This is a genomic window from Pseudomonas sp. GW821-FHT09A09 (genome assembly GCF_059418405.1).
The window spans coordinates 118,590-176,260 of sequence record NZ_JBWKPU010000014.1; the positions used below are offsets into that span (position 1 = coordinate 118,590).

48 protein-coding genes and 3 pseudogenes (2 of these 51 cut by a window edge) are annotated in these 57,671 nt (G+C 62.4%); 31 read left to right on the top strand and 20 right to left on the bottom strand.

The window, feature by feature from the left end; genetic code table 11:
- From dut to argB, 3 genes and pseudogenes are all read left to right on the top strand, one after another.
- Positions 1-45, top strand: partial view of a dUTP diphosphatase gene (gene dut / locus AC07OV_RS14855; protein WP_176994454.1) — the 3' end only. 411 nt of this gene lie to the left of the window's left edge; only the last 45 of its 456 coding nucleotides appear in the window; its start codon lies beyond the left edge, outside the window; it ends in the stop codon at positions 43-45.
- 240 nt (positions 46-285) lie between these two features.
- A pseudogene (locus tag AC07OV_RS14860) lies at positions 286-1,707 on the top strand (phosphomannomutase/phosphoglucomutase); the annotation flags it as partial.
- A 19-nt stretch (positions 1,708-1,726) separates the two neighbouring features.
- On the top strand, positions 1,727-2,632 hold the full coding sequence (argB, locus tag AC07OV_RS14865) for an acetylglutamate kinase (protein ID WP_065902486.1): 906 nt from the start codon (positions 1,727-1,729) through the stop codon (positions 2,630-2,632).
- A gap of 167 nt (positions 2,633-2,799) precedes the next feature.
- On the opposite strand, the gene pyrE is transcribed toward argB, so the two are convergent.
- Positions 2,800-3,444 (bottom strand): orotate phosphoribosyltransferase, encoded by a 645-nt coding sequence (gene pyrE, locus AC07OV_RS14870; protein WP_494997533.1) that lies wholly within the window; start codon positions 3,442-3,444, stop codon positions 2,800-2,802.
- An 82-nt stretch (positions 3,445-3,526) separates the two neighbouring features.
- On the opposite strand from pyrE, the gene crc reads away from it, so the two are divergent.
- Positions 3,527-4,306: a catabolite repression control protein Crc gene (gene crc, locus AC07OV_RS14875; protein ID WP_003195493.1), complete on the top strand. Its 780-nt coding sequence runs from the start codon at positions 3,527-3,529 to the stop codon at positions 4,304-4,306.
- Positions 4,307-4,365: 59 nt separating this feature from the next.
- Here crc and AC07OV_RS14880 read toward each other — a convergent pair whose 3' ends face one another.
- Positions 4,366-4,734, bottom strand: coding sequence for a DUF4870 domain-containing protein (locus AC07OV_RS14880; protein WP_176994457.1), 369 nt, complete (start codon positions 4,732-4,734; stop codon positions 4,366-4,368).
- A 22-nt stretch (positions 4,735-4,756) separates the two neighbouring features.
- Entirely contained in the window at positions 4,757-5,479 is a 723-nt protein-coding gene (gene rph / locus AC07OV_RS14885) for a ribonuclease PH (protein WP_016975928.1), read from the bottom strand.
- Positions 5,480-5,664: 185 nt separating this feature from the next.
- Between rph and AC07OV_RS14890 the strand changes: the two genes are divergently transcribed.
- From AC07OV_RS14890 to AC07OV_RS14915, 6 genes are all read left to right on the top strand, one after another.
- Positions 5,665-6,528: a YicC/YloC family endoribonuclease gene (locus tag AC07OV_RS14890; RefSeq protein ID WP_176994458.1), complete on the top strand. Its 864-nt coding sequence runs from the start codon at positions 5,665-5,667 to the stop codon at positions 6,526-6,528.
- A gap of 10 nt (positions 6,529-6,538) precedes the next feature.
- Positions 6,539-7,159, top strand: coding sequence for a guanylate kinase (gmk, locus tag AC07OV_RS14895; protein ID WP_176994459.1), 621 nt, complete (start codon positions 6,539-6,541; stop codon positions 7,157-7,159).
- Between the two features lie 167 nt (positions 7,160-7,326).
- Positions 7,327-7,590: a DNA-directed RNA polymerase subunit omega gene (gene rpoZ / locus AC07OV_RS14900; protein ID WP_003176920.1), complete on the top strand. Its 264-nt coding sequence runs from the start codon at positions 7,327-7,329 to the stop codon at positions 7,588-7,590.
- Between the two features lie 60 nt (positions 7,591-7,650).
- Positions 7,651-9,756, top strand: a complete 2,106-nt coding sequence (gene spoT / locus AC07OV_RS14905; RefSeq protein ID WP_017735756.1) for a bifunctional GTP diphosphokinase/guanosine-3',5'-bis pyrophosphate 3'-pyrophosphohydrolase — start codon at positions 7,651-7,653, stop codon at positions 9,754-9,756.
- A gap of 24 nt (positions 9,757-9,780) precedes the next feature.
- Positions 9,781-10,161, top strand: coding sequence for a RidA family protein (locus AC07OV_RS14910; RefSeq protein ID WP_003176922.1), 381 nt, complete (start codon positions 9,781-9,783; stop codon positions 10,159-10,161).
- 57 nt (positions 10,162-10,218) lie between these two features.
- On the top strand, positions 10,219-10,962 hold the full coding sequence (locus AC07OV_RS14915; RefSeq protein ID WP_495092471.1) for a hypothetical protein: 744 nt from the start codon (positions 10,219-10,221) through the stop codon (positions 10,960-10,962).
- Positions 10,963-11,086: 124 nt separating this feature from the next.
- On the opposite strand, the gene AC07OV_RS14920 is transcribed toward AC07OV_RS14915, so the two are convergent.
- A complete protein-coding gene (locus AC07OV_RS14920; protein ID WP_494997532.1) occupies positions 11,087-11,938 on the bottom strand; it encodes an SDR family oxidoreductase in 852 nt (283 codons plus the stop codon).
- A 188-nt stretch (positions 11,939-12,126) separates the two neighbouring features.
- Here AC07OV_RS14920 and exbB point away from each other — a divergent pair, with 188 nt between their 5' ends.
- The 6 genes from exbB (at position 12,127) to AC07OV_RS14950 (ending at position 19,098) form a co-directional block, all read left to right on the top strand.
- The gene (gene exbB / locus AC07OV_RS14925) at positions 12,127-13,143 is read left to right on the top strand and encodes a tonB-system energizer ExbB (protein ID WP_176994462.1); all 1,017 of its coding nucleotides are present in this window, start codon (positions 12,127-12,129) and stop codon (positions 13,141-13,143) included.
- Between the two features lie 6 nt (positions 13,144-13,149).
- On the top strand, positions 13,150-13,575 hold the full coding sequence (exbD, locus tag AC07OV_RS14930) for a TonB system transport protein ExbD (protein ID WP_003195519.1): 426 nt from the start codon (positions 13,150-13,152) through the stop codon (positions 13,573-13,575).
- Complete coding sequence (locus tag AC07OV_RS14935; RefSeq protein WP_494997531.1) at positions 13,572-14,321, top strand: TonB family protein; 750 nt, start codon at positions 13,572-13,574, stop codon at positions 14,319-14,321. The genes exbD and AC07OV_RS14935 overlap by 4 nt, the downstream gene beginning before the upstream one ends.
- A gap of 223 nt (positions 14,322-14,544) precedes the next feature.
- Positions 14,545-15,465, top strand: coding sequence for a hydrogen peroxide-inducible genes activator (locus tag AC07OV_RS14940; RefSeq protein WP_495092472.1), 921 nt, complete (start codon positions 14,545-14,547; stop codon positions 15,463-15,465).
- Positions 15,466-15,473: 8 nt separating this feature from the next.
- Positions 15,474-17,549: an ATP-dependent DNA helicase RecG gene (recG, locus tag AC07OV_RS14945; RefSeq protein ID WP_495092473.1), complete on the top strand. Its 2,076-nt coding sequence runs from the start codon at positions 15,474-15,476 to the stop codon at positions 17,547-17,549.
- A gap of 148 nt (positions 17,550-17,697) precedes the next feature.
- Complete coding sequence (locus tag AC07OV_RS14950; RefSeq protein WP_495092474.1) at positions 17,698-19,098, top strand: HDOD domain-containing protein; 1,401 nt, start codon at positions 17,698-17,700, stop codon at positions 19,096-19,098.
- Between the two features lie 132 nt (positions 19,099-19,230).
- Here AC07OV_RS14950 and AC07OV_RS14955 read toward each other — a convergent pair whose 3' ends face one another.
- The 13 genes from AC07OV_RS14955 to tagH all read right to left on the bottom strand — a co-directional run bounded on the left by AC07OV_RS14955 (position 19,231) and on the right by tagH (position 36,720).
- Positions 19,231-19,605, bottom strand: a complete 375-nt coding sequence (locus AC07OV_RS14955; protein WP_495092475.1) for a helicase — start codon at positions 19,603-19,605, stop codon at positions 19,231-19,233.
- Between the two features lie 124 nt (positions 19,606-19,729).
- Entirely contained in the window at positions 19,730-20,653 is a 924-nt protein-coding gene (tagQ, locus tag AC07OV_RS14960; protein WP_176994468.1) for a type VI secretion system-associated lipoprotein TagQ, read from the bottom strand.
- Between the two features lie 84 nt (positions 20,654-20,737).
- Positions 20,738-22,447, bottom strand: coding sequence for a formylglycine-generating enzyme family protein (locus AC07OV_RS14965; protein ID WP_495092476.1), 1,710 nt, complete (start codon positions 22,445-22,447; stop codon positions 20,738-20,740).
- Positions 22,440-23,624, bottom strand: a complete 1,185-nt coding sequence (locus tag AC07OV_RS14970; protein ID WP_495092477.1) for an ABC transporter permease family protein — start codon at positions 23,622-23,624, stop codon at positions 22,440-22,442. The genes AC07OV_RS14965 and AC07OV_RS14970 overlap by 8 nt, the downstream gene beginning before the upstream one ends.
- On the bottom strand, positions 23,624-24,328 hold the full coding sequence (locus AC07OV_RS14975; protein WP_176994471.1) for an ABC transporter ATP-binding protein: 705 nt from the start codon (positions 24,326-24,328) through the stop codon (positions 23,624-23,626). The genes AC07OV_RS14970 and AC07OV_RS14975 overlap by 1 nt, the downstream gene beginning before the upstream one ends.
- Complete coding sequence (locus AC07OV_RS14980) at positions 24,328-27,312, bottom strand: serine/threonine-protein kinase (RefSeq protein ID WP_495092478.1); 2,985 nt, start codon at positions 27,310-27,312, stop codon at positions 24,328-24,330. The genes AC07OV_RS14975 and AC07OV_RS14980 overlap by 1 nt, the downstream gene beginning before the upstream one ends.
- On the bottom strand, positions 27,309-28,028 hold the full coding sequence (locus tag AC07OV_RS14985) for a PP2C family protein-serine/threonine phosphatase (protein ID WP_495092479.1): 720 nt from the start codon (positions 28,026-28,028) through the stop codon (positions 27,309-27,311). The genes AC07OV_RS14980 and AC07OV_RS14985 overlap by 4 nt, the downstream gene beginning before the upstream one ends.
- Positions 28,029-28,682, bottom strand: a complete 654-nt coding sequence (gene tagF, locus AC07OV_RS14990) for a type VI secretion system-associated protein TagF (RefSeq protein ID WP_176994474.1) — start codon at positions 28,680-28,682, stop codon at positions 28,029-28,031. It abuts the gene before it with no gap.
- Positions 28,679-32,179 carry a type VI secretion system membrane subunit TssM gene (gene tssM / locus AC07OV_RS14995; RefSeq protein WP_495092480.1) on the bottom strand — a complete coding sequence of 1,167 codons (3,501 nt, stop codon included), beginning with the start codon at positions 32,177-32,179 and terminating at the stop codon, positions 28,679-28,681. Before tssM ends, tagF begins: the two co-directional genes overlap by 4 nt.
- Positions 32,176-33,465, bottom strand: a complete 1,290-nt coding sequence (locus AC07OV_RS15000; protein ID WP_495092481.1) for a DotU family type VI secretion system protein — start codon at positions 33,463-33,465, stop codon at positions 32,176-32,178. The genes tssM and AC07OV_RS15000 overlap by 4 nt, the downstream gene beginning before the upstream one ends.
- 6 nt (positions 33,466-33,471) lie before the next feature.
- Entirely contained in the window at positions 33,472-34,806 is a 1,335-nt protein-coding gene (gene tssK, locus AC07OV_RS15005) for a type VI secretion system baseplate subunit TssK (RefSeq protein ID WP_176994477.1), read from the bottom strand.
- A gap of 18 nt (positions 34,807-34,824) precedes the next feature.
- Positions 34,825-35,334, bottom strand: a complete 510-nt coding sequence (gene tssJ, locus AC07OV_RS15010; RefSeq protein WP_494997523.1) for a type VI secretion system lipoprotein TssJ — start codon at positions 35,332-35,334, stop codon at positions 34,825-34,827.
- A 51-nt stretch (positions 35,335-35,385) separates the two neighbouring features.
- Complete coding sequence (gene tagH, locus AC07OV_RS15015; protein WP_495092482.1) at positions 35,386-36,720, bottom strand: type VI secretion system-associated FHA domain protein TagH; 1,335 nt, start codon at positions 36,718-36,720, stop codon at positions 35,386-35,388.
- A 404-nt stretch (positions 36,721-37,124) separates the two neighbouring features.
- Here tagH and tssA point away from each other — a divergent pair, with 404 nt between their 5' ends.
- The 15 genes and pseudogenes from tssA (at position 37,125) to AC07OV_RS15090 (ending at position 55,751) form a co-directional block, all read left to right on the top strand.
- The gene (gene tssA, locus AC07OV_RS15020; RefSeq protein ID WP_176994480.1) at positions 37,125-38,144 is read left to right on the top strand and encodes a type VI secretion system protein TssA; all 1,020 of its coding nucleotides are present in this window, start codon (positions 37,125-37,127) and stop codon (positions 38,142-38,144) included.
- Between the two features lie 54 nt (positions 38,145-38,198).
- Positions 38,199-38,705 (top strand): type VI secretion system contractile sheath small subunit, encoded by a 507-nt coding sequence (gene tssB, locus AC07OV_RS15025; protein WP_010207547.1) that lies wholly within the window; start codon positions 38,199-38,201, stop codon positions 38,703-38,705.
- A gap of 2 nt (positions 38,706-38,707) precedes the next feature.
- Entirely contained in the window at positions 38,708-40,204 is a 1,497-nt protein-coding gene (gene tssC / locus AC07OV_RS15030; protein WP_176994481.1) for a type VI secretion system contractile sheath large subunit, read from the top strand.
- Between the two features lie 172 nt (positions 40,205-40,376).
- Positions 40,377-40,865 carry an Hcp family type VI secretion system effector gene (locus AC07OV_RS15035; RefSeq protein WP_005792512.1) on the top strand — a complete coding sequence of 163 codons (489 nt, stop codon included), beginning with the start codon at positions 40,377-40,379 and terminating at the stop codon, positions 40,863-40,865.
- A 78-nt stretch (positions 40,866-40,943) separates the two neighbouring features.
- Entirely contained in the window at positions 40,944-41,459 is a 516-nt protein-coding gene (tssE, locus tag AC07OV_RS15040; RefSeq protein WP_005792513.1) for a type VI secretion system baseplate subunit TssE, read from the top strand.
- Positions 41,456-43,315 carry a type VI secretion system baseplate subunit TssF gene (gene tssF, locus AC07OV_RS15045; RefSeq protein ID WP_494997521.1) on the top strand — a complete coding sequence of 620 codons (1,860 nt, stop codon included), beginning with the start codon at positions 41,456-41,458 and terminating at the stop codon, positions 43,313-43,315. Before tssE ends, tssF begins: the two co-directional genes overlap by 4 nt.
- Positions 43,279-44,322 (top strand): type VI secretion system baseplate subunit TssG, encoded by a 1,044-nt coding sequence (tssG, locus tag AC07OV_RS15050; RefSeq protein ID WP_495092483.1) that lies wholly within the window; start codon positions 43,279-43,281, stop codon positions 44,320-44,322. Before tssF ends, tssG begins: the two co-directional genes overlap by 37 nt.
- Positions 44,315-46,978 (top strand): type VI secretion system ATPase TssH, encoded by a 2,664-nt coding sequence (tssH, locus tag AC07OV_RS15055; RefSeq protein ID WP_495092484.1) that lies wholly within the window; start codon positions 44,315-44,317, stop codon positions 46,976-46,978. The genes tssG and tssH overlap by 8 nt, the downstream gene beginning before the upstream one ends.
- A gap of 181 nt (positions 46,979-47,159) precedes the next feature.
- Positions 47,160-49,100, top strand: coding sequence for a type VI secretion system Vgr family protein (locus AC07OV_RS15060; protein ID WP_495092485.1), 1,941 nt, complete (start codon positions 47,160-47,162; stop codon positions 49,098-49,100).
- A gap of 15 nt (positions 49,101-49,115) precedes the next feature.
- Entirely contained in the window at positions 49,116-49,550 is a 435-nt protein-coding gene (locus AC07OV_RS15065; RefSeq protein WP_176994486.1) for a DcrB-related protein, read from the top strand.
- Positions 49,551-49,562: 12 nt separating this feature from the next.
- A complete protein-coding gene (locus AC07OV_RS15070) occupies positions 49,563-53,942 on the top strand; it encodes an RHS repeat-associated core domain-containing protein (RefSeq protein WP_495092486.1) in 4,380 nt (1,459 codons plus the stop codon).
- Positions 53,943-53,955: 13 nt separating this feature from the next.
- Positions 53,956-54,525, top strand: coding sequence for a hypothetical protein (locus AC07OV_RS15075; protein ID WP_495092487.1), 570 nt, complete (start codon positions 53,956-53,958; stop codon positions 54,523-54,525).
- A gap of 99 nt (positions 54,526-54,624) precedes the next feature.
- Positions 54,625-54,759: pseudogene (locus AC07OV_RS15080) on the top strand (RHS repeat-associated core domain-containing protein); the annotation flags it as partial.
- Positions 54,760-54,780: 21 nt separating this feature from the next.
- Positions 54,781-55,128 (top strand): annotated as a pseudogene (locus AC07OV_RS15085) (AHH domain-containing protein); the annotation flags it as partial.
- On the top strand, positions 55,125-55,751 hold the full coding sequence (locus AC07OV_RS15090; protein ID WP_495092488.1) for a hypothetical protein: 627 nt from the start codon (positions 55,125-55,127) through the stop codon (positions 55,749-55,751). The pseudogene AC07OV_RS15085 and the gene AC07OV_RS15090, both read left to right, overlap by 4 nt.
- Before the next feature lie 113 nt (positions 55,752-55,864).
- Here AC07OV_RS15090 and AC07OV_RS15095 read toward each other — a convergent pair whose 3' ends face one another.
- The 3 genes from AC07OV_RS15095 to AC07OV_RS15105 all read right to left on the bottom strand — a co-directional run.
- A complete protein-coding gene (locus tag AC07OV_RS15095) occupies positions 55,865-56,140 on the bottom strand; it encodes an HU family DNA-binding protein (RefSeq protein ID WP_003213368.1) in 276 nt (91 codons plus the stop codon).
- A 191-nt stretch (positions 56,141-56,331) separates the two neighbouring features.
- Entirely contained in the window at positions 56,332-57,480 is a 1,149-nt protein-coding gene (locus tag AC07OV_RS15100; RefSeq protein ID WP_494997514.1) for an NAD(P)/FAD-dependent oxidoreductase, read from the bottom strand.
- Between the two features lie 37 nt (positions 57,481-57,517).
- On the bottom strand, positions 57,518-57,671 hold the 3' portion of the coding sequence (locus AC07OV_RS15105) for a rubredoxin (RefSeq protein WP_494997513.1). 14 nt of this gene lie beyond the right edge of the window; the window shows 154 of its 168 coding nt (coding positions 15-168); its start codon lies off the right edge, out of view; it ends in the stop codon at positions 57,518-57,520.

Sequence of the window (57,671 nt, forward strand, 5' to 3'; positions counted from 1 at the left end):
ACACAACGCGGCGCAGGTGGTTTTGGGCATTCCGGCAGCCACTGACTAAGCTGAATCAGGCCGGGCGCCCTTGCCCGGCCCGATGCCACCGCATGGCTTTCCAGGATGAAGAATGCGCGCACCTTCTCAGCGAGATTTCGTCATTGAAATCAATGTATTACGCATCAAAAAGCACGGAGTGCCAGCGCCGATGGCATTTTTGCACCACGAACTCTCTGCCGAAAACGCCGTCATACCCTTCAGTTTGAGCCCGCCGGTCAGCCACATTCAGGCCAGCTTTGCCCCCTTCAGATGGAGTTTCCCCCCGCGATGAGTACCGCAGCCCGAGTAGCCCCGACTTTTCCCGACAGCATCTTTCGCGCCTATGACATTCGTGGCGTAGTGCCCAAGACCCTGACCGCCGAAACCGCCTACTGGATTGGCCGCGCCATCGGCGCCCAGAGCCTGGCTCAGGATGAGCCCAACGTTTCGGTAGGCCGTGACGGCCGCCTGTCCGGCCCGGAACTGGTCGAGCAACTGATCCAGGGCCTCGCCGACAGCGGCTGCCATGTCAGCGACGTCGGCCTGGTGCCAACACCTGCGCTGTACTACGCCGCCAACGTACTGGCCGGCAAATCCGGGGTCATGCTCACCGGCAGCCATAACCCGTCGGACTACAACGGCTTCAAGATCGTCATTGCCGGCGACACCCTCGCCAACGAGCAGATCCAGGCCCTGCACGACCGCTTGAAAAACAACGATCTGACCAGCGGCAAGGGCAGCATCACCAAAGTCGACATCCTGCAACGCTACTCTGACGAAATCACTGGCGACGTCAAACTCGCGCGCCGCCTGAAAGTGGTGGTGGACTGCGGCAACGGCGCCGCCGGCGTGATCGCCCCGCAACTGCTCGAAGCCCTGAATTGCGAGGTGACCCCGCTGTTCTGCGACGTCGACGGCAACTTCCCCAACCACCACCCGGACCCAGGCAAGCCCGAGAATCTGGTGGACCTGATCGCCAAGGTCAAGGAAACCGGGGCCGATGTCGGCCTGGCTTTCGACGGTGACGGTGACCGTGTGGGTGTAGTGACAAACACCGGCGAGAACGTCTTCGCCGACCGCCTGCTGATGCTGTTTGCCCGCGATGTGGTGGCGCGCAACGCCAACGCCGAGATCATCTTCGACGTGAAGTGCACCCGCCGCCTGACGCCGCTGATCAAGGAATACGGCGGTCGGCCACTAATGTGGAAGACCGGCCACTCGTTGATCAAAAAGAAAATGAAGGAAACCGGTGCCCTGCTGGCCGGCGAAATGAGCGGCCACGTGTTCTTCAAGGAGCGCTGGTTCGGGTTCGACGACGGTATTTACAGTGCCGCCCGTCTGCTGGAGATCCTCAGCAAGGAAAAATCCACGGCGCAGGAGCTGTTTCAGACCTTCCCGAATGATATTTCTACGCCAGAGATCAATATCCATGTGACCGAGGAGAGCAAATTCAGCATCATTGACGCACTGCACGATGCGCAATGGGGCGAAGGCGCCAACCTGACCACCATTGATGGTGTGCGAGTCGATTACGCCAAAGGCTGGGGCCTGGTTCGCGCGTCCAACACCACACCGGTGCTGGTCCTGCGTTTCGAGGCGGATACCGAGGCTGAGTTGCAGCGCATCAAGGACGTGTTCCACGCCCAGTTGAAACGTGTTGCCCCTGATCTCCAATTACCGTTCTGATTTTTTACCGGAGCCCTGAATGACCCTCGAACGCGAAGCCGCTGCCAATACCGCCAAAGTTCTTTCCGAAGCGTTGCCTTACATTCGACGCTATGTCGGCAAGACGCTGGTGATCAAGTACGGCGGCAATGCCATGGAAAGCGACGAGCTGAAAACCGGCTTTGCCCGCGACATCGTGTTGATGAAAGCCGTGGGGATCAACCCGGTGGTGGTCCACGGCGGCGGCCCGCAAATCGGCGACCTGCTCAAGCGCTTGTCGATCGAGAGCCACTTCATCGATGGCATGCGCGTCACAGATGCGCAGACCATGGACGTGGTGGAGATGGTCCTCGGCGGCCAGGTCAACAAGGACATCGTCAACCTGATCAACCGCCATGGCGGCAGCGCTATCGGCTTGACCGGCAAGGATGCGGAGCTGATCCGTGCGAAAAAACTGACGGTAACCCGTCAGACGCCGGAAATGACCCAGCCGGAAATCATCGACATCGGCCAAGTGGGCGAAGTGATCGGCATCAACACCGACCTGCTGAACCTGCTGGTCAAAGGTGATTTCATCCCGGTAATTGCGCCAATCGGCGTGGGCGCCAACGGCGAGTCCTACAACATCAACGCCGACCTCGTGGCCGGCAAGGTGGCCGAAGCACTGAAGGCTGAAAAGCTGATGCTGCTGACCAACATCGCTGGCCTGCTGGACAAGGAAGGCAAGGTACTGACCGGCCTGACCACCCAGCAAGTCGACGACTTGATCGCCGACGGCACTATCTACGGCGGCATGCTGCCGAAGATCCGTTGCGCGCTGGAAGCCGTGCAAGGCGGCGTCGGCAGCTCGCTGATCATCGATGGCCGCGTGCCGAATGCGGTACTGCTGGAGATCTTCACGGATACCGGCATGGGTACGCTGATCAGTAACCGCAAGCGTCCTTAAACGCTGAAAACAAAAGGCCCCGCTCAATTTGATTGAGCGGGGCCTTTTGTTTGTGCACGGTCCAAATGTGGGAGCTGGCTTGCCTGCGATGACGGCGGCGCATTCAACAATTTCATCGCCTGATACGCCGCTATCGCGGGCAAGCCCGCTCCCACAGGGGATTTGTGTCAGACGCCGAACTGCTCGCGGTAGGCGCGAACAGCAGGCAGATGCTGCTTGAGCTGCGGATCATCTTCCAGGAACTGCAGTACCTGATTCAACGACACGATGCTCACCACCGGAATGCCGAAGTCGCGCTCCACTTCCTGGATCGCCGACAATTCGCCATTGCCACGCTCCTGGCGGTTCAGCGCGATCAGCACGCCAGCGGCCTTGGCGCCTTCCTGGGAAGCAATGATCTGCATCACTTCACGGATAGCGGTGCCAGCGGTGATCACGTCGTCGATGATAAGTACTTCGCCCTTGAGCGGAGCCCCGACCAGGCTACCGCCTTCGCCGTGGGCCTTGGCTTCTTTGCGGTTGAAGCACCAAGGCAGGTCCTTGCCATGATGCTCGGCCAACGCCACGGCAGTTGCCGCTGCCAGGGGGATTCCCTTGTAGGCCGGGCCGAACAGCACGTCGAAGGGAATACCGCTTTCAACGATGGCGGCCGCATAGAAACGACCCAGCTGGGCCAGGGCCGAACCCGAGTTGAACAAGCCTGCATTGAAGAAGTACGGGCTGGTGCGCCCGGACTTGAGGGTGAACTCGCCGAAGCGTAAAACGCCGCGATCGATGGCAAAACGAATGAAATCGCGTTGATACGCCTGCATGAAAAAAGCCTCAGATACCACGGATTTAGCTAATTAGGTAGACGGCGTGTATCATACACGCACGCGATTTTTGGGGCCATTTATGCGGATCATCAGTGTGAACGTCAATGGTATTCAGGCTGCAGTCGAGCGTGGTTTGCTCAGTTGGCTGCAAGCACAGAATGCCGACGTCATCTGCCTGCAGGACACCCGCGCCTCCGCCTTTGAACTGGACGACCCAGCCTTCCAACTGGATGGCTACTTCCTTTATGCCTGCGATGCCGAAGTGCCCACCCAAGGTGGCGTGGCTTTGTACTCGCGGTTGCAACCCAAGGCGGTCATCAGCGGCCTCGGCTTCGAGACAGCCGACCGCTACGGGCGCTACCTGCAAGCCGATTTCGACAAGGTCAGCATCGCGACCTTGCTGCTCCCTTCGGGGCAGAACGGCGATGAAGACTTGAACCAGAAGTTCAAGCTAATGGACGACTTCGCCCGTTATCTGGATAAACAGCGGCGCAAACGTCGCGAGTACATTTACTGTGGCTCGCTGTACGTGGCGCAACAAAAGCTGGATATCAAGAACTGGCGCGACAGCCAGCAATCCCCGGGCTTCCTGGCGCCGGAACGTGCCTGGATGGACGAGATTGTCGGCAACATGGGCTACGTGGATGCCCTGCGTGAAGTCAGCCGTGAGGGCGACCAGTACAGCTGGTGGCCGGATAACGAACAGGCCGAGATGCTCAACCTGGGTTGGCGTTTCGACTACCAGTTGCTGACCCCAGGTCTGCGCCGGTTCGTTCGCAGCGCACGCCTGCCGCGCCAGCCGCGCTTCTCGCAGCACGCACCGCTGATCGTGGACTACGACTGGACTCTGACCATCTGAGGTCTTTTTCCAGGTACAAAAAAACCGACATCGCTGTCGGTTTTTTTGTGGGCGCTCGGTTATTCAACCGGGCGCCAGGTGAGGGGATAACGGTAGGCAATGCCTTTATTGGCCTTGATACCGGCAATGATCGTCAGCACCAACGCTCCGATCACCAGCACACCCATCAGCAGGAAGCCGATCACCACGAACCCGAGCACCATGCAGACCATCCAGGCGATTGCCACGGTGATCTGGAAGTTGAGGGCTTCCTTGCCCTGATCGTTGATGAACGGGTGCATATCTTTCTTGATCTGCCACAAAATCAGCGGCCCAATCAGGCTACCGAAGGGGAAGACCAACCCCAGAAACGCCGCGAAATGACACAACATCGCCCACTGGCGAACTTCCTTGGAAGGTTCCGGCACGGCCACCTGGCTGTCATTCATGGCGCTTCTCCTTGAAGCCTGTTCAGTCGGCCAATGCGGCGTTCTGCAGTTCGAAAATTTCAGTCATGCCCTTCTGGGCCAAGGCCAACATAGCGTTCAGCTCGGCCGGCTGGAATGGCGCGCCTTCGGCAGTGCCCTGCACTTCGATGAAACCACCGGTGCTGGTCATGACCACGTTCAGGTCGGTCTCGGCAGCCGAGTCTTCCAGGTAATCCAGGTCCAGCACAGGCTCGCCCTGGTACATGCCCACCGAAACGGCAGCGATCATTTGTTTGAGCGGGTCGCCGCCCTTCAGGCCGCCGCGCTTCTTGATCACTTTCAACGCGTCGACCAAAGCCACCATGGCGCCAGTAATGGACGCAGTACGGGTGCCGCCGTCGGCCTGGATCACGTCACAGTCGACGTACAGGGTCACGTCGCCCAGCTTGGACATGTCCAGGGCTGCGCGCAGGGAACGGCCGATCAGGCGCTGGATCTCCAGGGTACGACCGCCTTGCTTGCCACGGCTGGCTTCACGCTGGTTACGCTCGCCGGTGGCGCGCGGCAGCATGCCGTATTCGGCGGTCAACCAGCCCTGGCCCTGACCCTTGAGGAAACGCGGCACGCCATTTTCGACGCTGACGGTGCAGATAACCTTGGTATCGCCAAACTCGACCAGTACAGAACCCTCGGCGTGTTTGGTGTAGTTGCGGGTGATGCGGATCGAGCGGAGCTGATCGGCAGCGCGACCACTTGGACGTTTCATAGGGGATACCTGTACTGAGGACGAAAAACTGCCGAGCATTATAGAGCCGTGAACCGCTTCGGGGCACTGCTAAAAAATTCGGTTACCAATGGTCGAGTTTGGGCGCGTCCGCCCCACTGCGCTACAATCCTGCGCCTTCTTAACCATTCAGCCCGTGTTTGCGGGCTGCAACGCGAGGTACCTCCATGGTGCACAGCATGACCGCCTTCGCCCGCGTCGAAAAAGCCGGCGCCCAAGGCACCCTGAGCTGGGAACTGCGCTCGGTCAACAGTCGCTACCTGGAGCCGCACCTGCGCCTGCCGGAATCGTTCCGCGACCTCGAAGGCGCCGTGCGCGAAGCACTGCGCCAGGGCATTTCCCGTGGCAAGCTGGAATGCACCCTGCGCTTTACCGAGGAAACCACCGGCAAACCGCTGCAGGTCGACCGCGACCGCGCCGCGCAACTGGTCGCCGCGGCTGAAACCATCGCCGGCCTGATCAAGCAACCCGCCGCGCTGAACCCTTTGGAAGTGCTGGCCTGGCCCGGCGTGCTGGTGGCCGACGCCACCGACCCACAGGCCCTTAACGCCGAAGCCCTCGCCCTGTTCACTCAAGGTTTGAAGGAGCTGAAAGCCGGTCGCGAGCGCGAAGGCGCCGAACTGGCCCGCCTGATCAGCGATCGCCTGACCGCCATCGAGGAAGACGTGGTCACCCTGCGCGAGTTGGTGCCACAGATGCTCGCCACCCAGCGCCAGAAGGTCCTCGACCGCTTCACCGACATGAAGGCCGACCTCGACCCGACGCGTCTGGAGCAAGAGATGGTGCTGCTCGCACAAAAAAGCGACGTGGCCGAAGAGCTCGACCGCCTGAGCACCCACATCCTCGAAGTACGCCGCGTGCTCAAGTCGGCGGGTGCCGCCGGTCGGCGCCTGGACTTCCTGATGCAGGAACTCAACCGCGAAGCCAATACACTGGGCTCCAAGGCTTTCGATCCGCGCAGCACCACCGCTGCGGTCAACCTCAAGGTGTTGATCGAGCAGATGCGCGAACAAGTACAGAATATTGAGTAAGGCAACTTCCATGACCCACAGCACCGGCACCCTTTACATCATTTCCGCCCCCTCTGGCGCGGGCAAGAGCAGCCTGGTCAAGGCCCTGACCGACGCCGACGAGCAGATCCGCATCTCGGTCTCCCACACTACCCGCGCCATGCGCCCGGGTGAGGTGAACGGCGTGCACTACCACTTCGTCGAGCGCACCGAGTTCGTGAAGATGATCGAGCACGGCGACTTCCTGGAGCGCGCCGAAGTGTTCGGCAACCTCTACGGCACCTCGCAAAGCCACCTGCAGCAGACCCTGGACGAAGGCCACGACCTGATCCTGGAAATCGACTGGCAAGGTGCCGAGCAGGTACGCCAGCTGATGCCCAAGGCGCGTTCGATCTTCATCCTGCCGCCGTCCCTGGAAGCCTTGCACCAGCGCCTGACCAACCGTGGCCAGGACAGCGACGAGATCATCGAAGGCCGCATGCGTGAGGCCGTCAGCGAAATGAGCCACTACGTCGACTACGACTACCTGATCATTAACGACGACTTTTCCCACGCGCTGGAGGATTTGAAGGCGATTTTCCGCACCAATCAGCTCCAGCAAAAGCGCCAACAGCAGCGTTTCGGCAAATTGCTGGCCGAACTGCTCGGTTGATTGGCTCTTCCCAAAATGGCTGCAAGGGCTTTACATTGGTGCTTGCAGCGGTTTTACGAAGGCTCGCGAAAAATCAGCGCTTCCCTAAACGCTGGTGATTTTTTAAACTGCTCAGTCCGCTCGCCCAACCGGGCAGCGCGCATCTTGCATTCGCTCCGAGGAATACCATGGCCCGCGTAACCGTTGAAGACTGCCTAGAACACGTGGATAACCGCTTTGAGCTGGTCATGCTCTCTACCAAGCGTGCCCGTCAACTGGCCACTGGCGGCAAAGAGCCCCTGGTCCAGTGGGAAAACGACAAGCCTACCGTTGTCGCCCTGCGTGAAATCGCTGAAGGCCTGATGAGCTACGAGTTCATCGCCAACGCTGAAATCGTTGAAGACGAACCGCTGTTTGCAGCGTTCGAGGACGAGTCCAACGAGGCCGTCTAAGCCTATGCCTGGTCGACGTAGCACGGCGCGGGGTCACAGCCAACGGCAGGAGTTAACACTTTGCCGAGCATAGACGCCCTCGCCGATCGCTTATCGACCTACCTCGGCCCAGACCAGGTCAACCTGGTCCGCCGAGCGTATTTCTACGCCGAACAAGCCCACGACGGCCAGCGCCGCCGCAGCGGTGAGGCGTACGTCACCCATCCTCTTGCGGTGGCAAACATTCTTGCCGACATGCACATGGACCATCAGAGCCTGATGGCCGCGATGCTGCATGACGTGATCGAAGACACCGGCATCGCCAAGGAAGCGCTCAGCGCACAATTTGGCGAAACCGTGGCCGAACTGGTCGACGGGGTCAGCAAACTGACCCAGATGAACTTCGAGACCAAGGCCGAAGCCCAGGCGGAAAACTTCCAGAAGATGGCCATGGCCATGGCACGCGACATCCGCGTGATCCTGGTCAAGCTGGCCGACCGGCTGCACAACATGCGCACGCTGGAAGTGCTGTCCGGCGAAAAGCGCCGGCGCATCGCCAAGGAAACCCTGGAAATCTACGCGCCCATCGCCAACCGGCTGGGCATGCACGCCATTCGTATCGAATTCGAAGACCTCGGCTTCAAGGCCATGCACCCGATGCGCTCAGCGCGCATTTACCAGGCGGTCAAGCGCGCCCGGGGCAACCGCAAGGAAATCGTCAACAAGATCGAAGAGTCCCTGAGCCATTGCCTGGCGATCGACGAGATCGAGGGCGAAGTCAGCGGCCGGCAGAAACACATCTACGGCATCTATAAAAAGATGCGCGGCAAGCGCCGGGCCTTCAATGAGATCATGGACGTGTACGCGTTCCGGATCATCGTCGACAAGGTCGACACCTGCTACCGCGTGCTGGGTGCTGTACATAATTTGTACAAACCCCTGCCGGGCCGCTTCAAGGACTACATCGCGATTCCCAAGGCCAACGGCTACCAGTCGCTGCATACCACGCTGTTCGGTATGCACGGCGTGCCGATCGAGATCCAGATCCGCACCCGCGAAATGGAAGAGATGGCCAACAACGGCATCGCCGCCCATTGGCTGTACAAATCCAGCGGCGACGAGCAGCCAAAAGGCACCCATGCCCGCGCCCGCCAGTGGGTCAAGGGCGTGCTGGAAATGCAGCAACGTGCCGGCAACTCCCTCGAATTTATCGAAAGCGTGAAGATCGACCTGTTCCCGGACGAGGTCTACGTGTTCACGCCCAAAGGCCGGATCATGGAGCTGCCAAAAGGCTCCACGGCGGTCGACTTTGCTTACGCCGTGCACACCGACGTAGGCAACAGCTGTATTGCGTGTCGGATCAATCGTCGTCTCGCGCCGCTGTCTGAACCGCTGCAAAGCGGCTCCACAGTCGAGATCGTCAGCGCACCGGGCGCACGCCCGAACCCGGCGTGGCTCAACTTCGTGGTCACCGGCAAGGCGCGCACCCACATCCGTCACGCCCTGAAGCTGCAGCGCCGCTCCGAGTCCATCAGCCTCGGCGAACGCCTGCTGAACAAGGTGCTCAACGGCTTCGATAGCGCCCTCGACAAGATCCCGGCCGAGCGCGTGCAAGCGATGCTCCACGAATATCGTCAGGAAACCATCGAGGACCTGCTGGAAGATATCGGCCTGGGCAACCGCATGGCCTACGTGGTCGCCCGTCGCCTGCTCGGCGAAGGCGAACAGTTGCCAAGCCCGGAAGGCCCGCTGGCAATTCGCGGCACCGAGGGCCTGGTGCTCAGCTACGCCAAGTGCTGCACGCCGATCCCGGGCGACCCGATTGTTGGCCACCTGTCGGCGGGCAAAGGCATGGTGGTGCACCTGGACAACTGCCGCAACATCACCGAAATCCGCCACAACCCGGAAAAATGCATCCAGCTCTCGTGGGCCAAGGATGTCACCGGCGAATTCAACGTCGAGCTGCGGGTGGAGCTGGAACACCAGCGCGGCCTGATCGCACTGCTGGCCAGCAGCGTCAACGCGGCCGACGGCAATATCGAGAAAATCAGCATGGACGAGCGCGATGGTCGCATCAGCGTGGTCCAGTTGGTGGTCAGCGTCCACGACCGCGTGCACCTGGCCCGCGTGATCAAGAAACTGCGCGCCTTGACTGGTGTGATTCGTATCACCCGCATGCGTGCATAACCTGCCTCTTACAAGGAGTCACTCATGACCAAGACTGTTATCACCAGCGACAAGGCCCCGGCGGCCATCGGCACCTACTCCCAGGCCATCAAGGCGGGCAACACCGTCTACATGTCCGGCCAGATCCCGCTGGACCCAAAGACCATGGAGCTGGTTGAAGGCTTCGAAGCCCAGACCGTACAAGTCTTCGAGAACCTCAAGTCTGTTGCCGAAGCCGCTGGCGGTTCGTTCAAGGACATCGTCAAGTTGAACATCTTCCTCACCGACCTGAGCCACTTCGCCAAGGTCAACGAGATCATGGGCAAATACTTCGAACAACCCTACCCAGCCCGCGCCGCCATCGGCGTTGCTGCCCTGCCAAAGGGCGCACAGGTTGAGATGGACGCGATTCTGGTCATCGAGTAAAACACCCGGCGCAGCCCTCAAAGGGCTGCGCCGACTTTGTTTCAGAAGGATTTCGTAATGCGCAAAGCGCTTGTAGCCTCATCGTTGCTCGCCCTGTTGCTCGGCGGCTGCGCCAGCAACCCCGCCGACCTGGATGTGAGCGGCACCTGGATCAACCAGGTCGCCATCGATGCGGCAGCCAAGGGCGGCCCTTTGCGTGAAGCCCTGCAAACCTATGGCCCTAACCTTGAATGGGAAGTGAACACCAAGGCTTCGCAGGCACGCTACTACAACGGTTTTGAAGTAGCCGAAGGCAAGTTGCTCGGTGAGAAATCCGGCGCCTGGAGCGTGGATTTCTACGGCAGCACGGCCACCGAACTCAAGCGCAAAGGCAAACAACTGCTGCAAGTGGCCAATGACAACGAGCCTGAGCAGCTGTTCTCCCGCGCCAAAGACCCTGCCCCGGAAGGCGCGCCACTGGGCGCCAACTTTGAACGGGCGCTGTATGCGGCCTACATGGGCGGCGACTGGAAGATCAAAGACGGCAACGGTGACGGCGCCACGGTCCAGTTCCAGGCCAATGGCCAGGTGGCTGGCCTGCCGGGTGTCGACCAGTATTCGCTGTGCCTGGCGGGCGACTGCGCCTCCATGAGCGGCGGTTACGACAGCATCTGGCTGCAACTGAACGGCAAGGGCAACCCGTGGATCTTTGCGCGCAAGGGCAAACAGCTGGAAATCTTCCAGGCGGTGAACACTGCGCAGGCGGATGAAGTGCCCTCGTTCACCCCAGGCCCTCGCCAGTGGCTGCTTGAAAAGCAGTAATCCGCCTCACGAGAATCCAAATGTAGGAGCTGGCTTGCCAGCGATGGCGGTGCCACATCCAATGCAGATGTGACTGACACACCGCTATCGCAGGCAAGCCAGCTCCCACATTTTCAACCGTGTTTCAGCCTTTGAGAATCGCGGCATAGCCTTCGCGATACGTTGGATACGTCGGCTTCCAGCCCAACGCCTTGACCCGTGCATTGCTGCACTGCTTGCTCCCCGCCCGGCGCACACTGGCGTCATCCGCCCACTCCGTCACACCCAGATACTCACGCAACCACCCCACCACCTCAGCCAACGGTGCCGGCGCATCGTCGACGCCAATGTAGACCTTATCCAACGCGCCGCCCTGCTCCACATGCCGCAACAAAAACGCCAGCAAGCCCGCCGCGTCATCCGCATGAATGCGGTTGCCATATAAAGGTGGATCGATTGCCACGCGATAGCCCTGGCGTACCTGGGTCAGCAGCCACTCTCGGCCCGGGCCGTAAATGCCCGTCAGGCGCACGATGCTCGCCGGTATGCCACTGTTGAGCGCCACTTGCTCGGCTTCGAGCATGATCTTGCCGGAATACCCCTGCGCCTGGGTGTCGGACGTTTCATCAACCCACTCACCGTTCTGCTGCCCATACACACTGCTGCTGGACACAAACAGCAAGTGTTTCGGCGCCTGGCCATAGTCCTGCAGCCACTCCAACACATGCTGCAACCCTTGCACATAAGCGGCGCGATAGCCGGCTTCGTCGTGGTCGGTGGCCGCTGCGCAATACACCAGGTAATCCACCCCGCCGATCGGCCAGGTGTCGGGGCAGTCCTTATTGAACAGGTCGCCGGCAATGCCAATCACCCCCTGCGGAAGCCGCGAAATATCGCGCCGCAGGCCGTGGACCTCCCATTTTGAGTCCAGCAATTGGCTGGCCAGACGACTACCCACATCACCGCAGCCGGCAATCACAACAGAGGGCGCAGACATTACAAAACTCCATGACTAAAGGCGCAGATTAGCCGCCGAAGATGACCAGCGGCCAGCAAAAGGACAAATTAAGTAACTGTATTACTTTTGTTAACAAGAATTACTTGCAATAATAACCGCCCATTTGTCCTCGACCCCCACGGGTCTGGCAGGACGATCACTCATTTTTTCTCTCAGGTCCGGCCAGCATGACACGTAATACAAACCCCGCTTCGCCAACCAAGCCTCACAGCCCATCCCGCGCCTGGCGTGCGATTGCTGCGTTGCTGTTCAGCGTAATGCTGGCACCGACCGCCGCATTCGCCGATGCCACTGCACCGTCTGCTGCTCCAGCTGCCGCAGCACAAACACCCGCAGCGCACGTCGAACAAATAGCTGTGCCAAAAAACGCCGACGGCACCGTCGACGTTTCCAAGCTGCCGCCGGAACTCAAAAACGCGATCGACGGCATCAATGCCCTGGGTGAAGAAGCTCAAGCCGAACAGGACAACTCCCTGGGCATGGCCCACGACCTGTCCCCATGGGGCATGTACCAGAACGCAGACGTCGTGGTGAAAGCCGTGATGATCGGCCTGGCCATTGCCTCGATCATCACCTGGACCATCTGGATCGCCAAGGGCTTCGAGCTGCTGGGCGCCAAACGCCGCCTGCGCACTGAAATCGTCCACCTGAAAAAAGCCACCACCCTCAAGGAAGCGAGTGAAACCGCGACCAAGAAGGGCACCCTGGCCAACCTGCTGGTCCACGACGCTCTGGAAGAAATGCGCCTGTCGGCCAACACCCGCGAAAAAGAAGGCATCAAGGAACGCGTCAGCTTCCGCCTGGAGCGCCTGGTGGCTGCCTGCGGTCGCAACATGAGCAGCGGCACCGGCGTGCTGGCAACCATCGGTTCTACCGCGCCGTTCGTCGGCCTGTTCGGTACCGTGTGGGGCATCATGAACAGCTTCATCGGCATCGCCAAAACCCAGACCACCAACCTCGCAGTCGTTGCCCCAGGCATCGCTGAAGCCCTGCTGGCCACGGCCCTGGGCCTGGTTGCCGCGATTCCTGCGGTGGTGATCTACAACGTCTTCGCCCGTTCCATCGCCGGCTACAAGGCCCAGGTATCGGACGCGTCGGCAGAAGTCCTGCTGCTGGTCAGCCGTGACCTCGATCACCTGCCTACCGAGCGCAGCTCGCAACCGCACATGGTGAAAGTGGGGTAATCGGCCATGGGCCTGCATTTGAATCAAGGCGACGACGAACTCGTCGAGAACCACGAAATCAACGTCACACCGTTTATCGACGTGATGCTGGTGCTGCTGATCATCTTCATGGTGGCAGCCCCCCTGGCGACCGTGGACATCAAGGTCGACCTGCCCGCGTCCAGCGCCAAGCCTGCGCCGCGGCCGGAAAAACCGATATTCCTCAGCGTGAAGGCGGACCAGCGCCTGTTCCTGGGCGAAGAAGAAGTCAAAGCTGAAACCTTGGGCCCGGTGCTCGACGCCAAGACCCAAGGCAAGAAAGACACGACCATCTTCTTCCAGGCCGACAAAGGCGTGGACTACGGCGACCTGATGAGCGTGATGGATGCCCTGCGGGCAGCCGGCTACCTCAAGGTAGGCCTGGTCGGACTTGAGACGGCAGCCAAGAAATGATCACGACGCGCCACAAACTGACGCGATATGGCACCAGCCTCGCCGTCGTACTGGGCGTGCATGCCGTCGCGATCGCTATCGCGCTTCATTGGTCAGCACCGCGTACGGTGCAGTTGCCACCGGCAGCCATGGTCATCGACCTGGCACCGATGCCAGCCCCGCCGCCGCCGGCACCGCCCAAGGTGATCACGCCGCCGCAACCGCCTGCACCGGTGGAAGAGCTGCCCCTGCCGAAGCTGGCCGAGGCACCCAAGCCAACGATCCAGGTGCCCAAGCCGGTCAAGCCAAAGCCTAAACCTCAGCCGCCCAAGCCCGTGGAAAAAAAGCCCGAGCCGCCCAAGGAGAAACCTTCCGAGGAGCCGCCGAGCGAAACCCCACCGACCAACGCACCCGCTGAGAAGTCGGCCCAGCCCGTTCCTGGCCCGTCGCCTCAACAGATTGCGGCCAAAGCGTCTTGGGAAGGCACCCTGCTGGCCCACTTGCAGAAGTACAAAAAGTACCCGCAAAGTGCCCAACAGCGTGGCAAGGAAGGCATGAACCGCCTGCGCTTTGTGGTCGATGCCGAAGGCAATGTATTGTCCTACGAACTGGTGGGCCGCTCCGGCAACGCCGATCTGGACCGTGCGACCCTGGAGATGATCCGTCGTGCCCAGCCACTGCCCAAGCCACCGGCCGATATGTTGAAGGGCGGCAGCGTCGAGATCGTCGCGCCGTTCGTTTACAACATCGAGAAGCGTCGCCGCTAACAACTGAAGCTGGTTTGTCGGATCGCCGCACCGCTGCGATAGCATCACCTCGGTGCAACTTAAGACCGAGGTGCCTGCATCGCCGGCAAGCCAGCTCCTACATTGATTTACTGCATCAGCAAAATCCTCCCTATTCCCCGCTCAATCCCCACCAAAGTTCTGATAACGTGCGTCTATCGATTGCAGCCGGTATGCTTGGCCCGCAACCTCATGGACGCTCGCTATGACTCTTACAGAATTACGCTACATCGTGACCCTCGCCCAAGAGCAGCACTTCGGCCACGCGGCCGAGCGTTGCCATGTCAGCCAGCCGACGCTGTCGGTGGGTGTGAAAAAGCTTGAAGACGAACTCGGTGTGCTGATTTTCGAGCGCAGCAAGAGCGCCGTGCGCCTGACTCCGGTGGGCGAAGGCATCGTTGCCCAGGCCCAGAAGGTCCTCGAGCAAGCCCAAAGCATTCGCGAACTGGCCCAGGCCGGCAAAAACCAGCTGACGGCACCGCTCAAAGTCGGCGCCATCTACACCGTCGGCCCGTACCTGTTCCCGCACCTGATCCCGCAACTGCACCGCGTTGCGCCGCAGATGCCGCTGTATATCGAAGAAAACTTCACCCACGTGCTACGCGACAAACTGCGCAACGGCGAGCTGGACGCGATCATCATCGCCCTGCCGTTCAACGAGGCGGACGTGCTCACCCTGCCGCTCTACGATGAGCCGTTCTACGTGCTGATGCCGGCCAGCCACCCGTGGACGCAAAAAGAAACCATCGACGCCGGCCTGCTCAACGACAAGAGCCTGCTACTGCTGGGCGAAGGTCACTGTTTCCGCGACCAAGTGCTGGAAGCCTGCCCGACCCTGACCAAAGGCAACGACGGCGCCAAGCACACCACCGTGGAATCCAGCTCCCTGGAAACCATCCGCCACATGGTCGCCTCCGGCCTGGGCATTTCGATCCTGCCGCTCTCGGCAGTCGACAGCCATCACTACGCCCCCGGCGTAATCGAAGTGCGCCCACTCACGCCACCCGTGCCATTCCGTACCGTGGCGATCGCCTGGCGTGCCAGCTTCCCACGGCCAAAGGCCATTGAGATCCTGGCCGACTCGATCCGCCTGTGCTCGGTGGCCAAGCCGACTGTTGCGAGCTGATTAGCCGTATGACCGAGTTGTCACAGGTGTCGGTGACGGCACTCAAGGGTGTCGGTGAAGCCATGGCCGAGAAATTGGCCAAGGTCGGCCTGGAAAACCTCCAGGACGTACTCTTCCACCTGCCCCTGCGCTATCAGGACCGCACCCGTGTGGTGCCCATCGGCCAGTTGCGCCCCGGGCAGGATGCGGTGGTCGAAGGCACCGTCAGCGGTGCCGACGTGGTGATGGGCAAGCGTCGCAGCCTGGTGGTGCGCCTGCAGGACGGTACCGGCGGCCTGAGCCTGCGCTTCTACCATTTCAGCAATGCTCAAAAGGAAGGCCTCAAGCGTGGCACCCGCGTGCGCTGCTACGGCGAAGCCCGCCCGGGCGCGTCGGGCCTGGAGATCTACCACCCGGAATACCGCGCCATCACCGGCGACGAGCCGCCGCCGGTAGACACCACCCTCACCCCGATCTACCCACTCACCGAGGGCCTGACCCAACAGCGCTTGCGCCAGTTGTGCATGCAGACCCTGACCATGCTTGGCCCGAAAAGCCTGCCCGACTGGTTGCCCCTGGAACTGGCCCGCGACTACCAGCTGGCACCCCTGGCCGATGCAATCCGCTACCTGCATCACCCTCCGGCCGACGCCGATGTCGATGAATTGGCATTGGGCCATCACTGGGCCCAGCATCGCTTGGCGTTTGAAGAGCTGCTGACTCACCAACTGTCCCAGCAACGCCTGCGTGAAAGCATGCGCTCCCTGCGCGCGCCAGCCATGCCCAAGGCCACGAAACTGCCTGCGCAATACCTGGCCAACCTCGGCTTTGCGCCAACCGGTGCCCAACAGCGGGTGGGCAATGAGATCGCCTACGACCTCAGCCAGAAAGAACCGATGTTGCGGCTGATCCAGGGCGACGTGGGCGCGGGCAAGACCGTGGTCGCCGCCCTTGCCGCCCTGCAAGCGCTGGAAGCCGGTTACCAAGTGGCGCTGATGGCGCCCACCGAAATCCTCGCCGAGCAGCACTTCATCACCTTCAAGCGCTGGCTCGAACCGCTGGGCCTGGAGGTGGCGTGGCTGGCCGGCAAGCTCAAGGGCAAGAACCGTACAGCCGCGCTGGAGCAGATTGCCGGCGGCGCCCCGATGGTGGTGGGCACCCACGCACTGTTCCAGGACGAAGTGCAGTTCAAGAACCTGGCGCTGGTGATCATCGACGAACAGCACCGCTTCGGCGTGCAACAGCGCCTGGCCCTGCGCCAGAAAGGCGTGGGCGGGCGCATGAGCCCACACCAGTTGATCATGACCGCCACGCCGATCCCGCGCACCCTGGCCATGAGCGCCTACGCCGACCTCGACACCTCGATCCTCGACGAACTGCCGCCCGGCCGTACACCGGTCAATACCGTGCTGGTCACCGACACCCGCCGCGTCGAAGTGATCGAACGCGTGCGCGGCGCCTGCGCTGAAGGCCGCCAGGCCTACTGGGTGTGCACGCTGATCGAAGAGTCCGAAGAGCTGACCTGCCAGGCGGCCGAAACCACCTATGAAGACCTCACCAGCGCCCTGGGCGAGCTGAAGGTCGGGCTGATCCACGGCCGCATGAAGCCCGCCGAAAAAGCCGCAGTGATGGCCGAATTCAAGGCCGGCAACCTGCAACTGCTGGTGGCCACCACGGTGATCGAGGTGGGCGTGGACGTGCCCAATGCCAGCCTGATGATCATCGAAAACCCCGAACGCCTGGGCCTGGCCCAACTGCACCAGTTGCGCGGCCGCGTCGGTCGGGGCAGCGCCGCCAGCCACTGCGTGCTGCTGTACCACCCACCGCTGTCACAGATCGGCCGCCAGCGCCTGGGCATCATGCGTGAAACCAACGACGGTTTTGTCATCGCCGAAAAAGACCTCGAACTGCGCGGCCCCGGCGAAATGCTCGGCACCCGCCAGACCGGCCTGCTGCAATTCAAGGTCGCCGACCTGATGCGCGACGCCGACCTGCTGCCCGCCGTTCGCGACGCCGCCCAGGCCCTGCTCGAACGCTGGCCGGATCATGTCAGCCCGCTGCTCGACCGCTGGCTGCGCCACGGCCAACAATACGGCCAGGTCTGAAATACCCTGTAGGAGCCGGCTTGCCGGCGATGGCGTCAGGTAGAACAACCGCTTCCCATAGCCAACCACGTCACAAACCACAGTTAGTCGACCAACAGTTGTATCAAGCTGGTTATACTTCGGGAACTGTAAGAAATTGGATCAGGCCATGTCAGAAGTAGCCCTCGCCACAGCCCCGCTGACCGCTCCGCCGGTTATTCGGGCTCTGCTCGCAAAGCTCGCCATCAGCTACACGGAAGTTGCCGAACAACCTGGCCTGAATCCCGCACGAAAGGTCCAGGCAGTGCTGCTGGAAGATGCCGTCGGCGCACTCATGGTGCTGTTCCCTCAGAACCAGTTGCTCGACCTCAACCGCCTCGCCGAACTCACTGGGCGCCGCCTCACCGCCGTTGCGCCGGAGCGTGTCGAGCGCATGCTGGGCAAACATGACCTGAGCCTGCTGCCGGGCCTGCCGGCACTGACCACCTCGCCGTGCCTGTACGAAGGCAGCCTGCTCAACGAGCCCAGCCTGCTGGTGCATTCGGGTGAAGCCGGCCTGCTGCTGGAAATCTCCAGCGACGACTTCAAGACCATGCTCACCAAGGCCAGCGCCGGTCACTTCGGCGAGCCGTTGAGCAATATCCGCCCCAACCTCGACCGCCCTAATGATGATCGCGAGGAAATCACCCAGGCGATGCAGGCGTTCACCGCCCGCCGCATCCAGCAGCGCCTGGAAGCGACCATCGAGATCCCACCGCTGGCCGACACCGCGCAAAAGATCATCAAGCTGCGGGTCGACCCCAATGCCACCATTGATGACATCACCAGCGTGGTCGAGACCGACCCCGCGCTGGCTGCGCAAGTGGTGAGCTGGGCAGCGTCGCCGTACTACGCCTCGCCGGGCAAGATCCGCTCCGTGGAAGACGCCATCGTGCGCGTGCTGGGCTTCGACCTGGTGATCAACCTGGCACTTGGCCTGGCTTTGGGCAAGACCCTGAGCCTGCCCAAGGACCACCCGCACCAGTCCACGCCCTACTGGCACCAGTCGATCTACACCGCGGCCGTGATCGAAGGCCTGACCCGCGCCATGCCGCGCGCCCAGCGCCCGGAAGCCGGCCTGACTTATCTCGCCGGCCTGCTGCACAACTTTGGCTACCTGTTGCTGGCCCACGTGTTCCCGCCGCATTTCTCGCTGATCTGCCGTCACCTGGAGGTCAACCCGCACCTGTGCCACAGCTATGTGGAACAGCACCTGCTGGGGATCAGCCGTGAGCAGATCGGCGCCTGGTTGATGCGCTACTGGGACATGCCGGACGAGCTGTCCACTGCCCTGCGCTTCCAGCACGACCCGACCTACGACGGCCAATACGCCGAGTACCCGAACCTGGTGTGCCTGGCGGTGCGCCTGCTGCGCAGCCGGGGCATCGGTTCCGGGCCGGACGAAGCGATCCCCGACGCCATGCTTGAGCGCCTGGGGTTGAGCCGTGACAAGGCTGAGGAAGTGGTGGGCAAGGTGCTGGATGCAGAAGTGCTGTTGCGCGAGCTGGCGTCCCAGTTCAGCCAGGCCTGAATCTTTAACCGGTTAGACCGCTATCGCAGGCAAGCCAGCTCCCACCGTTGACCGAGTACATTCTTTGGAATGCGGTTGAATGTGGGAGCTGGCTTGCCTGCGATGAATCCCACTCGGTCTACCTGAAAAACCCTATTTCTTTTTCTTCGGCTTCAGATACTTGGTCAACCCCTGGAACCAGATCACCAGCGCCGGGCTGCCCTTGATCTGGATCGTCTTGTCCTGAATCCCCGTCATGAACGCCAGTTGCTTGTTCTTCGCCTGCATCGTGGCGAAGCCGAAAGCCGCGTCCTTGAACGCAATGGCGAACGCCGGCGAGGGGTGAACACCCGAGCGGCTGGTAATGCGCTGATCTTTGACGATGAAGTGACGGGCAACCTTGCCGTCGAGGGTCTGCAACTGGAACGCCAGGTCTTTGTCACCCAACTGTTGCTGGAAGGCGGGATTGGTGCGGCTGGCTTTGCCCATCATCAGGCCCAGCACCCACAGGAGAAGACGAAATTTCATGCACACGGCCTCGGTGTAATTATTGAGTGGCCGCAGCAGTGTAACGATTTGTCCGGGGAACGCCACCGATCTCGCGCTTTAGCAGGAGATCGGCTGGCGTTTAACGCTTATAGCAACATGTTACTTAAACGTTAGGGCAAGGCACCGGCGCCCAGTCGGCCAGGTTTGGATCGCGGCAGGTGCCTTCGATCTGCGCTTTACCGGCGCTGGCCACTTGCTTGCTTTCAGCTTGCTTGGCCTGCACGGTCTGGATGCTCTTCTCGGTGGTCACCGCTTCTTTCGGCACGGTGGGCAGTGGCGGCTTCTTCGCAGGCTTCACGGCTTTCTTGCCCTTGGCCGGCGCAACCGGTGGCGTGGTGTCGGCTTGGGCCACAGTCACCACGTCAGTACGCTGCACACCCACTTGCTGCAGGTCTTTCTCGTAGGCCTGGGTGTAGTTGTTCAGGTCTTCGCTGGCTTTGCCGTTGACCGCGACGATCAGGTCATTGGACTCTTTCAGGCCCGCGACGATTTCCGCCAGGCGCTTGCGGCCTTCAGTGTCGTTGACGGTCTTGGCCTTGCGGTCATTGACCAGCTTGGTGAATGCGCTCTGGTAGCACTGCTGCGACGCACGGGCGTAGGCGGTGCTGCGGTCGATGTCCGACGCGCTTTTGTTGAAGTCGGTGGAGTAGGACGCGATGCGCTGGTTGTCATCGCTGATCTGCTTCTGACGCTCGGTGTAGTAACCGGCAGCACCACCGGCCAAGGCGCCGCCCGCCGCACCGATGGCGGCGTTGCGGCCACGCTTGTCAGAGTCGCCGGTCAGGGCGCCCAGCAATGCACCACCCGCCGCACCCAGCGCCGCGCCGGTGACGACCGACTTGGTCATGTCCGAATCGGTGGCACGCAAGTGCTGCACGGGCTCGTAGCAGTTGGGGTAGTACTCGACCTTGGTGCTCGACGCGACCTTGGAGGTCGGCGACGTGGCGCAACCGGTCAGCACGGTGCTGAAGCCGGCCGCGATCAGCAGCAAGTGACGCTTGGAAACCGCCTTACGGGAAAAAAGCATAGGTGTGTTCTCTTTTAAGTTTGACTTGCCCAGCACGGCCCACCGCCGCCTGAGTCCCTTCCAAGCTCGCCATACAGCCAGCGATCATCGCTGTCCGCTCGCTGCGAGCAATTCCTTCAAGATCGTTGCCGGGTCGGCCCGCTGTTGCTTGCGGTAATTGCCGACATGGCGAACGAACAGTGTTGCGCGCGTCACCAGGCTCTTGCCGAGCACTGGCTTGCGATCCAACTCTTCCTTGATCCGTTGAAACTGCGCCTGGATCACCGCATCGGTGTAACGCGTGCCGGTGGCCAGGTTGTCGATGTAGATCGCCACCGCGCCATCCAGCGCGCTGCGGCCGTTGTCGATGGCCGTGGCAAACAGCTGCGCGCTGGCCTCGTCCTTGTTGTCCAGGGCCTGCTGGCGACTCTTCTGCAGGTTGGCCAGGCGAATGTTGTAGTTGCTGATGGTTTCGGCCACCAACGCGGCCGACTGGATCAGGTTGCCCGCCGCTTCTTCGCGCTGCTGGGCGATCAGCGAGACGTTGCGCTTGAGCTCTTCGTTGACCAGCCCCAGCTCGGCTTGCAGCTTGGGGTCGACGCTGGCAGCGATGATGCTGTCCAGGCGTTTGGTCGGGTCTTGGGCGTCGTCGATCGCGTCGGTCAGCGAGGCCAGGCGGCCCTCTTTCTGCCACTGGGCGAACAGCTCCTTGTAGCGCGAACGCGGCGCCGACAGCGCACCAATCGCCACGCGGAAACCGGTGGTCTCGTTGCTTTGCTCGGTGCCATCGGCGGCGAACAGCGGGTACTCGCGGCGCATGCCGGTGAACAACGTGCCCTCGCCTTCCAGGTAGTTGCCGCCCTTGACCACAAAGCCGCCGTAGGTGCCCTGGCGGCGCCCGGCGTGGACCAGCTGGAAGGATTCCTGGACCATTTCTGCGGCGTTGCCGATCACATCAAACATACCGATGGGGTTGGGCAACTTGGTGCCGATGGGCATCAGGCGAGCAGCCTGGCCGGTGCCACCGGCAACCTGGTTGAACACCGCGTAATCGGCCAGCGGGCCGTCGCTGTCGCTGCCCTCGGCGCGGCGAGGAAACAGGCGCCCTTCCAGGTCCTGGCGACTCACCGCCTGGCCACCGCGTGCGGCGAACTCCCACTCCACTTCGGTGGGCAGGCGCACAAAGCCCAGGCCGCCGTCTTCGGCCGAAGAACCACGCCCGCTCACGGGCAGCAGATCACGGTGGTATTTCATCAGCCAGGCGCTGTACACCGCCGAGAAGCGCTCGGCCTCGAAGCGCGACAGCTTCACCTTGGGCAAGCGCGCCGCCATGCCCGTCGGCGCATCGCACGCCGGGGCCGGCTCGCCGCTGGCCAGGGACTGCGCCTGGGACATCACTTGCGCGTACTGGCGCGTGGTCACTTCGTACTTGCCAATGAAGTAGAGCATCGGCTTGAGCGGGGTCTTCGCGTCGGTCTTGGGCATCAACGGCGCGATGACTTTACTCCAGTCCTTGGGCAGGTCCTTGAGGGTGAATTGGCCGTTGATGAAGTCGCGGCGGTAGCCAGAAATAAACGACTGCTGATAACCCGCCTCGCCCTCGGCAAAGGGGTAGCCGAGGCTGATCTCGCGGTCATCCAGGGTGCCCTGGGCCAGCACGTAGGCGTAGCGGAACACCATATTGCCGTCGCACGGCAGCGGCAGGCTGACGTCGCCTTCCAGCGGCTTGGGGTTGTCCAGCTTGTTGCTCGCCTCATCGGCCCAGGCCATCGAGGCCAGGCTCAGCGCCACACAGGCGCCCAGTAACTTATACATCTCTGATTCCTTCAGAAGCCTGGATACGCGCCACTCGCCAACCACCACAGGCCGCCGCCACGGCGCTTACGCCCAGGACAGCAACCAGGGCCAGGCCGTAGTGACGCGCCAGCAGGTGGCTGGCGTATTCGCCCGGCACCTGCACAAAGAGTTGATTCAAACCCGCCTCGGCCACGCCATACAGCGCGGCACTGAGCACGGCGGCGGCACCCGCGCTGTACAGCGCCTGCACCACCACAAACAGCAGCAGCCCACCGGTGGAAAACCCCAACAGGCGCAACACCGACAATTCCCGCCGCTTGCGCGCCACGGCAGCCAACGCCCCGGCGAAGATCGCCGCAAACGCCCCCACCCACGCCACTCCGGCAATCACCCAGAACACGATCGACAGGTTGCGGCTCAACGACTGCACCTGCGCGATGGTCTGCGCCTGGGTCGAGACCAACAGGTTCTGCCCGGCAAAAAACACCCGCAGCGGCTCCACATCGCTGAGGGTACGGGCGTACAAGCGAAACGCCGGATACACCCGCTGCTCATTCGCGCCAACCGCCTCACCGTCCCAACCCAGCGCCGGCACTGCACGGCCGTCGCGATAATCTTCCGCCGCTTCCAGCAAGCCCAGGTCGGCAAACAAACCGTCTCGGGCGAAAGCTTCCAGCGGCAACACTGCCAGCACTTGCAAGCGTGTGCGCCGGGCTTCGACGCGCCCCGCCACTTGCCGGGCAAAGCTTGCGTCCAACCAATCGCCAGGCCGCGCTGCCAGCTTTTCAGCGGCGGTGTGACTCAGCACGATCTGCTCCAGCCCCTTGGGCATCGGCAGGCCGTTCAATAACGGGTCACCCGCGGCCGTCGGCAGCATTTCCAGAGTCAAGGTGCCCACCTGCGCGGTCGCCGCAATCTGTCGCGTACGCGGTACGGCAAACGCCACATCACTACGCTCGCCAAGCTGCTGGATAAATGCGCTGCTGAATCGACCACCGCCCAACGGAATAATTTCACGGGTGGCGGGGTCGGTCTCCAAACGTTCGGTCAAACTGCTAACCAGTCCAAACTTCAGGCCGAATAACACCAGCAGCGGCGCGATCACCGCCACCAGCGCCAGCACTGAACAGGCCGACAACCAGGCGTCATTGCGATAGTCCTGCCAGGCCAGCGACGCCACCAGACCGATACGCATCAGCACGCCTCCCCGAGGGTAGCGGTGACGCCGCCGTCGGTATCACGACGGCAACTGATGCGCCTTACCTGCAAGCCACTGGCACGGGCCAGAGGTTCGTCATGGGTGGCGATCACACAGGCGGCACGGTGCTCGCGGGCCTGGGCCAGCAGCGCCTGCATCACCCGTTCTGCGTTCAGCGGGTCGAGGGAGGCGGTCGGCTCATCGGCCAACACCAATTGCGGTGCATGGGCCAAGGCGCGGGCACAGCTCACACGCTGGCGTTGGCCCACCGACAGGGCGGCGGGTTTCTTGGCCAATTGGTCGCTGATCTCCAACTGCTCGGCCAGCCGCGTCACACTGCCGTCGTCCTTCAAGCCCAGCAGTTGGCGCGACAACGCAATATTGCTGCGCACATCGAGAAAGCCCAGCAAGCCACCGGTTTGCAGCACATACCCGAGGTGCTGGCTGCGCAAGGCGGCCAACGTGGTTTGCTGATCACCGCGCCACAACCCGGCGATGTCGTGCTGATGGAATTCAAACTGCCCGACTTGATCGGGCGCCAGCACCAGCGCCAGCAGGTCCAGCAAGGTGCTCTTGCCGCAACCGCTGGGCCCGACAATCGCCAATTGCTCGCCCGCACGCAGCGCAAGCGCCGGGATCACCAGGCTATAGCGCTGGCTACCGACGCCCCGGCTCTTGTGCACCGCGCTCAGACTCAACATCACGGCAACGTCGACAACGGCACGCGGTACAACGCATCGCCCGGCTCGGCATCGCCGAAACGGACCCAGTTGGCCACGTCATTGTGGAAGGTTTCGTAGAGGCGGATTTTCGAATCCAGCTCGTCGATAAAGTCTTCCTGCTCGGCCACGCTCAACGACAACCACAGGTCCTGGGTCATGTTCAGCGACTTGCTGCGGTACGGCAGGCCTTCCAGGTATTCGCCGAGGATGCCGCCGTCGGCCAGGTTGCCGCCCTTGCGCAGGGCCTGTGGGTCGCGGCTCATGTAGGCCGAGGCGCTGGCGATTTCCTGGAAGAAATCCTTGGGGGAAGTCTGAGTCTTGCGCGCGGCATCGACGATCAGTTTCAGCGACTGCTGCAAGTCGTTGAGCTGCAACTTGGTGAGCATCACGCACACCTGGAACGCCGGCAGCGCCGGGTTGGTGAGGTCACGGTCGGCGGTCCAGGCGCTGACCAGCTGCGGCGCCTGGCTCGCAGTCTTGCGACCGAGGAAGTCCATGTGCATCGCATAACCCACCGCCGCCGACTTGTCCGCCAGGCTCGGCGCACTGCTCAGCAACGGCACCGGTTGCGGCGTGTTGCTGCGCACCTGGTGCACGAGGTTGGCGAACACGCTGCCGATCTCGTCCACGCGCTCACCCAGCTTGTGTACATCGCCACCCGGCACCGGCGTGTACAGGTCGCCGATCTGCGGGTTGGCGTCGGCCGTAAGGATGCGGTACTGGCTCTCGGCGCCGGCGTGGGTTTTCTTGCCGGCATCGGTGCGCAAGTGCAGGGCGTAGATCTTGATCTGCTTGCCCAGTGCCGCCTGGCGCACCTCGGCTTCGTTCATCTGGGTGGCGGCAAACGGGTCGTTCTTGCGCAACGCACCCGCATCGGTGACCAAAAGGATGATGCGCCCGCCGTAGCCGGACCAGTCCATGCCATCCACTGCCTGCATCACACCGGCGAAGGCATCTTCGTTGAAGGAATGGCTGGACACGGTCGACGCCTTGACCTGACGCGCCATGTCGAGGAAGCGTTGCGGGTCGCGGCCCTGATCGAGGGTGATCAAGGTCTTGGCCACATACTCAAGGCCCGGGGTTTTCTTCGTGCTGTTACGGAACCCCACCAAGCCAAAACTCACGCTGTCCAGCTCGCCGCGCTCGGCGATGCGGGTTTGCAGCTCGTACACCACGTCGCGCACCTGGTCAATGTACGGCTGCATCGACACGGTGGTGTCCACCACCAGCACCACGGCAGTCCGGAAGGCGTCGGCGTTGGCGCTGATCACCGGCGTGGCGGGCTTGGCCGCTGCGCTGCCGGGGTCGATGGACGCCACATTGAGCAGCTGCACCGGCTGGCCGTTTTCGTCGAAGCTCTCTTTGGAATCGAAGATCGGCAACAGGTAGAACTGGTTCTGCGGCACCGCGCTGGCCGTGGGTTCCAGGGCCAGCACCTGGCCGTTGTCGTCACTGTTTTTCTGCGCCTTGGCCAATACGCCTTTGGCGGCTGCCGGGTCAGCCAGCAGCTTTTCCACCTCTGCGGATTGGCGCAGGAACATCACCGGCGCTCGGCCTGAGCGCTCGGTGAACTTGAGCACCAGGCTCTGCTTCCAGTCGCTGACTTGGGCCGCAGGCAGCCAACCGTCGCTGCGCCCATCGGTGGCGGCACCGACGCGTACCCATGGGCTGCCGTCGACGTCTTTGCGTTGATACACATACAGCACGGAAAACGCCGGCAACGCCTTGCCCGGCGCACTGCCCGCCTCGGCCGAAAGTTTGGCCCCCGGCTTGCTCAGGACCCGCTGGAACAAGGTCTTCTTGCCCGCCATCAGCAACGGACGCTGGCCGCCATCCACCTCAGCCACCGATGCAACTGGCGTAGGCGGTGGTGTGACCGTCGGCACCACGGCAGCCGGTGGCTTGGCGGCAGGGGTATCGCTGCCACTCAACCACCAATAACTGGCCCCACCAATGGCCAAGGCAACCGCCACCGCAACGGCCGCCAGTGCCAACACCGGACCACGCCGCTGTTCGCTGTGCTGGGTGGGGGGTACCACTGGCTGGCGCACCGGCTGGGGTTTATCAGTGGGGATCTCGATGGACTCTGGCGTGATGCCGGCCAGGTCGAAACTGACTGGGGTCGGAACGGGAATCGGCAACGGCCGCACCAGTGTTGCTTCCGGCGAATCCACCGGCAGTTGATCCAACGCACGCAGCAAGGCCGCCGCATCCGGAAAGCGTTCTGCCGGGTCCTTGGCCAACAGCTTGCGCAGCACGTCCTGATAACGGCCGTGGTGCACCGGCAATTCCGGCAGGGGTTCGGTCAGGTGCGCCAGCGCGGTGGAAAGCGCATCGGTGCCGGTGTACGGCAGCTTGCCCACCAGGATTTCGTAGAGCACCACGCCCAACGCGTACAGGTCGGCGCGGCCATCGATCTCCTGGCCCCGCGCCTGTTCCGGGCTCATGTAGCTCGGCGTGCCCACGGCAAACCCGGCCTGGGTGAACTGGGTGCGGTCGTCCAGGGACTTGGCGATGCCAAAGTCCGACAACACCGCCGTGCCATCGGCGCGGAACAGGATGTTCGCCGGCTTCACGTCGCGATGCACCAAGCCTTGGGCGTGGGCATAACCCAGTGCCGAGGCGATCTGGCGGATCAGCGTCACGCCCTGCTCCGGGGTCATGCCGGCGGCAATGCGCTCCTTGAGCGTTCCGTTGGGCAGGTACTCCATGGCCATGTAATACAGCTCACCGACATTGCCGATGTCATGGATGGTCACGGTGTGCGGGTGGGACAAACGCGCCAGGGTCTTGCCCTCGCGCAAAAAGCGTTCGCAGAAGGTCGGATCCGCCGCCAGGGCCGCCGCCATCACTTTCAGCGCCACCTTGCGCTCCAGCGAGCGCTGGGTCGCCAGATACACGCTGGCCATGGCGCCTTCGCCGATCTCGCCGTCGATGTCATAACCCGGGATCACGATGTTCATGGCGAGACCTTCACGACAATGGCGGTGATGTTGTCCGGTGCGCCCCGGTTAAGCCCCAGGTGCACCAGGCTGCGCACGATTTCGTCGGGGGCGTCGTGGCTCAGCACTTCGCGGATTTCATGGTCTTCGACGGTCTTGTTCAGGCCATCGCTGCACAACAGGTAGCTGTCGCCGGGGGCGATCAACAAGTCGGTCACGGCCAGGTCCAGCTGTGCCTCCACCCCGATGGCGCGGGTGACGATGTTGGCGCGCGGGTGTACGCGGGCGTCGGCTTCGCTGAGCAGGCCGCTGTCTTGCAGGTCCTGCACGTAGCTGTGATCGCGGGAGATGCCTTCCAGCACACCGTCGCGCAGGCGGTACAAGCGGCTGTCGCCGGCCCACAGGCACACGCCTCGCAGGCCACGCGCCGCCAGCACCACGACGGTGCTGCCCATCAGGCTCACGCCACGGTTGGCGGTTTCTTCGCGCACGGCGGCGTTGATGCGGACCAGGTCGTTGCGCAGGGCGGCCGAGTACTCGTCCAGGGAACGCCCCACCGGCACGCCGCGCAGGCTGTCGACGATCAGGCTGCTGACATAGTCGCCTGCCGCATGCCCGCCCATGCCGTCGGCCACCACCCACAGGCGGTTCTCCGGCAGGTCCAGGCACGCGTCTTCGTTGACCTGGCGGACCATGCCCACATGGCTTTTGCTCGCGGATTTGAACGTCGACCCCATCTACACCACACCTTCTTGTCCGAGCAAAAACTGCGCAAAATCGCCGGCGGCAGGCAGGCCCTGACACCGTAATAAACCAGGGGAAATCTGTTGCGAACCGCGGCCCCACCACAGGCTCGCCCCTTCGCAGGCCTGTTCGGCCAGCGCGGCCAGGCGCCCGTGGGGCACGGTGGCGGCCACCCGTTGCAGGCCGGCGAAACGGCTGTCCACCGCGCGGGGTTCACTGCCCGGCAGGCCCAGGTTGTCGACGCCCTCGTTGAAACTTTCGAAGGTCGCGCCCGCGTCCAGCGTGCTCAGCAGCAGTTCTTCAGCTTGCTCGAACCAGGTGTCCGGCCCGCCGACCAGGGATGCAGGGTTGGTGTCGTGATCGAGCAACATGACCACCGCCAGCGGAAAATAACGCCCGACCCGGTCAATACTCGGCATCACCACACCCGCTGCGGCGTCCGGCCCGCACACGCCCGGCGCCAGCACAAAACGCCACAGCGGGCTGACCAGGTAGGTGTTGAGCCAGTCACCGCCGAGGCTGTTCTGGCTGGCGAGCAAACCTGCGGCCAGCCAGCTGTCCCACGGGCCGATAAAGCTCTGGGGCAAGGCGCGGCTGACAAAGTCACCGCGGCTGGCCAACTTGCCGTAGAAACCCAACGTCGTCATAGCCGCTCCGGCAGGCTGAAACCGCTGAGCACCCGGCTCTTGAACGGGTTGAACGCGCTGTTGGCGCGCAACTCGTAGGCGATGCTCGCACCGTCAACCCGTAGGCGCAGGTTGAAGCGGTCCGGCGAGTTGCCCGCCGTGAGGTCCGATTGCTCCAGCAGGCGGAACCAAGCCCACGGCCCGTCCAGGGTCACACCGGAACGGCCACTGGCCGACGGCGGCATGATGGAAATCCGCACCACACCAATGCTGCCGGGGTTCGGCCATTGCATGGCCACCGGGCGGCTGGGGCCGTGGTCGTAGCTCAGTTGCTGACCATCCAGATCCAGCAGGAACTGGGTGATGGTCGGGTCCATCGACACCGGCTTGAGTTCAAAACGCACAATGGGCTGGGTGCCCCCGGCGCGGAAGAACGCATCCCGGATCGCCGCCGCACGCTGGAAGGTTTGCAGCACACCCGGGGCAATCCCCAGCTTCTGCGCCGCGCCCGGCTGCCAGCGCCAGGTCTGGGCGGAGGTGTCCACGTACGGCTGCAGGTATTTGCGGAAGTAGTTGTCCATCACCCCGCCCACCCCGAAGAACTGGCCGAAGTCGTCCAGGGTGGCATCCCGCGCACTGCCCGGCGCCATCGGGTAACGCCCGGCCAGGGACTGGCGATACACGTTGACCACTTCGCTGACCCACGCCGCGTTCAGCTGGTTACGCACCCCGCCCATCATGGTGTTGGTGGTGGAATTGACCACCGACTTGACCATGCCTTGCACCAGCGGCGGCTGACGCTCGGCATTCAGGCTGACCCGCGTGGCCGCAGCCGCCGCCTGGTTCTTCGCCTCGCCGAGCAAGGCGTCGCCACTGGCACCGACCATGGCGCTGACCTGCACGTACAGCGCATTCATGTCGGACAGCAAGCCATCGATGGCCGCTGGCTCACCTTCGTTTTTGCTGACGATGCTGTTGAGTTCGGCAAAGTGCGCGGTCACCGGATCATCCGCAGCAGCGGGCGCGCTGGTCGCCGGTTGCTCCTGGCCGAGCAGGCTGCCCAGGCGCTCCTTGAGCTTGTCCACGCCGCCTTCCACCGGCACACCTTTGGCCGCCAGTTGGCGTTCTTCGGCTTGCAGGTCGGTTTCCTTGGCCACCGCCACCAGCAGTTTTTTCAGCGGCGAGGTCGGGCCGGAGATCACCCGCAGCACGTCGGCCGCCTGGGCCACGCTGGTGATCGGCACAAAGTCGATGTCTGCCAGCAGCGCGTCCCACTGACGCTGATAGTCCTGGAAGTACAAACGGCGCACATCACCGGCCAGGCTCACCACGTTTTGCTGATCTGCCTGTTCGCGGCCCAGCACCCATTGCTCTTCGGCCAGGGTGCCGGTCTGGTTCAGGCTGCTGAGCAAGAACGCCTGGCGGTAGCCCTTGGCGGTGAAGAAACCACTCAACGGCTCGCCCAACGGCTTGCCGCTTTTGCGGCTGAACACCAGCGCCGCATCACGGCCTGCGGCTTCGTTGAGGCGAAAGTCCGGGATGCCTTCGGGCAGCTTCTGACGCTTGACCCGGTCATACACACGCTGCGCCACCGGCAGTTGTTGCAGTTGCCGGCGCAGGTCATCGATCAAGCGTGGGTCCAGGCGCGCACTTGGCGGGTGGCGTTCGAACAGCGCCTGCAAATGCCCGCTCAGGGCCTGGCGCTGATCGGCCGGCAGGTCGCGCGGCAGGTTGCGGTCCCAGTCGAGGGCGATCCAGGCCTTGATGAAGTCCGGGTCGTAATGCTCGCTGTCGGCCAGCATCAGGTAGGCCTTGAGGCCTTCGTAGAGGAAGTCGGAATTGCCGCCGCCGTGCAGTTGCTCTTCGATGCGCGTCACCAGGCGTGGTGCAAACACCGCGATCAACAGCTTGCGGTAGACACTGGCCGACTCGGCTTCGAGCATGTCGCCCTGGTAAAGTCCCAGCCCTTCGGACCAGCTCGGCGAATCACCCGCCAGGTGCTTCACCGCGTTGAGCAATGGCAGCACCGCGAGGACTTCGCGCTGCGCCGGGCTCAGGCTCTGTACCGCCTGCCCCAGCGGCGCGACCTTCTGGTCAACCCGAGCGATGTAGGCCTGGTTGGCGCGATAACTCACCCACCACAGGCCACTGACCACCACGACCACCGCCACGGTGGCCGCCAGCACGCCACGCGCAATCCACTTGCGTCGACGTTCGACCTTGGGGTTCACACCCACCAGCCCGCGCTCGGCAAACGCCACGGCGGTGAAGAGTTTTTCGATGAAGTAACTGCGCCCGGTGCCGCTCTGGCGCGCCAGTTGTTGGCGGTCCAGGTTCATGCTCTGGGCCATGGCGCCGATCAGGCGATCAATCGGGCTGCCCTCCTGGGTGCCGCTGGTGAAATACACACCGCGCAGCAACACGCGCTCTTCAAAGGCATTGGGCTTGAACACGCCTTCGAGGAAGCTTTGCAGGCAATCTTTCAACGCGCCGAACTGCTGCGGGAAACCGTAGATCAGGTCGCGGCGCGCCGGGTCGCGCTCCTGTTGCAGGCGTTCCACCAGGCGTTCGTTGAGGCGCTGTTCCAGCCCGGCGAATTCGCTTTGCAGATGCGCCAGCGGGCTGTCGCTGTTTTTGCCGTCGTCCAGGGCAAAGGTCATGCCCCACACCTGGGCGCGGTCTTCCTTGCTCAGGTTGTCGAAGAACTCCATGAAGCCTGGTACCAAATCGAGCTTGGTCAGCATCAGGTAGATGGGGAAGCGCACGCCCAATTGGGTGTACAGCTCCTGGATACGCAAGCGGATAGCGGCCGCGTGGGCGGCACGTTCCGCGTCGGTGCCCAGCAGCAAATCCGACAGGCTGATGGCGATGAACGCACCATCGATGGGGCGGCGCGAACGCTGCTTTTTCAGCAGGTCGAGAAAGCCCAGCCACGCGGCCTTGTCCACCGTGGAGTTGCTGTCCTGGGTGGTGTAGCGGCCTGCCGTGTCGAGCAACACCGCTTGGTCGGTGAACCACCAATCGCAGTTGCGCGTACCGCCAACGCCACGCACCGCACCGGCGCCCAACTGGGCCGCCAATGGGAAATGCAGGCCGGAGTTGACCAGCGCGGTGGTCTTGCCCGAGCCCGGTGGGCCGATGATCACGTACCACGGCAGTTCGTAGAGGTTGCGGCGCTCATCGCCACCCAGTTTGGCTTTTTTCAGCAGCGCCAGGGCCTCGTCCATGCGCTGGCGCAGGGTGGTGAGTTCTTCGGCGGTGGCCACGCTGTTAGGGTCGGCCGGGGTTTCGGCAGCCAGGCTGCGCATCACTTCGGCGGCCTGGCGACGGGCCTGGATGATGCGGAATACGCGGTAGGCAATCCACACCGCGAACACCAGGATGATCAGCGCCCAGCGGCGGCCTTCCGGCACCAAGGCATCGAGCAACGGCCCGACAAACCAGATGATCAGGCTCAAGGCGATCAAGCCCAGCACCGGGATCACCCAGCGAATCATGAAACTGAAAAACGCCTTCACTCGACGCCCTCCGCCAATACAGTGATTTCAACCCGACGATTGCGGGCGCGGCCTTCGGCTGTGCTGTTGATGGCCACAGGCTCCGTGTCGCTGCGGCCTTCGGCGCTGAAGCGCTCGGCCTGGCCAGTCTTGGCCGCCAGGATCTCCAGCACCGACTTGGCCCGCGCTTCCGACAGCGCCCAGTTGGACGGGAAGCGCAGCGTGGCAATCGGGCGGTTGTCACTGTGGCCAGTAACCCGCACCTGGCCCTTCACTTTGCGAATGGCGTCAGCGATGCGCAGCATCAGCGGCTGGTAGTCATCGACAATGCTGGAACTGGCGGACGCAAACAGCTCGTCGCCCCGGATGGTCACCACCGAACGGTCCACGGCATCTTCCACGGCCACGCGGCCGGCCTTGATGTCTTCCACGAGGAAGCCCGCCAGGCGGGGTCGCTCGATCACCTTGGGCTGTGCCACCGGACGGTCGATGGCTTGCACCGGGATTTCGCCCAGGGCATGGATATTCTTGAATACCGGCTCGGCATCCGACGCCAGCTTGAGGCGCAAGCCGAACAGCAACGCCAGCAACAGCGCAACACCGATGGCCACCGCGATCCACGGCGGCATGAATTGCGCCAGGCGATCGCGGGCGACGGTCACACCGCGCCAGTGCGGCGACAGCTCGCGCTCGTGCTCGCCACGGGCGCTGCGAATCGCGGCGGCGGTGCGTTCGCGCAACGCTTCCAGCTGGCTGCGGCCGTCGTTCATCACGCGGTAGCGGCCTTCGAAACCCAGGCACATGCACAGGTACAACAGCTCCAGGAGGTACAGGCGTTCCCGTGGGCTTTGCAGGCAGTGGTCGAGCAACTGGAAGACCTTTTCGCCGCCCCAGGCCTCGTTGTGCACGGTGATCAACAGGCTCTGCTTGCCCCAATCGCTGGTGCTGCCCCACGGCGTGCTCAACACCGCTTCATCCAGGGCAGTGCACAACGCGTAGCGCGCCAACAGCACTTCATTGCGCGCAATACCGGCGGCTTCGGCGCGTTCTTCGAACTGGCGCAGGTACGCCAGCAACTGCGCACGCAGGCTAGCGGGCGCCGGGTGGGCGATGGTGTTGCGCAGACGCGTCAGCAGCGCCAGCAACGGGCCGGCCGCGCTTTCCAGCGGGTTGAGGCCCTGGCTCTTGCCGGTGAGCATCGGTGCGGCCGGCATCGACAAAGGCGCGGGTTCGGCACGCGCAGGTTCTGGCGCACGGCCACCCGGGCGCGGCATGAACTGGGTGCGGTCGTCATCATTGGGATGCATCGCGGATTATCCTCGGATCGCCCAGAAGGCCAGGTTCAAGCCCGGGAACTGCCCGGCGATGTGGAAGGCAAACCCACCGGAATTGCTCAACTGCTGCCAGTGCTCGCTGCCCCGGTCCAGTTCGTAATAGGTGGAGCCTGCGTGGTAGGGGATCTGCCGTGGCGCCACCGGCAACGGCAGCAGGCCGATGCCCGGCAGTTGCAGGTTGACCATGTCGCGGATGTGCTCCACCGAGCCGACCTTGCTCTGCTGGCCGAAGCGCGCACGCAGGGTCTCGCCGGGCACATCGGCGCGCACCACGAGGATGAAGCTGGCAGTGTCGATCAGGGTCTTGTCGGCCAGCATCGCCACGTGGATGCCGTAGGCTTTCTCGACAATCGGGATCGGCGTGGCCTTGCTGTCGATCAGCATCGACAGGGCCTCGCGCAGCGCCGCCATCACCGGAGCAAAGCTCAGGGCCAGGTCGTCGTGCTGGTAGTGCGGGTATTCCTGGGGGCGCCGGCCGGTGGTGGAGAAGGTGGAGAATTCGCCGGCCAGGCTCACCAGCTCACTGAAAAAACGCTCCGGGTGCAGCGGGCTCAACTGGCTGAAATGCTGGATCAGCGGCTGGGCGCGGTTGACCAGTTGCAGCAGCATGAAGTCGGCAATCTCCGACGCGCCCCCGGCGCCCGAGGCGACCACGCGGCCAGCCAGGGCTTCGCCACGCTGGTGCAGCAGGCCCAGCAGTTCACTGCGAAACGCCGTGAGCGGTTTGCTCGCGGCCACGTCGAGCACGGGTGGGATGTAGGTGTCGTCGAGCACCAGCGCGCGGTCGGCACGTTTTTCCTTGATGCGCACCAGGCCCACGGCGGCGTAATCGCTGATGCCATCTTGGGCGGTCAGCAAGCGCAGGGCCCGGGAGCCCACGGCCACCGGTGCGCGGTTTTCGAACGGCGCGTTGTCATCACGCACTTCGCGCACCTGGCTCACATAGCGCGCGGCGCCAAGGGCTTCGCCTTCGTCGACGGTGTCGCGCGCGCCCGCGCGCTTGAGCGGCAAGGCCAGGTACACCAGGCCGTCGCGCAGGTTGTCGTCGATATTCAGCGGGCTCGGCGCCAGGTCGTCCTGGGGGATATTGAATGGCGTGCCGTCGGGCAACAGGCCGCGTGCAGACACGATGGCCAGCTTGCCCTGAGCCAACAGGCCCTGGTCGATCAGCAATTCAGAAAAACCCCAGCTGCCTGCAGACAATGGACGGCTGCGGGCATCAATGAGGTTTTCCAGGTAACGGTCATGCTGCTGGAAGTGCTGCGTTCCGATGAACATGCCTTCCGACCAGACCACGCGATTGTTCCAGGACATGGGGGCTCCGATTGCTTCTTATCTGGCAGGGCTGGATGGGGGAACCACGACGTCGGCGCGCACGGCACGCACATCGAGGCTGATCTGGTATTCGGTGTATTGGCGCGCCGGCACGTTGATCACCGTGCGCCATTGCGCGCGGTCGAGCTCGCGGTAACCCACCAGCAAGCCGATCTGGCGGGTGGACGGGTCAAGGTCGCGCTGAATGCTCAATTGCTGGCCGGGATGCACCATCACTTCGTCCTGGTCGAGCAGGTCCAGGCCGAGGGTGGATTGCGCACGGTCAGCCAAGGCGAAGTAATCGGAACGACCGAAGGTGGCGGCGTTTTTCAGCTCGAAGATGCGCACCCGCACCGGTGCTGCCTGGCCGTTGGCACCGGGGTTGAGCCCGGCAATCGCGTGGAAGTGCAATTCGACGGCGGCGGTGTCGGCTTCAGCCTCGGCCGGTGCGTCGGGTTTGGCGGCGTCCGTGGCACACGCCGTCAGCAGAAGCGCCGTGGCGGCTGCGAGTAAAAACCTGGGAATCATCCTGCGTCCTCAATGACGTACTTAGCTATCCGTTAATCCATGTACTGCGTGTCAGCGTCGCTGTCGGGCGCTGTGTTCTTCGTAGGCTCGGCTGAATTCGCGGCCGAACAGGTCCTGGAAGTCTTCCTGGGCCTCGCGGGAAATATTGCTGTAGAGCTCGGTGAACTGTTGCCAGTACTGGGCCTGGCGCGAACCGTTGAACAGGCTGGAGAGCCCGCCCGGCTTGCCCATGCGTTCTTCCAGCTGGGCCGGTTCAAAGCGCTTGAGCAGGTGCTTGATGGCGGCTTCCACCCCGGCCATCACTGCCAGCTGGTGGGCGCGCAAGTCGTCGAAACTGTCGCGCACCGCCGCGTCCGGCGCCATAAACGCCTGGTTGCCGTGGCGAAGCAGCAGCAGTAACGCTTCATCGGCATTCGGGGCGAATTTCAACGGGTTGTTTTCGGCGGGCTGGATCATCGTCTGCTGCATGCGGAACTCGCCCTTGAGGCTGGCCCGGGCACGCAACACATCGATCAGGCCTTCGACCATCAGGCGGTAGCTGCGGCCGATGTTTTCCATCTGGGCGCAGGCGTCGGTCTTGTCCAGGCGCAGTTGGTCCAGGCCGGCACCGCGCAGGAAGGCTTGCAGCAGGTCGGGTTGCGCGGTATCGGCAAGCACCGGCGGCGCGATGACGGGCGCAGGGAGCGGCTCAGGTGTGCCGACTGGTACGGGCGTGGCCACCACAGGCGCGGGCGCGGGCGTGTCGCCGAACAGGTCCCAGTCCTCGGGGATCACCGAGCCGGACACCACGGGTTTTTCGACCACGGGGACCGCCACGGGCGTCGGCGGACGGAAATCGTGCTGCTCGGAAGGCACATGGTCCGCCACGGTCGGCGGCGGCACGGCGGTGGGGCTGAGAAAGTCGAACAGGTCGGGCAAGGTGTCCATCGAGGACGCGCCCTGGAATTGCGGGGCGATCACCGGCACGGGGATCGGCGTGGGCGTGCTCACCACGGCACCCATCAGCGCTTCGAAGCTGTTGGGTGAATCTCCGACAAACGGCTGGCTGTCGACGGCCTGCACGTTGAAGTCGATGCGGGCCTGGATCTCGTAATCGCCGATGCGGATCAGCTCGCCGTCCTGCAGGGGCTCGCTGTTGCCCCGGCGCAAACGAATACCGGCGTTAACCAACTCCACGCCGTTGGTGCTGTTATCGGTTAAATAATAACGGCCATCTTTGTATTGAATAACACAGTGTTGCGAAGAAACCAGACGCTCAGGATCAGGCAATACCCAGTCATTATCCGAGCTGCGGCCAATAGCCATCGAGCCCTGGTTCAAGGACTTTTCCGGACACTGCCCAGGGGTAATCTTGTGATAACTAGTGATAGTCAAACACAGCGACATCTTGCCTCCTTGCTGATACTTCGCGCGCGGTCAACTCCCGGGACAGCGTTTCCCGGGAGGTCCCCACCAGGTCGTGCAATCGACCTTCAAAACCTGCTTTTGTCAGCATGATCGCTGATCTTAACTGGCCTCTATGACAAAAATCCTGTCCTGGTGCGCCGCTAGACCCACCAGTCGCGCAGGTTGTTAAGCACCGCACATCTGTCACAGAGGGCGAATAGCTTACCTTGACAAGGCATAAGTACTACACCAAAAATGCACAACTTCTTGAATACCAGTGATGGCACTTTGAAATCAACTTGAGTTCAAAGTTCCAATATGACCAAGAAAACATGCCTAGTTCCTCGCGCAACTAATGCATGCATTGCCCGCCATCTAACGGGCTGATAGGGAGATCAATTTCAGTGGATGTGCCGTTGCTGCTCACCGCCGTTTCCGCGACTTCGCCCTGTGGCGAAGACATGGAATATGACGCGGATTTTCTCCACCTGGAGCGTGCCGCCAAGGGGCAACCCGAGCGCAGCATGGGCGACTCGATCCTGCCCGCCGAACCTCCGGAATGGCGCAGCATCCAGCAGCAAAGCCTCGACTTGCTGGCGCGCAGCAAAGACCTGCGCATCACCCACTTTCTGGTGCAAAGCTCGCTCGCCCTGCAAGGCGTTGCCGGGTTTGCCGAAGCCCTTTCGCTGATCAACGCGCTGTTGCGCGACTACTGGGCCGAGCTGCACCCGCGCCTGGACGCCGACGACGATAACGACCCCACCGTGCGCATCAACGCTCTCACCGGCCTGACCTGCGATACGAACATTCGCCTGCTGCGCGAAAGCATCCTCACGCGCTCGCGCACCTTCGGCCCCGTGAGCCTGCGCGCCGCGCTCAACGCCAGCGGCCTGCAGAGCTTTGCCGATGAGCAACTGGGTGCCCAGCAACTCAACGCCGCCTTCCTCGACAGTGACCCCGAGCAACTGCAAGCCACGCGCGATGCCTTGAGCGCAGCGCGTGCGGCCTGCGAAGCCATCGAGCAACAGGTCAACGATCAAGTCGGTTCCGCCCAGGGCGTGGACCTCAGTGCCCTGAAGCAGCCGCTCAAGCAAGCGCTGCAGATACTCAACCAAGCGGTGCCCGGCACCGACAGCAGCAGCGAACCCGAGGCCGTCAGTGACGACAATGCCCCCTCGGCCGACTTCGCTGCCGCGCCCGCAGTACAGCGTCCGGTCGGCGATATCGCCAGCCGCGACGACGTGCTGCGCAGCCTCGACAAGATCCTTGCGTACTACACCCGTCACGAGCCTTCGAGCCCGCTGCCGGTGCTGTTGAACCGGGCGAAGAATCTGGTGCACGCCGACTTCGCGGCCATCGTGCGCAACCTGATTCCCGACGGCATGTCCCAATTTGAAAACCTGCGCGGTCCGGACGGCGAGTAAGCCGCCCGACTGTGCAGTAACAACACCGTCGCTCAAGCGACCAGGAGCAGCAACGTGGCGAAGCAAAGTTCTCAGAAATTCATCGCGCGCAACCGTGCGCCTCGAGTGCAGATCGAGTACGACGTCGAGCTCTACGGCGCCGAGAAAAAGGTCCAGCTGCCCTTCGTGATGGGCGTGATGGCCGACCTCGCCGGCAAGCCTGCCGAGCCGCTCGCGCCCGTGGCCGACCGCAAGTTCCTTGAAGTGGACGTCGACAATTTCGACTCGCGCCTCAAGGCCATGCAGCCGCGCGTGGCGTTCCACGTACCGAACGAGCTGACCGGTGAAGGCAACCTGAGCCTGGACATCACCTTCGAAAGCATGGACGACTTCAGCCCGGCCGCCGTGGCCCGCAAGGTCGACTCGCTGAACCAACTGCTCGAAGCCCGCACCCAGCTGGCCAACCTGCTGACCTACATGGACGGCAAGACCGGCGCTGAAGAAATCATCATGAAGGCGATCAAGGACCCGGCACTGCTGCAAGCACTTGCCAGTGCGCCCAAGCCTGCAGGGGACCAGTAATCATGACTGACAATACCGCACGCGAAGGCGCCCCGATCCTGGGCGCTACCGAAGAAGCCAGCGAGTTCGCGAACCTGCTGCTGCAAGAGTTCAAGCCCAAGACCGAGCGCGCCCGCGAAGCCGTGGAAACCGCCGTGCGCACCCTGGCAGAACAGGCTCTGGCGCAAACCGACCTGGTGTCCAACGACGCGATCAAGTCGATCGAATCGATCATCGCCGCCATCGACGCCAAGCTGACGGCCCAGGTCAACCAGATCATCCACCACCAGGATTTCCAGCAGCTGGAAAGCGCCTGGCGTGGCCTGCACTACCTGGTCAACAACACCGAGAGCGATGAGCAGCTCAAGATCCGCGTGCTCAACATCTCCAAGCCGGACCTGCACAAGACCCTGAAGAAATTCAAGGGCACCGCGTGGGACCAGAGCCCGATCTTCAAGAAGATGTACGAAGAAGAATACGGCCAGTTCGGCGGCGAACCTTACGGCTGCCTAGTGGGCGACTACTACTTCGACCAATCGCCTCCCGACGTGGAGCTGTTGGGCGAGCTGTCGAAAGTCTGCGCCGCCATGCACTCCCCGTTCATCGCCGCCGCTTCGCCGACCGTGATGGGCATGGGTTCGTGGCAGGAACTGTCGAACCCGCGCGACCTGACCAAGATCTTCACCACCCCGGAATACGCCGGCTGGCGCTCTCTGCGTGAGTCGGAAGACTCGCGCTACATCGGCCTGACCATGCCGCGCTTCCTGGCGCGCCTGCCGTACGGCGCCAAGACCGACCCGGTGGAAGCCTTCGCCTTCGAAGAAAACACCGACGGCGCCGACAGCTCCAAGTACACCTGGGCCAACGCCGCCTACGCGATGGCAGTGAACATCAACCGTTCGTTCAAGCATTACGGCTGGTGCTCGCGCATCCGTGGCGTGGAATCTGGCGGTGAAGTGGAAAACTTGCCGGCCCACACGTTCCCGACCGATGACGGTGGCGTGGACATGAAGTGCCCGACCGAAATCGCCATCAGCGACCGCCGTGAAGCGGAGCTGGCGAAGAACGGTTTCATGCCGCTGCTGCACAAGAAAAACACCGACTTCGCCGCGTTCATCGGCGCCCAGTCGTTGCAGAAACCGGCCGAATACGACGACCCGGACGCCACCGCCAACGCCAACCTGGCCGCGCGCCTGCCGTACCTGTTCGCCACCTGCCGTTTCGCCCACTACTTGAAGTGCATCGTGCGCGACAAGATCGGTTCCTTCAAAGAGAAGGACGAGATGCAGCGCTGGTTGCAGGACTGGATCCTCAACTACGTGGACGGTGACCCTGCGCACTCCACCGAAACCACCAAGGCCCAGCACCCGTTGGCGGCGGCGGAAGTGATCGTGGAAGAAGTCGAAGGCAACCCGGGTTACTACAACTCCAAGTTCTACCTGCGCCCGCACTACCAGCTTGAAGGGCTGACAGTGTCGCTGCGTCTGGTATCGAAGCTGCCTTCGGCCAAGAGCGCGTAAGTAGCTGTTGAACCGGCTCTTCTGTGGGAGCCGGGCTTGCCCGCGATGCAGGCGGCGCGGTCCGGCAGGCAGACCGCGGTGATGCAATCGCAGGCAAGCCAGCTCCCACAGAAGAGCAAAGCCCCATTGGGCTTAACCAAATTTCGTGGCCTGGGCCACACAGGGAGAAAACATGGCTGTTGATATTTTCATCAAGATCGGCGACATCAAGGGCGAGTCCATGGACAAGGCCCACAAGGACGAAATCGACGTGCTGAACTGGAGCTGGGGCATGGCCCAGTCCGGCAACATGCACGTGGGCGGTGGCGGCGGCGCGGGCAAGGTGAACATCCAGGACCTGTCGCTGACCAAGTACGTCGACAAAGCCTCGCCGAACCTGATGATGCACTGCGCCAGCGGCAAGCACATCGACAAGGTCAAGCTCACCGTGCGCAAGGCCGGTGGCGAAAGCCAGGTCGAGTACATGGTGATCAACCTGGAAGAAGTGCTGGTGACCTCGCTGAGCACTGGCGGTTCGGGCACCGATGACCGCCTGACCGAGAACGTCACCCTGAACTTCGCCCAAGTGATGGTCGACTACCAGCCGCAGAAAGCCGACGGCACCAAAGACGGCGGTGCGATCAAGTTTGGCTGGAACATCCGTTCCAACACCAAACGCTGATAGCCCTTGTGGCCGTGGCTTCGCGCCACGGCCACAGCCCGATTGTCCCTCTCACACCCCGTCCGTGGAGCCGCTTTGGTGGTCACTGAAATCGCTTCCCGCGACCGTCTGCAACCGTCCCTGCTGGACCGGTTGACCGACGACGACCCGACCAATCCCAAGGAAAGCGCCGACAAACGCGTGCTGTCCCTGACCCAATTGAAAGCCTCGGTGCTGCGTGACCTGGCGTGGCTGCTCAACACCACGTCGTTGCTCGATGCCGATGCGACGCTGCACACCCCGGCCGGTACGTCGGTGGTCAATTACGGCCTGCCGGCGCTGGCGGGCAACAGTGTTTCCAGCGTGGACATCAAGGCCCTGGAGGCGTTGATCTACCAGGCCATCGCCACCTTTGAGCCGCGTATTCTGCGCCACACCCTGCGCGTCAAAGCCCGCGTCGGCCATGGCGAGATGAACCACAATGCGCTGAGTTTCGAGATCGAAGGCGACCTGTGGGCACAGCCGGTGCCGTTGCGCCTGTTGCTGCAAACCGACCTGGACCTGGAGTCCGGCCACGTGCGCGTGGTCAATGCCGACCAGCGGAGACGCCCATGAACCCGCGCCTGCTGGAGCTGTACAACCAGGAACTGCATCACGTGCGCGAAAGCGCCGCCGAGTTCGCCAAGGAATACCCGAAGATCGCCAGTCGGCTGACCCTGTCCGGCATGGACTGCGCCGACCCGTACGTTGAGCGCTTGCTCGAAGGTTTTGCCTACCTCACCGCCCGCGTGCAGCTCAAGCTCGACGCCGAGTACCCGACCTTCACCCACAACCTGCTGGAAATTGCCTACCCGCATTACCTGGCGCCGACGCCGTCGATGACCGTGGTGCAATTGCAGACCGACCCGGACGAAGGCTCCCTGGCCAGCGGTTTCCCGCTGCCCCGCGACAGCGTATTGCGGGCCGCGTTGGGCCGCGAAACCCAGACCTGCTGCGAGTACCGCACCGCCCAACCGGTGACGTTGTGGCCGTTGCAAGTGGCCAATGCCGAGTACTTCGGCAACCCTGCCGCCGTGCTCGGGCGTTTGGCCGCCAGTGAGCCGAAAGCCAAGGCCGGCTTGCGCCTGACCCTGCGCACGGGCGCCGAATTGCCGTTCAACAGCCTCGACCTCGACAGCCTGCCGCTGTACCTCAGCGGCGCCGACGAGCAGCCGTTCCGCCTGTACGAACAATTGCTGGGCAATGCCTGCGCGGTGTTCGCACGCAAACCGGGCGGCGATTGGGTCGAGCGCCTGCCGCAAGATGCGCTGCGCTCCCGTGGCTTCGACGATGCCGACGCGGCCATGCCCGTTGTCGCACGTGCCTTCCAGGGCTATCGCCTGTTGCAGGAATACTTCGCCCTGCCCCACCGTTTTCTGTTCGTCGAGTTCGCCGAACTGAGCCGTGCGGTCAAGCGCTGCGACGGCCAGGAGCTGGAGCTGATCGTGCTGTTCGACCGCCATGAGCCGAGCCTGGAAGGCAGCGTCGGCGCGGCGCAGTTCCTGCCGTTCTGCACGCCGGCGATCAACCTGTTTCCCAAGCGGGTGGACCGCATCCACCTGTCTGACCGGGTCAACGAACACCACGTGATCGCCGACCGCACACGCCCCATGGATTTCGAGATTCACTCGTTGAGCGGCATGACTGGCCACGGCACCGGGCCGGAGCAGCCATTCCTGCCGTTCTACGCGGTGCGCGATCCGTCGCGGTACGGTCGCGACCAGGCCTACTACACCGTGCGCCGTGAGCCGCGTGTGCTGTCCAGCGACCAGCGTCGCAACGGCCCGCGCTCCACCTACGTGGGCAGCGAGACCTTCGTCAGCCTGGTTGACAGCAAGCAAGCGCCTTACGGCCACGACCTGCGCCAGCTCGGCGTGACCGCGCTGTGCACCAACCGCGACCTGCCCCTGTTCATGAGCGTGGGCAATGGCAAGACCGACTTCACCCTGGCCGACAGCGCGCCGGTATTGGCCGTGCGCTGCGTGACCGGTCCGAGTCGTCCACGCGCCAGCCATGCCCATGACGCCAAGGCCTGGCGCCTGATCAGCCAACTCTCGCTCAACTATTTGTCGTTGAGCGAACAAGGCCAGGGCGCCGGCGCCTTGCGCGAACTGCTGCGCCTGTACGGCGACAGCAACGACGCTGCCCTGCAGTTGCAGATCGAAGGCCTGCGTGAAGTCAGCAGCAAGGCCGTAACCCGGCGCCTGCCCATGCCCGGCCCGATCGTGTTTGGCCGTGGCCTGGAAATCACCTTGGAATTCGATGAAAACGCGTTTCGCGGCACCGGCGTGTTCCTGCTCGGTGCCGTGCTGGAACGTTTCCTGGCGCGCTACGTGTCGATCAACAGCTTTACCGAGACGGTGATCCGTACCACCGAACGCGGCGAGATCATGCGATGGAAAGCCAAGCCCGGACGGCGTCCGACCCTGTGAACACACTGGATGCGATGCATCAGGAACCCTGGGAATACGATTTCTTCCAGGCGCTGCGCCGTATCGAGTGCGAATCGCCGGAGCTGCCGCGCCTGGGCCATTCTCTGCGCCTGGCCGATGACCCGTTGCGCCTGGGCCAACAGGCCGATTGCACCTTTGCCCCGGCCACCCTGGCGTCGGTCGACCCCGGTGGTGACGGCAAGCCGGCGCGGCTGGAGCAGTTCTTCTTTGGCCTTGGCGGCCCCAACGGCCCGCTGCCGCTGCACATCACCGAGTACGTGCGCGAGCGCCAGCGCAACAACGCCGACAGCACCAGCAAACAGTTTTTGGATGTGTTCCACCATCGCCTGCTCAGCCTGTTCTACCGGGCCTGGGCCGAGGCGCGGCCGACGGTCAGCCACGACCGCCCGGACGATGACTACTGGTCGGCACGCCTCGCCGCCCTGAGCGGTCGCGGCATGCCGAGCCTACTCAACCAGGGGCTCATCCCGGATACCGCGAAACTGCATTACAGCGGCCACCTGTCGGCGCAAACCCGCTACCCGGATGGCCTGAAGGCCATTCTCGGTGAGTACTTTGGGCTGCCGGTGCAAATCGAAGAGTACGTCGGCCAATGGCTCGAATTACCCGAACGCAGCCGCGTCAGCGTGAGCGCCAACCGCTTGGGCGTGGATTTTTGCCTGGGCAGCTTCGTGTGGGATCGCCAGCACAAATTCCGCATCCGCCTCGGCCCGCTCAAGCTTGATGACTACATGAGCATGCTGCCCGGCCAGCAGCCGTTCAACGAGCTGGTGGCGTGGGTGGCCGAGTACCTGGGCCATGAACTGGACTGGGACCTGAACCTGGTCCTGCAACAGCCCGAAGTCCCGGCACTGCAACTCAACGGCCAGTTTCGCCTGGGCTTCAACACCTGGCTCGGCCAGCCCGAGCGAGACGCCAACGACCTAATCCTGGCCCGGCACTACGCCGATCAGGCCACCACCTCAAGGAATCCAGAGCATGGGTGAAATCAGTCGCGCCGCACTGTTCGGCAAACTCAACAGCGTGGCCTACAAGGCCATCGAAGCCGCCACCGTGTTCTGCAAGTTGCGGGGCAACCCGTACGTGGAACTGGCCCACTGGTTTCACCAGTTGCTGCAACTGCAGGACTCGGACCTGCATCGCATCATCCGCCAGTTCAACGTGGAGCCGGCGCGCCTGGCCCGTGACCTGACCGAAGCCCTGGACCGCCTGCCGCGTGGCTCGACCTCGATCACCGACCTGTCCTCCCATGTGGAAGAAGCCGTGGAACGCGGCTGGGTGTACGGCAGCCTGATGTTCGGCGAAAGCCAGGTGCGCACCGGCTACCTGGTGCTCGGCATCCTCAAGACGCCAAGCCTGCGCCATGCGCTGTTGGGTCTGTCTTCGGAGTTCGACAAGATCAAGGCCGAAGCCCTGAGCGAACGCTTTGACGAATACGTCGGCGACTCGCCGGAGAACGCGTTGAGTGCCAGCGATGGGTTCAACGCCGGCGCCGTACCGGGCGAAGCCAGCGGGGCCATGGCGCCGAGCGCGATGGGCAAGCAGGAAGCCCTCAAGCGCTTCACCGTGGATCTGACCGAACAGGCGCGCAGCGGCAAGCTCGACCCCATCGTGGGCCGTGACGAAGAGATCCGCCAACTGGTGGATATCCTCATGCGCCGTCGCCAGAACAACCCGATCCTCACCGGTGAAGCCGGTGTGGGCAAGACCGCCGTGGTCGAAGGTTTCGCCCTGCGCATCGTCGCCGGTGACGTGCCGCCGGCGCTCAAGGACGTGGAGCTGCGCAGCCTGGACGTGGGCCTGTTGCAGGCCGGCGCCAGCATGAAGGGCGAGTTCGAACAGCGCCTGCGCCAGGTCATCGAAGACGTGCAGGCGTCGCCCAAGCCGATCATCCTGTTCATCGACGAAGCGCATACGCTGGTGGGTGCCGGCGGCGCTGCGGGCACGGGCGATGCGGCCAACCTGCTCAAGCCAGCCCTGGCACGCGGCACCTTGCGCACCGTGGCGGCGACCACCTGGGCCGAGTACAAGAAGCACATCGAGAAAGACCCGGCCCTGACCCGCCGCTTCCAGGTGGTACAAGTGGCCGAGCCGTCGGAAGACAAGGCGCTGCTGATGATGCGCGGCGTGGCCTCGACCATGGAAAAACACCATCAGGTGCAGATCCTTGACGAAGCCCTGGAAGCCTCGGTGAAGCTGTCTCACCGCTACATCCCGGCGCGTCAGTTGCCGGACAAATCCGTAAGCCTGCTGGACACCGCCTGCGCCCGCGTCGCCATCAGCCTGCACGCGGTACCGGCCGAAGTGGACGACAGCCGCCGCCGCATCGAGGCGCTGGAAACCGAGCTGCAAATCATCGCCCGCGAGCATGCCATCGGTATTGCGATTGGCGCGCGCCAGACCAACACCGAAGCGCTGTTGAGCGCTGAGCGTGAGCGCCTGGCGACCCTGGAAAGCCGCTGGGCTGAAGAGAAAACACTGGTCGACGAACTGCTCGCCACCCGCGCGACCTTGCGCGAAACCGCAGGCGTGGTCGATAGCGGCAACGATGAACTGCGTGCCCAACTGGTTGACCTGCAACAGCGCCTCAGCGCCCTGCAAGGCGAAACCCCGCTGATCCTGCCGACCGTGGATTACCAGGCCGTGGCCTCGGTGGTCGCTGACTGGACCGGCATCCCGGTGGGCCGCATGGCGCGCAACGAACTGGAGACGGTGCTCAACCTCGACCAGCACCTGAAAAAACGCATCATCGGCCAGGACCATGCCCTGCAGATGATCGCCAAGCGCATCCAGACCTCCCGCGCCGGCCTCGACAACCCGAGCAAGCCGATTGGCGTGTTCATGCTGGCCGGCACCTCCGGCGTGGGCAAGACCGAAACCGCCCTGGCCCTGGCCGAAGCCATGTACGGCGGCGAGCAGAACGTGATCACCATCAACATGAGCGAGTTCCAGGAAGCTCACACGGTGTCGACCCTCAAGGGCGCGCCACCGGGTTACATCGGCTATGGTGAAGGCGGCGTGCTGACCGAAGCCGTGCGCCGTAAACCCTACAGCGTGGTGCTGCTGGACGAGGTGGAAAAAGCCCACCCGGACGTGCATGAGATCTTCTTCCAGGTGTTCGACAAGGGCGTGATGGAAGACGGCGAGGGCCGGGTGATCGACTTCAAGAACACCCTGATCCTGCTGACCACCAACGCCGGTACCGAACTGATTTCCCACGTGTGCAAAGACCCGGCGAACGTGCCGGAGCCGGAAGAGATCGCCAAGGCGCTGCGCCAGCCGCTGCTGGAAATCTTCCCGCCGGCCTTGCTCGGCCGCCTGGTGACCATTCCGTACTACCCGCTCAGCGACGAGATGCTCAAGGCGATCACCCGCCTGCAGCTCAACCGCATCAAGAAGCGCGTGGAGAGTACGCACAAGGTGGCCTTCGATTACGACGACGCGGTGGTCGACCTGATCGTCTCGCGGTGCACCGAAACCGAAAGCGGTGGGCGCATGATCGACACCATCCTCACCAACAGCCTGCTGCCGGATATGAGCCGTGAGTTCCTCACGCGCATGCTGGAAAGCAAGGCGTTGGCGGGGGTGCGGATCAGCAGCCGGGATAATGAATTGCACTACGACTTCAGCGACGCCAACTGACGCAACACCATTAAAACTGTAGGAGCCGGCTTGTGTGGGAGCTGGCTTGCCCGCGATAGCATCACCAAGGTGTGACTGACACACCGAGGTGCATGCATCGCGGGCAAGCCCCGCTCCCACACAAGCCAGCGCCTACAGGGGTTCGGTTTCGTCAGGTACATCGACATTTACGGGTTAACCGATGCTATTCAACCAAGCCTCACGCCTGGCCAAAGTCACCAGCCCCCTCGGGCCGGATGTGCTGCTGCTCAATGAAATGGGCGGCGGTGAAGAGCTGGGCAGGCTGTTCAACTATGAGCTGCAACTGACGTCCCTGGACGCCAACATCGACCTTAACCAATTGCTCGGCAAACCCATGAGCGTGGGCCTGCAATTGGCGGATGGCGGTGAGCGGCACTTCCACGGCATCGTCGCGCGCTGCAGCCAGAACATCGACCAGGGCCAGTTCGCCAGCTACCAGGTGACGCTACGCCCGTGGCTGTGGCTGTTGAGCCGTACCTCCGATTGCCGGATCTTCCAGAACCTGAGCATCCCGCAGATCATCAAGCAGGTGTTCCGCGACCTGGGGTTTTCCGACTTTGAGGACGCCCTGAGCCGGCCGTACCGCGAGTGGGAATACTGCGTGCAGTACCGCGAGACCAGCTTCGATTTCGTCAGCCGCCTGATGGAACAGGAAGGGATCTACTACTTCTTCCGCCATGAGCAGGACCGCCATGTGCTGGTGCTGGCCGATGCCTACGGGGCCCACACCACGGTGCCGGGCTACGCGTCGATCCCGTACTACCCCAAGGACGAGCAGCAGCGCGAACGCGACCATATGCACAACTGGCACCTGGCGCACGAAGTGCAGCCGGGTTCGCTGGAGCTCAACGACTACGATTTCCAACGCCCCAGCGCCAGCATCGACGTGCGCTCGGCCATGCCGCGCCCGCACACCGCGGGCGATTATCCGCTGTACGACTACCCCGGCACCTACGTGCAGAGCGAAGACGGCGAACACTACGCGCGCACCCGCATCGAAGCCCTGCAAACCCTGCATGAGCAGATCGAGTTCAGCGGTAATGCTCGCGGCCTGGGCTCGGGGCATTTGTTCAGCCTGACCGGATTCAGTCGCCAGGACCAGAACCGTGAATATCTGATCGTCGGCTGCCGCTACTACATCGTGCAGGAAAGCCTGGAAAGCGGCGGCGGCTCGGGTTCGGCACAGTTTGAAAGCAGCCTCACCTGTATCGACGCCCAACAGAGCTTCCGCCCGCTGGCCAACACGCATCGGCCTGTCGTCAAGGGCCCGCAAACCGCCTTGGTGGTGGGCCCCAAGGGCGAGGAAATCTGGACCGACCAGTACGGCCGCGTGAAGGTGCATTTCTATTGGGACCGCCATGACCAATCCAACGAAAACAGCTCGTGCTGGATTCGTGTGTCGCAGTCCTGGGCCGGCAAGAACTGGGGCTCGATGCAGATCCCACGGATCGGCCAGGAAGTGATTGTTAGCTTCCTTGAGGGTGACCCCGACCGGCCGATCATCACCGGCCGCGTCTACAACGCCGAACAGACCGTGCCCTACGACCTGCCGGAAAACGCGACCCAGAGCGGCATGAAAAGCCGTTCGAGCAAAGGCGGCACGCCAGCCAACTTCAATGAAATCCGCATGGAGGACAAGAAGGGCCTGGAGCAGCTGTATATCCACGCCGAGCGGAATCAGGACATTGTGGTGGAGGTGGATGAGAGCCATTCGGTGGGGCATGACCGCAACAAGAGCATCGGCCACAACGAGACGGTGACCATCGGCAACAACCGCCTGCGCATCGTCAAGCAGGAAGACATCCTCTCGGTGGGCCAGAGGAAGACCGACAGCATCAGCCAGAGCTATGTCATCGAAGTCGGCGAAAATCTGCGCCTGGTCTGCGGCGAAAGCATTCTGGAGTTGAACGCCAGCGGGCAGATCAACCTCACCGGCGTGCAGATCAGCTTCTATGCCAGCGGCGATGCCGAGTTCAACACGGGTGGCGTACTGCACCTGAACAACGGCGGCGGCCCCGGTGCCACGCCCGATGGCCAGGGCCAGAAAGGCGCCATCGACGCCAATATCAAAGCCGCGTTCCCCGCGCCTAAAAGCTCCTGACGAGACCTGTTTGCCATGACGTACCGCATCAACGAATTCCAGTTTCAACTGCCGGCCAGTGAGCTGCAGGACGCCTCGATCAATATCCTCAAGTTCCCTGAACTGGGGACTTCACTGATCGTCAGCCGCAGCCTGCTCGCCGAGGGTGAAACCCTGCACAGCAACTTCAATGACCAACTCCAGCGCCTGGAAAAACAGGTGCAGGATTTACGCTATCAACCCGGTGTCGACGTGCGTTTGGGCGCGGCCCAAGAGGTGGAAGGCATTGAGCTGCGCAGCCAATTCAACAAGGGCAATGACAAGGTGTTCCAGTATCAACTGGCACTGGTGCTACCGGGTACGCGCAAGATGCTCGCCTTGAGTTACGTGAAGGCCGACAAGCTTGGGGATGCCGAGGCGGCGCACTGGGCGTTGATCAAAAACTCGCTGTCGTTCGACGCTGTTTCCTGATGAGCTGCCTGCATGTCTGACGCGTTATGGGCAGCCCGTATGGGCGATGCGCTCTCCCACACCTCGATGATGGCCGACATTCTCGGCGGTGTGCTGGAGGTCGCGGCCAACATCGCGATCACGGCCGTGGCCACGGCTGCCGTGGTCGCGGCCACCGGGATTACCGTGGCCACCGGCGGGCTCGGCTGCTTCCTGCTGGGGGCCGTGGTGGGCACGATCGTCGGCCTGGCCATGAGCAAGACAGGGGCGGACAAAGGCCTGACGAATTTATGCGATAGCTTCAGCAACGCGCTATTCCCGCCCACGGTGCAGGCGAACATTCTCACCGGTTCCACCGACACCCTCACCAACAACCTTCCCGCGGCCCGCGCAGCCGGTGCGATCAGCTCCCATGTCGCGCCAGCGGGCACCGAGCTGGAAGCACCCGCGCCAGAACCCAGCTACCTGGACATGGCCGAGAGCTTCTTCTCGCAGATGTGGCGCCCTACCGTCGCGACGCCTGCGCCAGGTGCAGTGCCCAAGCCGCTGGACCTGGTCACGTGCATGAAGCACCCGCCGATGCCGCCGCAGTTTCTGGCCGAGGGCTCGGACAAGGTCACGGTCAACGGCCAGCCCGCCGTGCGCAGCGGCGACCGCAGCACGTGCGATGCGACGGTGGTGTCGTCCGGGCTGGTTTCTTCCAACGTGACCATCGGTGGCGGTTCGGTGGTGGTGCGTGAGATCCGCAGTGGCAAGACCCCGGGCGTCGGCCTGGCGGTCACGGCGCTGTTGATGCTCAAGGGTGGCAAGGGCAAGTTCTTCAGCAAGTTGCCGTGCATGTTGATCGGCGGGGCCACGTCGATGGCGGTCAGCAGCGCGATGGGGGCCGTGGCGAACGCAGCGATGGGTTCATCGAATCCGGTGCATGCGGCCACGGGCGCGAAGGTGCTGGGCAATGCCGAGGAACTGGATTTTGTGCTGCCCGGCATCCTGCCGATCGACTGGCAGCGCTTCTACAACAGCCGCGATGAGCGCCCGCGCGGAATGTTGGGCGCAGGCTGGAGCGTCCCATATGAAGTGTGCGTCGAGATCCTGCCCCATTCAGAGGGCGGTGAAACGCTGATTTATACCGATGAGCAAGGTCGGCCTATCGACATGGGCTCGATTCCCTTGGGCGGCGCGGTATTCAGCGCCGGTGAAGGGCTCGCGGTGCGGCGTCACCTCAATGGGCAGTTGCTAATCGAGAGCGATGACGGCCTGTATCGCTTGCTTGAACCCTCCGCCAACCCGTCGCTGCTGCGCCTTACTCAATTGGGCGACCGAAACGACAACCGCATCTATATCGATTATGACGAAGCCGGGCACATGGTGCGGCTACGCGACACATTCGACCTGGTGCAGGTTGAGTTGATCCGTGATCAGGGCCAGTTGGCGCGCATCGAACGTCTGTACCCTGATCAGCGCCGAGAAGTGCTGGTCAGCTATGGCTTCGACGCGCAGGGCAACCTGGCTGAAGTGCGCGATGCGACGGGCCAGGTTCAGCGTCGTTTTGCCTACGACAGCGGTCGCAGGATGGTGGAGCATCAACTGCCGACCGGGCTTCGTTGCTTCTACGAATGGTCTTTGGTTGAAGGTTTGGAATGGCGCGTGGTACGGCACTGGACCGATGAGGGCGACGCTTACCAGTTCGACTATGACTTGCAGGTCGGTATCACCCGTATTACCGACGGCTTGCAACGCGTCAGTACCCGGCATTGGAACACCCAACACCAGATCATTCGTTACAGCGATAACCTTGACCACACCTGGCTGTTCGAATGGAACGACGAGCGCCAGTTGCTCAGCGCCACCGACCCGCTGGGCGGGCGCTTTGAATACAGCTACGACGAGGCCGGCAACCTGATCGGCGAAACCGACCCGCTGGGTCGCAGCGATTCGACGCTGTGGTTGGAACATTGGGCCTTGCCCCTGGTGGAAACCGACGCCGCCGAAAGCAGCTGTCAATATCGCTATGACTCACGCGGCAACTGCATCGCCGAAACCGATCCACTGGGCTACGTCACGCGCTATCGTTATGACGCCCACGGCCAGCCCGTGGAAATTATTGACGCCACTGGCAAAAGCAAAAAGCTGCGCTGGAACCCGTTCGGACAACTGGTCGAGCACATCGACTGCTCAGGTTACCCGACGCGATTCAGCTACGACGAGCGCGGCTATCTGCAGGTCATTACCGATGCCCTGGGTGAGCGTACCCAATTCAGCTATGACGCCCAGGGCCGTCTGCTCACCACCCAATTGCCGGACGGCCGTACCGAGCAGTACCAGCGCGCGGTCAGCGGCCAATTGGTGGGCTACACCGACCCGGCCGGGCATACGACGCTCTATCAACATAATCGCCGTGGCCTAGTCAGCCAGCGCATCGACGCCCATGGCCGGCAGGTGCAGTTCGGCTATGACAGCTATGGACGGCTGCAAGCGCTGATCAACGAAAACGACGAGCGTTATCGTTTTGCCTGGGATGCTGGCGACCGTCTGGTTGAACAGCAGGACCTCGACGGCAGCGTCAAGCACTACAGCTATGACCCGCTGGATAACGTCACGGCGGTGACTGCCGTGCCGGCGCCTTACGGAAACGGTCTGGCCCTGGTGCCCGAAACGCCGCCCGCGCCTATCGTCCATCGATTGGAACGCGATGCAGTGGGCCGGCTGATTGCCAAGACCACCGACGATGGCCGCACCGACTACAGCTACGACGCAGTGGACCAGCTCACGGCTGTCACCTTCACCGATTCGCAGGGCAACGTCCAAACCCTGGGCTTTGCCTACGATGCCCTCGGCCAACTGCTTTGCGAGCAGAGTTCGGCGGGCAACCTGCAACACCACTACGACGAACTCGGCAACCTGATCCAGACCCAACTGCCGGACGGCCGCTGGCTCAATCGCCTGTATTACGGCAGCGGCCATCTGCACCAGATCAACCTCGACGGCCAGGTCGTCAGCGACTTTGAGCGTGACCGCCTGCACCGCGAAGTACTGCGCACCCAGGGCCAACTCACCACCCGCAGCGAATACGACCGTAGTGGCCGCCTGCGTTCGCGCCAACGCCGCTTGGCAAGTCAGCCATCGTTGATGCCGGCGGCTGCGCAAAAGCAGTTCGAATACGATCCCGCCGACAACCTGATCGGCAAACTCGACCAACAACCCGCCGCACAGCACCGCCAACTGCTGCACTACGACGCCACCGGCCGCATCATCGCCAGCCAGGACAGCCTGCACGGCCAGCGCGAAACCTTCGCCTACGACGCCGCCGCCAACCTGCTGGACGGCCCGCAGGCGGGTGCCGGGTTGGTGGTGCATAACAAGTTGCTGACCTATCAGGACAAGCGTTATTGCTACGATGCGTTTGGGCGGATGATCGAAAAACGCAGCGCCAAACGGGGCGTGCAGCGGTTTGCCTACGATGCTGAAAGCCGCTTGATTGAAGTGCGTAACGATGACGGCAGCGTCGTGCGAATGGCCTACGACCCGCTGGGCCGACGCATCGAAAAAACCCAGCATGGCAGTGACGGGTATCCGCTGGGAGGAACGCAGTTTGTGTGGGATGGACTGCGGTTGTTGCAGGAGCATAAACACAGCCAGACCAGCCTCTTTGTTTACGACGATGACGGCTATGAACTGCTGGCCCGCGTCGATGGCATGGGCCCGTTGCAGAAGATTCGTTACTACCACAACGATCTAAATGGGTTGCCGGAACAACTGACCGAGGCCGATGGGCACAGCGTCTGGCAGGCGACTTACCGGGTGTGGGGCAACACGCTGGAGGAGGTGCGCGAGCCTTATTACATTGAAGAGCAGAATCTGCGGTTCCAGGGGCAGTATCTGGATCGGGAGACGGGGCTGCATTTCAATACGTTCAGGTTTTATGATCCGGATGTGGGGCGGTTTACGACGCCGGATCCGATTGGGTTGCTGGGTGGCCTGAACCTCTACTCGTACGGTGCAAACCCTATTACCTGGCTGGATCCACTAGGCTGGACCCCAACGCCCCTAAACAAACCTGGTTTCTATGTTTACGGGCTCTACGCCCCCGGTGCTAAAACGCCTTACTACATCGGTCACACCGAGCAGGATCCTGCGGCGCGTGAAAGTCAGCACGACAGGTCCACGCGGCTTGGAAAAGGAGAGCTGCGTGTGTTGAAAGGTCAGGATGGCAAGATGACTTACTCTCAAGCCAAAGGTTACGAACAGGCCTACCGAGAGAAATACAAAACAAAAGGCAAATTCCCCGGCAACGTCATCGAACCCATCAATAAAAGCCGCACTGATGCACGGGGCAAAAGTCACTATAAAAACTACAGGGCTGCGGCCAAAGCGCTGGGCATCAAGCCGAGCAAAATCAAATCTTGTACCTAAAAGAGGCTGCTGTATGAAAACCCTCAAGGCACCCAAGCCGGGTGATCTTTTCTACATCCCAGCCCTCAACGCTTCAGATGAGCCTGGCTTTGTGATTGCACGCTATATCGAGATGATTCCTCCTGCGCTGGGACATCTGATTGAGGTTTTTGAGAAATTCTATACACAAATCCCAACCTCGATCAGCGAGGTGGACACCTCAAAACGTTTGTTTCGACCGATTTTCTGCAGCATGCGTTTTTCAGATCTCCCTCGCTGGAAGATTCTTTTCAGTGACCCCGACTACACAAAATCCACCTCTGGTTATGACAGAATTCAATTCGCGTTTGAGTCAGAAATCTGGACCGGCGGCGTAAGCAAGCCCGCATCTGAGGAACAGTTGGTAAATATTGAACCCTCAATTTGCTGGCGTATGCATCACATAATTTTCAGAGTAATTGCCCATCTGCGTGGAGCGCTAACAGAGGACGAGGTCATGGACTATGGGCACACACCCGACGACTTACGCATTGATAGCGCTACCGCTTCAGAGCGCGTAAACAAGGCAGTCCGGCATACGCAAGAATTGTTTGACTCCAAATAAAAATAGACCGCTTACTCAACGATAAAGGCGATGGCGATAAAGGGGACGGGTCTATTTACTCCAGACAGGGACTATAAATAAATCTGACCCCTTTATCTTTATGACCCCGATATCGGCAGATTCACTACAGAAGACCCGGTTGGATTGCTGGGCGGCATTAACCTCTATCAGTACGCCACCAACCCTCTGGGCTGGAGTGACCCACTGGGCTGGTGCTCGACGAAGCTAGGCAAGAACATGGGGGCTCGCAAAGGTGACGGTATGGCCAACCATCACCTGATACCCGAGGAGCTGATCAAACACAAAGAGTTCGGCAAAATGTTCTCCAGGCTGAAAAAGATAGGTTGGGACCCGGATGGCGCCTCCAACGGTGCTTTCCTGCCAGGATCAAAAGACCTTGCCGCCAAAACGCAGCTTCCTGGACATTGGTCGAACCATAACAAGTACACCGATGCTGTCAGGGACAGGGGCTTGAACAAACAACAAGTCGGGTTATCTGATATGGACCTCGCACTGGAAGTCTCGAACATCCAAAAATGGGCGAGCGGCGGGCTGCAGAATGGCCTCTTCAAAGCTGATGCAGTTACAGGACGACTTTTATGACCGGCGCCAGCGCTGATTTTTTCATCGTGAACTACCACACCAACGGGGCGGATGCGCCCAGCTTCTTTGAGTCGGACTGGACTCCTGGCGTCCCGGAGTTTCATTACCCTTCAGAAACACCGGATGAGAGTCAGTTTGCTAGCGCTTATAAAGTCAAAGCCAAGATCAAGGAGTTGAAAGCGGACCTCATGATTGAGGAGTTACTGGCGACAGATGCCGTCTTGAACATCTGCGCAACGCTCGAAATTCCTCATATCACGCGTCAGGTAGAGATAGAGTTAAAAGGAAAAAAAACACCTGAAAAACGCTACAACCTTTTCGTTCCGACCGCCCGACTCAGCCTGCTTGATCTTGAGCATTCGGTATTCACCATCGACCGCGACAAATACACCGGCAAACTCAAGACACCAGAAGAAAGTGATGTACCCGCTATCGTTTTTGAGTCCATCGAATCATTCAAGATAAAACCAGGCATTCATCAACACCTGTTTCTATGCACGGATATTAACGAAACGGTCTGTTCGGCTGAGTTCAAGGCGATGTTCGAATCCAAGGCGCTCTTAGGGCTAGCGTTCACACCGTTGGATGCCACTTATAAATTTGATCCTTGGGGGGAGTTGTAACCGGGAGGTTACTACTGGCCTGACATTCTCCAGCCTACAAAAAATGGGCACCCGACCCAGTCGGCGTGCCCATTCTTTTTACCGCCCCGCCTCCCTTCGAGACGGTGTCGCTGTTACGGGTTAACGCTGTCTTTGAGCGACTTGCCCGGCTTGAACGCAACGGTGTTGCTGGCCTTGATCTTCACAGGCTCACCGGTTTGCGGGTTTTTGCCGGTGCGGGCGCCACGGTGGCGTTGCAGGAAGGTGCCGAAGCCAACCAGGGTGACGCTGTCCTTGCGATGCAGGGCGCCGGTGATTTCTTCGAGAACGGCGTTGAGTACGCGGTTGGCCTGTTCTTTGGTGAGATCCGCTTTTTCAGCGATGGCGGCTGCGAGTTCTGGTTTACGCATAAGTGAAGCCTCTTTGACGGTTTTTTGTTGTTATGTCCGTGCTGCTCTCTGCTGGAGCAGCGCCCAAGGCGCCGCAGGCTCTACTCTGCGGCAGACGGGAGTGAGGATGGCATGCCCTCGCACGCTCCGCCAGTCTCGCGGCGACCTTTCTAGGGGTAAGACCGTGCTGATTCCGACAGAACGACAGGTATTTACGCCAGCAACGGCGGAAGTTCTTTGTTCAGGGCCAGTTTTTCCATGACGGCGGTGCCGGTCAGCGCGTAACCCAACAGGCGCCCGCCTGCGTCGCGGCACAGGGCCTTGATGTCGGCGCCCTGGCCTTCAACGCTCCACACACCTTCGGTACCCCGTGGTGGTGGCGAAACCACCAGCGGGCACACCGGTGTCTTCACGGTCACCGGCATCGGCCCGTAGCTGACGGCCGTGGCGTTGCCGGCCAGGGTCTGGGCCAGCGCACGGGCGCAGCTCATCAGCGGCATCACGTACAGCAGGTTCAGGCCGTCGACCTCGGCGCAGTCGCCCAGGGCGTAGATATTGGCGTGGGAGGTCTTGAGATGACGGTCTACCGTGATCCCACGATTGGTCTGCAGGCCGGCGGCGGCCGCCAAGTCGACCCGTGGGCGCAGGCCGATGGCCGAGACGACCAGGTCGCAATGCACCACTTCACCGTCGGACAGGTGCGCTTCCAGGCCGTCCGCCGTGCGCTGCAAGCGGTTGAGCACAGGCCCGAGGTGGAAGCGCGCGCCGAGGCCTTCGAGCCCGGCCTGCACGGCAGCGGCGGCCGCCGGGTGCAGCAGGGTCGGCATGACTTGCTCGCAGGGCGCCACCAGATCGATTTCGTAGCCGCCGAGGATCAGGTCATTGGCAAACTCGCAGCCGATCAGGCCGGCGCCGAGCAGCAACACGCGGCGTTTGCCCGCAGCCGCCGCGCGAAAACGCGCATAGTCTTCGAGGTCATTGATGGGGAAAATCAGCTCAGCTGCATCACCTTCCACCGGTACACGCACGGTTTCGGCGCCCCAGGCCAGGATCAGGTCGCGGTAAGCCACCGCTTCCTCACCGATCCACAAGCGCTTGTGGCCAGGGTCGATGCCGCTGACACGGGTGTGGGTGCGCACTTCGGCCTTGAGTTGCTCGGCCATCGCGCCGGGTTCAGCCATACTCAGGCCATCGGCTTCCTTGTTCTTGCCAAAGCCGGTGGAGAGCATGGGCTTGGAGTAGGAGCGCCCGTCATCCGCGGTGATCAGCAGCAATGGGGTCTCGCTGTCGAGCTTGCGAAACTCCCGGGCCACGTTGTAACCGGCCAATCCTGTGCCGATGATCACGACAGGTGCGTTCATTCCTTTCTCCTTGTAGTACGGTTCTTAAAAATTCAGATCAGCCGATTTCGATCATTTCGAAATCCATCTTGCCCACGCCGCAGTCCGGGCACAGCCAGTCTTCCGGGACGTCTTCCCAACGGGTGCCAGGCGGGATTCCGTCATCTGGCCAACCGTCTTTCTCGTCATAGATCAGGCCGCAGACTACACAT

Excerpts from the sequence above, each read along its gene's own strand:
- tssF (WP_494997521.1), top strand. The coding sequence starts at position 41,456 with ATGAACCCGCGCCTGCTGGAGCTGTACAACCAGGAACTGCATCACGTG.
- tssH (WP_495092484.1), top strand. The coding sequence starts at position 44,315 with ATGGGTGAAATCAGTCGCGCCGCACTGTTCGGCAAACTCAACAGCGTG.
- gmk (WP_176994459.1), top strand. The coding sequence starts at position 6,539 with ATGACCCACAGCACCGGCACCCTTTACATCATTTCCGCCCCCTCTGGC.
- tagF (WP_176994474.1), bottom strand. The coding sequence starts at position 28,682 with ATGACGACGTTGGGTTTCTACGGCAAGTTGGCCAGCCGCGGTGACTTT.
- AC07OV_RS14880 (WP_176994457.1), bottom strand. The coding sequence starts at position 4,734 with ATGAATGACAGCCAGGTGGCCGTGCCGGAACCTTCCAAGGAAGTTCGC.
- AC07OV_RS14940 (WP_495092472.1), top strand. The coding sequence starts at position 14,545 with ATGACTCTTACAGAATTACGCTACATCGTGACCCTCGCCCAAGAGCAG.
- AC07OV_RS14950 (WP_495092474.1), top strand. The coding sequence starts at position 17,698 with ATGTCAGAAGTAGCCCTCGCCACAGCCCCGCTGACCGCTCCGCCGGTT.
- tagQ (WP_176994468.1), bottom strand. The coding sequence starts at position 20,653 with ATGCTTTTTTCCCGTAAGGCGGTTTCCAAGCGTCACTTGCTGCTGATC.
- AC07OV_RS15000 (WP_495092481.1), bottom strand. The coding sequence starts at position 33,465 with ATGCATCCCAATGATGACGACCGCACCCAGTTCATGCCGCGCCCGGGT.
- recG (WP_495092473.1), top strand. The coding sequence starts at position 15,474 with ATGACCGAGTTGTCACAGGTGTCGGTGACGGCACTCAAGGGTGTCGGT.
- AC07OV_RS15090 (WP_495092488.1), top strand. The coding sequence starts at position 55,125 with ATGACCGGCGCCAGCGCTGATTTTTTCATCGTGAACTACCACACCAAC.
- tssK (WP_176994477.1), bottom strand. The coding sequence starts at position 34,806 with ATGTCCTGGAACAATCGCGTGGTCTGGTCGGAAGGCATGTTCATCGGA.
- exbB (WP_176994462.1), top strand. The coding sequence starts at position 12,127 with ATGACACGTAATACAAACCCCGCTTCGCCAACCAAGCCTCACAGCCCA.
- crc (WP_003195493.1), top strand. The coding sequence starts at position 3,527 with ATGCGGATCATCAGTGTGAACGTCAATGGTATTCAGGCTGCAGTCGAG.
- AC07OV_RS15065 (WP_176994486.1), top strand. The coding sequence starts at position 49,116 with ATGACGTACCGCATCAACGAATTCCAGTTTCAACTGCCGGCCAGTGAG.
- tagH (WP_495092482.1), bottom strand. The coding sequence starts at position 36,720 with ATGTCGCTGTGTTTGACTATCACTAGTTATCACAAGATTACCCCTGGG.
- AC07OV_RS14955 (WP_495092475.1), bottom strand. The coding sequence starts at position 19,605 with ATGAAATTTCGTCTTCTCCTGTGGGTGCTGGGCCTGATGATGGGCAAA.
- AC07OV_RS14965 (WP_495092476.1), bottom strand. The coding sequence starts at position 22,447 with ATGTATAAGTTACTGGGCGCCTGTGTGGCGCTGAGCCTGGCCTCGATG.
- exbD (WP_003195519.1), top strand. The coding sequence starts at position 13,150 with ATGGGCCTGCATTTGAATCAAGGCGACGACGAACTCGTCGAGAACCAC.
- rph (WP_016975928.1), bottom strand. The coding sequence starts at position 5,479 with ATGAAACGTCCAAGTGGTCGCGCTGCCGATCAGCTCCGCTCGATCCGC.
- AC07OV_RS14985 (WP_495092479.1), bottom strand. The coding sequence starts at position 28,028 with ATGGGGTCGACGTTCAAATCCGCGAGCAAAAGCCATGTGGGCATGGTC.
- AC07OV_RS14980 (WP_495092478.1), bottom strand. The coding sequence starts at position 27,312 with ATGAACATCGTGATCCCGGGTTATGACATCGACGGCGAGATCGGCGAA.
- AC07OV_RS14915 (WP_495092471.1), top strand. The coding sequence starts at position 10,219 with ATGCGCAAAGCGCTTGTAGCCTCATCGTTGCTCGCCCTGTTGCTCGGC.
- AC07OV_RS15095 (WP_003213368.1), bottom strand. The coding sequence starts at position 56,140 with ATGCGTAAACCAGAACTCGCAGCCGCCATCGCTGAAAAAGCGGATCTC.
- AC07OV_RS14975 (WP_176994471.1), bottom strand. The coding sequence starts at position 24,328 with ATGTTGAGTCTGAGCGCGGTGCACAAGAGCCGGGGCGTCGGTAGCCAG.
- AC07OV_RS14935 (WP_494997531.1), top strand. The coding sequence starts at position 13,572 with ATGATCACGACGCGCCACAAACTGACGCGATATGGCACCAGCCTCGCC.
- tssG (WP_495092483.1), top strand. The coding sequence starts at position 43,279 with ATGGAAAGCCAAGCCCGGACGGCGTCCGACCCTGTGAACACACTGGAT.
- AC07OV_RS14920 (WP_494997532.1), bottom strand. The coding sequence starts at position 11,938 with ATGTCTGCGCCCTCTGTTGTGATTGCCGGCTGCGGTGATGTGGGTAGT.
- argB (WP_065902486.1), top strand. The coding sequence starts at position 1,727 with ATGACCCTCGAACGCGAAGCCGCTGCCAATACCGCCAAAGTTCTTTCC.
- rpoZ (WP_003176920.1), top strand. The coding sequence starts at position 7,327 with ATGGCCCGCGTAACCGTTGAAGACTGCCTAGAACACGTGGATAACCGC.
- AC07OV_RS15035 (WP_005792512.1), top strand. The coding sequence starts at position 40,377 with ATGGCTGTTGATATTTTCATCAAGATCGGCGACATCAAGGGCGAGTCC.
- tssJ (WP_494997523.1), bottom strand. The coding sequence starts at position 35,334 with ATGATTCCCAGGTTTTTACTCGCAGCCGCCACGGCGCTTCTGCTGACG.
- tssC (WP_176994481.1), top strand. The coding sequence starts at position 38,708 with ATGACTGACAATACCGCACGCGAAGGCGCCCCGATCCTGGGCGCTACC.
- AC07OV_RS14910 (WP_003176922.1), top strand. The coding sequence starts at position 9,781 with ATGACCAAGACTGTTATCACCAGCGACAAGGCCCCGGCGGCCATCGGC.
- AC07OV_RS15075 (WP_495092487.1), top strand. The coding sequence starts at position 53,956 with ATGAAAACCCTCAAGGCACCCAAGCCGGGTGATCTTTTCTACATCCCA.
- AC07OV_RS15060 (WP_495092485.1), top strand. The coding sequence starts at position 47,160 with ATGCTATTCAACCAAGCCTCACGCCTGGCCAAAGTCACCAGCCCCCTC.
- AC07OV_RS14970 (WP_495092477.1), bottom strand. The coding sequence starts at position 23,624 with ATGCGTATCGGTCTGGTGGCGTCGCTGGCCTGGCAGGACTATCGCAAT.
- AC07OV_RS15100 (WP_494997514.1), bottom strand. The coding sequence starts at position 57,480 with ATGAACGCACCTGTCGTGATCATCGGCACAGGATTGGCCGGTTACAAC.
- AC07OV_RS14890 (WP_176994458.1), top strand. The coding sequence starts at position 5,665 with ATGGTGCACAGCATGACCGCCTTCGCCCGCGTCGAAAAAGCCGGCGCC.
- pyrE (WP_494997533.1), bottom strand. The coding sequence starts at position 3,444 with ATGCAGGCGTATCAACGCGATTTCATTCGTTTTGCCATCGATCGCGGC.
- AC07OV_RS15070 (WP_495092486.1), top strand. The coding sequence starts at position 49,563 with ATGTCTGACGCGTTATGGGCAGCCCGTATGGGCGATGCGCTCTCCCAC.